Genomic DNA, 57671 nt, shown 5'->3' with positions numbered 1-57671 from the left:
CGCGAGATGGTTCGGGAAGACGACATCGAGCAAGCGCTCGGAGAAGCGCGGAAACTCGGCGTCCATCTTCAACTGCACGCGCGCAGTCAGAAAGCAGAACCCTTCGAGCAAGCGCTCGACGTATGGATCGGCCACCTCCATGCCGTGCATGCCCAGGCGCGATGCAGCCTTGGGATTGGACCGCGCGAATTCTGCGCCGAGTTCGCGCAGATACGTGAGCTCGCGGTTGTAGTACTCGAGAAAGCGTGCGTCCATCGCGTCACCGCTCGGCGAGCGCCCGTACCGATGCAGCACCCGACTCGAGATCGAGATCGGTGTAGACGAGCATCGGAACGGGCTGAGGCACGTGCCAAAGTTTCGCGGCAATCTCGAACCGCAGCACGTTGGGATGCTCCGCTCGCGCATCGCCGCCCATATACCGAACTTCGATCGATTCGGGCAGTAGCCGTGGCTCGTAGTGCATCAACGACTGACGAATCTCCGCCTCCACCTGTCCCACGTCGATTTCGGAGATCATTGCACCGGCCAGCGGCGGCACGCCATAGTTCACCACGGAGCTGGCTACCTGCGGATAAGCTGCCGCCCCGTCGGCGTCGAGCAGGCGCGTTGCGTTGAGCAAGCGCGCCATATCGCGCAGCACGCACGCGCGCAACGCCGAATCGCCGCTGTCGTGCTTGCGATCGTGATGCGTCCCCGGCCCAATGAAATCGCCGGGCGCGGCGTCGACGAGCCGATCGAACAACGTGGGCTGCGGGCAGTCGCCGCGCCCCAAGGCTGACCGTGAATGCACGGGCGTTCCATTCATTCCCGCCCCCTCACATTTCCTGGTTCTTTTTGATGTCCCAACCCATCGTGACTTCCGCGCCCTTGCCTCCGTCGGGCGTCTGCTCCCAATATTGCGTCTTCACGCGCGCCGCCTGGAAGCCGTAGCGCATCATGAGCCGGTTCGGCTCGTCCTCCACGTCGGGTCCCGCGATCTGAGCCAGCGTGACGACCACCTCCTCGAGCGTCAGGCGCGAGAACTCGATCTGGTCCCCGCCCGTTTTGCACGAGGAAATCTCGACCTTGGGCACATGCTTGCCGCTCGCGCAGTACTTCAAGATGGCTGGCGTAGCCTTATCCATGAACGCGGTCACGACGAGATCGCTGAAGTTCGCTTTGCCCGCGTTGCCCCCGCCGCCGCTAGCCATGGCCGCCGGCTGAGCCGCCGCCCAAGAAAACATTTGAATGTCGGTCCACCCTTTGTGTTGACCGTCCGCCGATTCTCCGGTCGCCCCTTCGACTCTCATGAACATCGCCATTCCCATCGCGTTCTCCCTCTGAATTCACAATCGGACTACTCGTTCGATGCGCGGATCGACGGCAGCTTCGTGACCAGTCGCAGCGAAACCGTGAGGCCCTCCAACTGGTAGTGCGGCCGCAGAAAGAATTTGGCCGCGTAGTAGCCGGGATTGTCTTCAACCTCCTCGACGACGACCTCGGCGGCCGCAAGCGGCTTGCGCGCCTTCGTCTCTTGCGACGAATTGGCCGGATCTCCGTCGACGTAGTTCATGATCCAATCGTTGAGCCAGCGCTGCATGTCGCTGCGTTCGCGAAACGAGCCGATCTTGTCGCGGACAATGCATTTCAAGTAGTGCGCAAAGCGGCTGCATGCGAACAAGTAAGGCAACCGGCCCGATAGCCTTGCATTGGCCGTTGCATCCGCGTCGTGGTATTCCCCGCTCTGATAGAGCGATTGAGCGCCGATGAAAGCGGCCACGTCCGAATTCTTGCGATGCACGAGCGGAATCAAACCATTTTTGGCGAGCTCGGCTTCGCGACGATCGCTAATCGCGATTTCCGTCGGGCATTTCAAATCGACGCCGCCGTCGTCGGTCGGAAACGCGTGGCACGGCAAGTTCTCCACCGCGCCGCCCGATTCGACGCCGCGAATGGCGGAGCACCAGCCGTATAGCTTGAAGGAGCGGTTGATGTTCGCCGCCATGGCGAACGCCGCATTCACCCATGTGTAGCGATCGTGCCGCGCCGAATCGATGTCCTCTTCGAAGTCGAACGCTTCGACCGGGTTCGTGCGCGCGCCATAGGGCACTCGGCCGAGAAAGCGCGGCATGGCGAGCCCGATATAACGCGAGTCTTCCGATTGCCGCAGGCTTCGCCATGCGGCGTACTCGGTGTTCTGAAAGATCTTCGTCAGATCACGAGGATTCGAGAGCTCTTGCCAAGAGTCCATCTGCATCAAGGATGAAGACACGCCGGCAATGAACGGCGCATGCGCGGCTGCCGAGATTCTCGAGATCTCACGCAACATTTCCACGTCGGGCGGGCTATGGTCGAAGTAATAGTCGGCGACGAGACAGCCGAACGGCTCGCCCCCCAACTGCCCATACTCCTGTTCGTACACTTTCTTGAACAGCGGGCTTTGATCCCAGCCGACGCCCTTGTGGCGTTTGAGCATGCGGGCAAGCTCGCTTTTCGTTGCGGGCAGCACTCGGATCTTGAGCAATTCGTCGCTTTCGGTATTGCTGACGAGATAGTGCAAGCCTCGCCACGCCGATTCGAGCCCTTGAAAATCGGGGTGGTGCAAGATCTCGTTGATTTGCCCCGTCAGCTTGGCATCGATTTGCGCGATCAGTTGCCGGATTGTCTCGTAGGCGTCGTCCGAGACGGTCAGCGAATGCTCGAGCGCTTGATGAGCGAGCGTGCGCATCGCGTTTTGCACGGCGATGCGAGCTTGCTCCGTTTTCGGATTGATTTCTTTATCGAGCAGTGCGGTGAATTGGCTTCTTTCGATGACGGCCAGCGGCGGGCGTTGCTCCTGCTGAGCTTGTGTTTCGAGTCTAGGCATGATCGGCTCCCTGGGCGGTGTCGTCGGGGCCATCGCGGTGCGACGGTTCTTGTAGGGTCGGCGCGGACAACTCAGCCAGCAGCTTGGGATCGGCCAACGCATGCGCAACCAGCATTTCCGCGCCGCGTTTGCCATCGATGTACGAAAGCAGATTCGACAGCTGCGTACGCGCTTGAAGAAGGCGCCTCAAGGGTTCGACGTTTTGCGCGATAGCGCCCGGCGAGAAATCATCCAGACTTTGCAGCGCCATTTCGACGTGAAGCTTTCCCTCGCCAGTCAACGTGTTCGCGACATCGAGCGATAACGCCGGTCCGACCGCCTTCATGCGTTCGTCGAAGGAGTCGATATCGATGTCGACGAAATTGCGTTCGTTCAGATCCGGCAGCTCGTTTGCGCGCGCGCCGGCCAGGTCGGCAAGCACGCCCATCACGAACGGCAGTTCGACCTTGCGCTCGGCGCCGTATAGCTCGACGTCGTATTCGATATGCACGCGCGGCGCACGATTGCGAGCAATGAATTTCTGTCCGCTCGTCGACGACTTGAAAGATGGCATGGCGGTGTCTCTCCTCGGAAGTTCAGTGCGATTGCGGTTATGTTCTTGCGCCGTCGCCGTCCGCGCGGTTATCGGCGCCGCGCCCGCTCAGCGCATCGAGCTTGCCCAACCCCTCGGGCGCAATGTCCCGCATGATTTCGTAGAAGTTGAGGGTGAGCAGGCGCTGGACTCGACGTAGCAGCAACGGAGCCGGATGACTCGGCTCGTGTCGTTCGAAATAGCTACACAGCGCGTCCAAACATAAATTGGCGTCGGCGCGCGTATCGATCGTCATGGCGGGCGACGGTCGCGATTCGGGTTCGCGTGATGTTTGCCCCGAGCCGGACACCGGCGCGAGTGCATGGTCTTTTGCCGCGTGCAAGCATTGCGCGATGACCGACAGATCGCGTTCTAGCGCACTTTCATCGAGCGCCCATTCTTGGCCCAGCCGGGTGTGCAGCGTCGCGCGCAAAGCGCACAAGGCATCGAGGGCGTCGAGCGCGGTGGCAAGCGTTGGGTCGCCCCTTCCATGCGCGGCGCGTAGATCGTCCGCGATCCGCTCGCAGCCGCCGAGACCTTCGCGGGCGCCGATACCGTGGCGCGCAAGCGCGCTTGCGATGGATCGGACACTCGTGGCCCCGAACAGCGGCCATTCACGCATGACGTGCAGGCAGCCGCCTGAACCGGCCATTTCGCGCAGGACATTGACGCGCGGCAGGGGATCGTACTGACCGTCGACCGTCAGTGCGGGATGCACGGCATCCCAATACCTGTCGAGCAGCGCACACGCCATGTGCAGCCCTCGCGCCAACCCCGAGAGGCCGTCGGCCTGCATCCAGGCGCGCGTCAATTGCACAAGCACGCGCAGATCCTTGGTGCGGGCAAGCAGCGACACAGCAAGTTGCTCGATGCGAGACCAATCGGGCGGCTGCGCGGCGATCAACGTATCGCCGTATTGCTGCTCGGACTTGCCGCTCGCATACTCTTGCAGTAATAGAAAATCGGCGTCGTATTCGAGGTTTGGGCCGCACGGCGTGTCCGCATCGATCGGCGCGAGCAAAGTGTCATTCATCGGCGCCTCACTCGAACGAGTAGCGAATCTCGACGGGCGATTCGCCGACGTCGAGCGTGATCGTGCGCACCAGCGGCGGCAAGTTGCCGTTGCGCACTTCGATGCGGTAAGTGCCGGGCGTGAGACTCATCGCCCGAAACGGCGGACTGATGCCTCGCCTCACGCCGTTCACGTACACCTCCCCCCACGGAAAGACAAACAGCCGCACGAGAACCGGCCGAAGCGCTTTGCTTCTCGCCACCGCCGCCGGGCCCGATGCTTGCGACGCATCCGGCTCATTGGCCGCGGGTGGTGCTTCGTCGCGAGAGGCGGGCGAGCGCATCGCGACGGATGCGCGGTTCGATGCTCCGCTTGCCAATGCGGCCGAAGCCGTGAGGTCTGCTCCGCCAGCCGACGCGGCCGGGCTTGCGCCCGACGCGCGGGCAACGGTTGCCGGGGACGACGCCGTTTGCGTCACGGCCGATGCCGGTCCGGAGAGACTCTGCTGCGCGTCAGGCACGGTCGCCGGCGTTTGCGCAGCCGCCAGCGGCGCGCTGCTGCGGGGTAGCGCTGGAAGCGCTTGCGGCGCGGCTAGCTGCGCCATCGATGGTGCGGCAGGTACCGGTGAGGTCTGCCCCGACGGCCTCATGGCCACTTGCAGCAGGGTCACGCCGGCCGCCGCAATCACGAGGAGTGCAAGTGCCCGCACCGCATGCCGCCGTATGCCTAGTGCACTCCAACGCGAAGTATTGGGCCGATCATCGCGATCCGTGACTGAGGTCACATCGATCGCCGACGGCTCCGTCGGCTCCGTCGTGTCCTCGGCATGAAGATCGGCTGTCGATATGCTTGGAGACGCGGCCCTCACCTCGCTCAGGACCGGCTCCGGTGCCGCCGGGACCGGAGCCGATTCGACGGCGGCACTCTCGTCGGAGTGGGCCCAAACCGGCTCCACCTCGATGGGAAAAGGCGCCGAAGCCGCGCGATCGGGCGTCACGAAGACGCCCGGCATCGTCTCGCGCAAGCCCAACCGTTGCGCAAACGCAGGCACCGATCCGGGCCGATCCTCGATCCGCAAAGCAAGCGCCGCGTCGATCGCCGCCAATAGTCGCTCGCTGTAGTGAGTGCCATCATTGGGCCACTGCCGGCCGGCGAGCGGGCGATATTGGTCCTGGATGCTGCGCACGACGGCAGCCGGCGGCAAGTCGCCCGTGATCAACGCGTACGCGACGGCGCCCAGTGCATAGATGTCGGTCCACGCGCCCTGTTTGAACGCCGGATCATCCGTGTATTGCTCGATGGGTGCATATCCGGGCTTCAGAATCATCGCCGTTTCGTCGACGAGGTCGCCGATCAGCTTGCGCGCCGCCCCGAAGTCGAGCAGAACCGGCTGCCCTCCCGGCTGCACCAGGATGTTGTCGAGCGAAATATCGCGATGAAAGCACTGCGCGCGGTGGAGCGTATGAAGCGCCCCGAGCAAAGGCCCAAAAAGACCGAGCAGTTCCGGCTCGCTCATGCGCTCTACTCGGCGCTTTCGCTGCGCAAGTGTCTGCCCTTCGTAGAACGGCATCACCATGTACGCGGTGCCGTGGCTCTCCCAGAAGTGGAGCACCTTGAGCAGCCCAGGATGATCGAATTGAGCCAGCAGCCGCGCCTCGTTGAGAAAAGCCGTGCGCCCTGCTTCGAACGCGTGCGCGTAGCGCGATGCGCGCACGCCTACCGTGTAGTCCCCCGCTCGCAGCGCCAGCATCGCCGGCATGTACTCCTTGACCGCCACGGTTCGTTGCAAGGTTCGGTCGAATGCGCGATAGACGATGCCGAAGCCGCCGACGCCGAGTACCGAATCGAGCTCGAACTCGCCAAGCCGGTGGCCGCTCGGCAGCGGCTTCACCCTGGCGCTGGCGGCGCGATCGGCACTCACCTCGGCTTCAGCGAATCGAGATTCCGTCATAAACCTCCCCTTCAACGTCCTTGTCCGGCCGTCAAACCAGACGCTTCAACCGTTCGCGCGCAACGCGCGTTCGCCGTCGCCGAACAACTTCCAAAACAACGCGCTATCGAGCACCCCGGTATGCGCTTCGACCTTGGCCGATCCGCGCTCGTCCGCGCCCGTCCACCAAAAACTCGTCATCCCGCCGGGGTCGAAATACTCGAGCAAATTCGGCCAGCCGCTCGCGCGCGACACAGGGCCCGGCCCATCTCCCGACACCGAGGCCATCCGTTGCGCGAGCGCGCAATCGAACTCCTCCGGCGCGCGGGCGCACTGAATCGCTTCCGCGAGGACCTCACCGATGGCCGAAAGGCTCGCGCTCGCCCATGCCGCCATGTCGCGAGAAAACCCGTCCAAGTCGAGCATATGGGCGACGAGCAGCGGATAACGGCGGCCCACGCGATCCCGACTTGGCGCGATGCAACCGAACTGCACCCACCCGGCGCCGGCGCCCGCCGGAATCGCGAAGCGCCACATCGGCCCGGGGTCATAGCCGTTCAAAAACGTCTGTGCTGCGCTTTCCCGCATCGATGCCATCGCGCGCGCGAACCACCGCTCCCAAGACTGTGCGAGGGTGCTCGGCATGCGGCGATCGGCGAAATCGCCGGCGCCGGGCAGCTTGCCGTACCAGCCGGGCAGCGCGCGCTGTGCATTCGAGCACGCCTCGCTCATCGTTGCGTCGGGCACGTGAACGACTCCAATTGGGGAAGATCGAGCGGGTTGTGTACGGAACTGGCCGTGACTTCCACAGCGAACGATTTGCCGCCGACGCTGAACCGGGCTCGCGTTGTCTCGGCTGTGCTCGTGCGCATCAGCGACGCGTGATCGAACAATCGCAATAGCGCCCAGGGGCCCGAGGCCGCAAAACCATCGCTCGCCCCCGATTGATCGACGATCTGCAAGCGCACTTGGTTGGTGCCGTTCGGACCGGGCCATTGCACGGTCATCGGCGCTTGGGGGCCGTGTGCATAGCGCACGACTTGACCATCGACATCGAGCGACCACTCGGAGATCGACGGATCCAAGTCCAGCGGCATGATGTTCAGCTTGATCGTCGGCACGCGCTCGCCGCCGCTGAAGAACGCATCTCTGATGACGGCGGCGTTCTCGAACGAAGCAACGAACGGCGCGGTGGCAGCGCCCTTCAAGCGCCACGGATGCGAACTCGTATCGACCCGGCTCTGCAAATTCTTTTGGAAGAACGCGTCCATCAAACCACCGGCGGCAAATAGGTGCGCGAAGTCGTCGGCCGTCGCGTCGCGCGAGGACGAGCGCACGAGCGGGTATCGTCCTGCAATGGCCTGTCGGCAGAAATCGCCGACATCCGATGCGGCGCTGCGCGCCACGTTGGCATCGACAACTTTGACGAGATTGGCGTCGGCCGAGTCGCCCAGATCCGTGAGTATTTGCCTGAATGGCGCCGGCATTCTTCCCGCTTGCGCTTTGAGCTGCGCCGAGGCGTCCGAAGGCGGCGGCGAGCTGCCGCTACGCAACGCCGAATCGGCGCCGACGAGATAGACGTAAAGCGCGTCGATCGATTTCAGCGTATCGCTCATTGCGGCACTTTGCGCTGCGCCGGCGGCGCCGCCCCGCAGTGAGCGAATGTCGGTGAAATGCGCGTCGACGACCGATTCGGGCTCGGCTCGATTCGCCCGCGCTTGATCGCCAGCCGTTGGCTGCGGCTGAAAGATTTGCGACAACGATCGGCGTGCCGCGTCCACCTTATCCTCTGCGCGAGCCGCAAGACCTGCCTGCGGATTGTCGCTGCGCGACAGCGAGGTCTCGGCGGCAACGGCGTTGGCCATACGCACGAGCGGCGAATCGGGCGCGGACAGCAGCCGCGCCATTTGCGCGGTTCGAGCGACCGAGTCGCTCGGTTGCAGACGCAAATCGCCGAGGTAGTCGTCCCACGTCTTGATGAAATCGTCGAAGTACAACGATCGCACTTCGCTCGCGTGCGTATCGCGCGCACCAGGCGTCGCGATTTCAGACGAGGGCAGTCCGAGCACCCAGATCTCCTCGCGCCCGAATCGATCCACGGCATCGGTCAAGCGTTTGTCGAACACGTTCCAATAGCCGCCATACGTGTACAGCCCAGGCACGCTGTCGTTCAAACGCGCGCCGCTTTGGCGCCTAAACGCGAGCGCCGCCGAAGGCCCGGCCATGCGCGCCACGTCCACATCGTAGGCGGTGGCGGCTGGACGCAACGTCCGAGCAAGCTGCGCGTACAGGCGCTGCGCAAATGTCATCCTCAGCAAACCGTCTCGCGCATGAGCGACTAGGGCGTCGTCGCGCGGCAATGGCGAGACCACGACGCGGCCGTCGAACAGCGCGGACAGATGCCGGCGGAGCGCATCGCGCTCACGCGGGGTCATCGGCGCCGAGCCGGCGGACGCTTCCTCGAGCTCCAGCACCGCCTGCATGAACACGGGATCGTAGTGATCGCTCTCGTAAAGCATCAAGTAGGCCTTGAGCGCGGCATAGGCATACGCCGGATCGTTCGCGGGAGCATCGCGCAGCGCGGCTTGCATGCGGCGCACGGCAAGCGGCAGTAGAAGCTCGTCGAGTGCGCGGTGATAGACGTCATCGGCTGCGGATTCGAGCTTGCGGCCTTGAAAGAGCCCCCATCGATAGCGCGCCGCCGGATGATCGGGATCGACCTCATCGGTCAACGCGAGGTTGCGCAACATATTCAGAACCGCAAGCACGTGCCGCGTATCGTTGGGATCGGATATCGGCGCCTCCCTCAGTTGCCGCTCGATCATGGGCACCCGGGCGGCCACTTCGTCGACGTAAGCACGATTGCGCCAATAGCTGCCAAGCCAAGCAATGAGCAACACGCACGATAGGAGCACTACCGCGGCATAGCCCGCGAGCGTCAGCAATCTTCTTCGCAAGCGCCAACGTAAGTCGGTGCCCGCGAGCGAAGCTTCCTTGAAGATCAGATCCTGCAGCAGCATCTTCAGGAAAAAACTGCGCCCCGATGCGACGGCCTGTGCAGCGGGCGGCGCCGGATCGATCCGCAGAAACCGCTTTATCCCTCCCATCACGCGATCGAACACGGTTCCTTCCTGCGTCCCGCTCGTCAGATAGATGCCGCGCAATAGCGGCATCGAGTCGAACTTCGAATGGGAAAATACCTGCGCGACGAATTGGCCGAGGACGTCCTTGAGTCCCGCAAACTGTTGAGGCAGCGAATAGATCAAGTGGCGCCGAGACGGATCGGCCTCGGCGCTCAGCAGCTCCGGCAACGCTTCGTTCAATCGCTGATGCAAAATCGCGTACTCGCGTTCGAATACGGCTCTCACATCGAGGGGTGCATTGGGCGACTCATCGAGCGCGATCGTGAATCCCCATACTTGCGTGCGCTCGGCGCGGCCAAAGGCCGAGAAGTATTCGGAGAAGCCGGCGAGTAAATCCGCCTTGGTGACGAGCACGTACACGGGGAACTGAATGCCCAGCTGTGCCCGCAGCTCTTGCAAGCGCTTGCGCAGCGCCATCGCATGTTGCGTGCGTTGCATCTCCGAGGCATCGAGCAGATCCGACACGCTGATCGTCAACAACGCGCCATTGAGCGGTTGCCGCCCACGATACTTCTTCAGCAGGCCGACGAATCCGGCCCATTCGGCTTCGTCCAGTGCGCGGTTGCTTTCGTGCGTCGTGTAGCGTCCCGCCGTATCGATCAGGACCGCTTCGTTCGTAAACCACCAATCGCAGTGACGCGTCCCGCCTACGCCGCGGATAGCCGCCCTGCCGAACTGCTCCGCCAAAGGAAACGTCAAACCCGAATTCACGAGCGCAGTGGTCTTGCCCGATCCGGGCGCGCCGATGAACACATACCAGGGAAGCTGATACAGATAGCGACGCGTCATCGAATCGAACCAGCGCGCCATGCTCGAGCGCGCCTCGACATCGCCTAAGCGTGCCGACTTCAACAACGCGGCCGCCTCGTCGAAGCGGTTGCGCAACTCGCGCACGTGTGCGGCTTCGGCTTCGCCCCCTCGCGAAGTGGCCGGCGCTTGCTCGTGCAGCCGGGTCAGCAACTCGGCGTTCAGGTGTGCCGCGCGCCAGTGCAGCCAAGCACGGCGAGCCCCCCATATCGCAACGATCGATACCGTCGCCCAAATGCGAGCCGATACGGTCTCGAGCGGACGATAGTCACCCACCGCGATCAGCGGCCCAACCAGCCACAGAGCCACGACCACGGCGACGAGGCCCATCGTCACCCAAATACGGCGGCTAGCGAATGCGCGAGCAATCCTCGGCAACACTGCCCTGAACGAATTCATCGCACCACCCCCGCCGGCGCCGCACGCTCGGGCGATACCGGCGCGGCAAGCAATGTGATCTCGACACGACGGTTACGAGCTCGGCCCTTGGCCGTGTCGTTCGATGCGATCGGATCGGCATCGGCTCGCCCTACCGCCCGCAAGCGGTCCGTTTCGTGCATGCGGTCCGCGAGAAATCGGGCCACGGCTTGGGCGCGCGCCAGCGACAAGTTCCAGTTCGATGGGAATCGGGCCGTGCGAACGGGCTGGTTGTCGCTATATCCAGCGACGACGATGCCGCCCGGGCTTCGATCCAGTGCATCGGCGATGCGCGCGAGCGTGGATTGGTAGCGATCGATGATCGTTGCCGAGCCCGAATCGAACAACCCATCGCCGCGCAAGACGACGACGCTGCGATCGGCCTCGTCGCGAACTTCGACGAGGCCTGCGCGCACTTCGGGCGCAAGAAAACCTGCGAGACGCGGCGCCGTCGACGGCGCCGCAGCAGTCGCTTGCGCGGCGAGCGCTTGCACCTTCGGGATCGGCAGCCGCGCAATCATCGAGAACGCCCGGTCGGAGCGGCCCGCCAACGTGAGCGACAGCGTGACGAACACGCCGAAGCCAAGCAATACGGCCAAGGCCAGGCACGCCCAGAGCGGGATGATCGTGCGCCGCGGATCGCCGCTCGCGAGCGCATCGTGCCAATGCGGCGAGAGCGACCGGTCGAACTCTCCCCGTATGCTTCTGATGGTCGAGGCGAGCTGGCGCCGCAAAGCGTCGAGCTGGGTGTGGCCGTTCTCGAGTACGCGGTAACGCCCTTCGAAACCCAACGCCAAACAGTAAAAGAGCAACTCGAGCAGAAGTAGATGCTCGCGCGGCTGCTTCGATACGCGTTCGAGCACCTGAAAGAATTTCTCGCCGCCCCAGGTTTCGTTGTGAAACGCGACGAGCAGGCTGTCGGCCGACCAATTGGCCGCACTGCCCCACGGGGTCGATGCAGCGGCTTCATCGAGCGCCGTGCACAGACAATAGCGAGCAGCGCCGATCTCTTCCGGCAATATACCGGCCTGCTGCGCGCGAATTTCGAATGCACGAATCTCCGCTGCGAGATGCTCGCGCAGCCAACGCGGGTTCGGATGATGCACGGTACTGCGAATTTGCGGCACTAGGTTGAGCAGCGACCCGGCGGCGCCGACGAGCGGGTTGCGTGGATCGGCCAATCCGGGCAGCGCCGACGCCGGCGAGACCCCATCCTCGTGCCCGCCGGCACCGAGCGGCGCAGCGTCGCCCCGCTCTCCCGCATCTCCGCCGTCGGCCAGCACAACACCGGCCTTGGAGCCGGCCGCAAACGGATCGTTCAACGGGTGCAATTCGTTCATCGCGAGCCTGCCCTCACGTCCTAATGGCCCAAAGTTCCAGCGCGAGACCGGGAAAATCGCCCGCCAAATGCAATGCCAAAGCGCCGGATCGTTCGAGTTGCCGCCAAAGGTTGCCGCCCTTGTCGACCTCGAAATAAACGTGGCCCGCGTGATAGGGAATTTCGCGCGGCGCCACCGGCAAAGGTTGCACCGCAATGCCCGGCAGTTGCAGGTGGACGAGATCGCTGATTCGCTCGACCGGCGCGAGCTTGATTTGTGCGGGTACGCGCAGACGGATATCTTCGGCCCGCAGATCGGCACGCACCGCCAACACGAACCCGGCGTGCTCGCGTAAATCGTCGTCGGCGATCACTGCGACGCTGACGCGGTTGCCTTGATCCTCCAACGGGATCTGCACGGCCTGCTGCGCCAATACGGTCGCGAGCGATCGCCTCAACTGCGCAAAGAGTTCGCCGAAACACGTGTGCAAATCGTCGTGCTCATACGCGGGCAACGCTGGCGGCCGATGCGAGTCGCTCGTAAAGGTCGCAATCTCGTAGGCAAGTTCGAGCCATTCGCTAAACAGCCGCTCGGGATGCATGCGCGGCATGCTCTCGGCATGAGAGCCGAAAGCGAGCGAGCGATTGACGAGTTGCAGCAGGAGGAAATCGGCGACTTCCGATATGCCCGTTCGGCCCGGGGCCGCGAGCCGGCTCGAAAGCGCCTCGCTGCGCGCGAGCAGGAGCCGATGCAACTCTCGTATGTAGCCGCTCAGCACTGCGTCCGCATGGGCGTCGAGCATCGGTGGAATGTAGCCGTCGTCCAAAACCAGTTGGCGATCGGAACGACGCTCGACGATGCGAAGCACGCCAAGCGCGTGCCAATCGGGGCCCAAGTCGCAATCGAGCATCAAGTGCAATTGCAGCCGACCGAGCTGAACGAGCGCCGGTTCTAGACCGATCTCGTTGATGTCGCCAAGCTCGCGCTCGTGTGCCAAGAAGCGGGCTCCTGCGTGCGCGCCATCGGCATCGAACGCAATTTGCACGCCATCGCCGCGCGATAGAGGCACCGCGAGGACCACCGTCGCGCCCTTGACCTGCGCGCCGACATCCAGCGCTTCGGGCACCTCGCCTGCACGAGCAAACTCGAACGGCGTGCCGTCAGGCATCACGCCCGCGGCTTTTTCGATCGCGACCTTGCCGTGCGCCAGTGCCTCTCGGTCGATCTCGAGGGCGGAGAATCCCCAATAGAACGGCTGGCGCTGTACGCATCGGAGATGAACGTAATGCTCGAAGAAGCGCTCCAACTGCTGAAAGTGCTGCGGGCGCAGGAACATGCCCTCCGACCACACGACGCGATCTCCCGCGGTGGCAAGAAGACTAGAAGTCGCGATTCGGCTCATCAGCATCTATCGATTCCCGGTTTGCGTGTCGACGCCATCCTTGCGAAGGACGACGACGAAGTGCATCTCGCGTGGCGGCAGTTGCCAAAACTTCCAGAGGTTCGTTTGCCGCGGTGACGGCAACGCAATGACCGCCTTCCAGCGCATCTTTTCCAGGTTGCGGAAACCGGCGACGACGCCCAACTCGCGCACCGATTCGTCTCCCGTATAGCGAAGGGTGCGCGATTCGCCGGGGCGCAGAATCAACCTGTCGGCGCCGACGAGATCGCCGCCCAGCGCATCCGCCGGCTTGTTTTGCAACGAGAAAAAACCGGCGCGCTCGAATGCATCGCTGGACCTCAGCCGAAATAGCTGCAAGGCAACGGGCGCAGGTCTTCTCTGGCTATCGACATTGACATCGCTTGCCGCTTCGAATGTCACCGAATATGGCACCGGAAGAGATTTCTCGGTTTCGGCGCATCCGCTTAATAGCAACAATACGACGCAAAATGAAGGACGAACAAAAACCCTGCATATGCCGTTCCAAGTAAATAATTGAGCCATTTCGATTCGCGGTTCCGATCGAGATGAGAACATCGAACATCCCAGCGCGAACACGAACGCGCCCAAGGCCGAGGCGAGACCCTATTTCAGGCACCCCTGCGCCGATATTTCAGCATTTGACGAAAAGAGCGTGATCCGCCCCTTACATTATTCGTTTGGCGTTTTGATTACTTCCTCGATCGGAAAGTGAGTAGACTATAGTTCAATTGAAATTGTGCAGCAACCGAAGCAACACTCGAAGAAATGCAAACTTTCTCAAATACACCCCACCAAAATTCGTAGGTGAGTATTAATACAGCCATGGAGCAAAAAGGGAATTTCATGGTAAATGCGCGGCATCGTTGCACGCTGTTGGGCGTTGCATGCCTTTTCGCGGGAATTGCCGCCTGCTCGACTGCGTCGCCTACGCAGCGCGCCGCAGACGAAACACTGCAGGCTGCGCAGGCCTCGTTCGCGTCGGGCGACTACGCGCGCGCGATCCGACTCTTGCGCAACAGCGACGCGGTAACCGACTCGGACCGTCGAACACAAGTCGAGGCGCACAAGCTAATGGCATTCAGCTACTGCGTTACGGGGCGGGTTTCGATGTGTCGTTCGGAGTTCGAGAAGGCGCTTCGTCTCGATCCGAAGTTCGATCTATCGAACGCCGAAAAGGGACACCCGATCTGGGGGCCGGCATTCGAAGCCGCGCGCCAGCGCACAGGCTCCTGACGTAACGGCCGCCGTAACCCCGAACCTTTCGTTCTTGGGACGACTTATGCAACTGACCGTCATCGAATACGCCGGCAAACCCGCCGAATCGAAGACTTCCGTCGAGTTCCTGCCGCCGGGCGGCACGATCGGCCGCAATGCCGACAATCAGTTGGTGCTTCCTGACGAGACGCGCCGCATTTCGCGCTTGCAGGCCTTGCTTCAAACCGATGGCACACATTGCCAGCTGAAGAATTTGAGCAGTGTCGCCCTCGTGCAGATCAACGACGTCTCGCTCGACTGCGCACAAGAGCATGTGGTTCGTCCCGGAGATGCGATCCGCATCGGGCCATACGTGTTGAGAGCCGATTGGGATTCGCCTCATCGGGACGAGGCGCCCACGGCCCGTGCATCGCGCGCTCGTGCGGCAAACGAGGATGCACCGCGCACGATTCCCACCGATCCGCTCGCTTTGTTCATGCCAGCCGCAGCGCAAGATGCACCTTCGCCGGACAGTGCCGATCCGGTCGACGACCCTACGCAGGTCCCGGCTCCCTCTGAGCCGGTGGCTCGGACGCCACCCGGGGCGCAACATGCCGTAGACGGCAACGGCGCCGGCACCGCGTATGAAAGACATGTCGGCGCGCCGGACCCCTCGACGCCGCAAGCACCAGCGACCCGGCGCGAAGCCGATGCACTGCTTGCCGCGTTCCTACATGGCGCGGGGCTTGATCGAGTTGCGTGCGATTGGTCGACGGATCAATTGAAAACGGCTGGGCAACTGCTGTCGCTGTTCGCCAACGGCACCGTGGAACTGCTTTCCTCGCGCAGCATTCTGAAGCGAGAAGTCAAGGCCGACATGACGATTTTGCTCGATCGCGAGAACAACCCGCTCAAACTGCTCCCTGACGGCAGCGCGGCGCTCAAGCAAATGTTCGGTCTGCCGTTCCCTGGGTTCATGACACCCTCGAGCGCCGTAGAGGACGCGTTCCACGACCTGCACGCACATCAGATCGCGATCGTGGCCGGCATGCGGGCGGCACTCATCGATCTGCTGGCCCGATCTTCCCCCGAGCGGATGGCCGCGCGCGCGGGGGCGCCGAACCGGCTCGAACGCGCGCTACCGGTGCTGCGTGCAGCCTCGCTATGGCGCAATTTCACGCGGTTGCACCGCGAGATGACCCTCGCGGTGGAAGACGATTTCGGCGCCGTGTTCGGCAAGGCCTTCTTGAATGCCTACGACGAGGAAGTGAAGACCTATCACACGCGGCGTGAAAACGCCGGCGCCAGTTGACGATGCACGTGTCCTGCGCGCACTTCTCGTGCGCAGGCGCAAGACCGAGCAACCAAGACGTCGTCGGATATCGAATCGACGCCGATCGCGCTTGCTTCGTCGTCAGTGACGGCACCGGCGGCATGCCAGGCGGCGACGTCGCCGCCGAGCGAGCGGTAGCGGCGATCATCGCGCATTGGAGCGAAGCCGATACCTTCTCGCGAGAAACGGCGCACGCATGCGTGCAAGCGGCGTGCGATGCCATCGCCGCAGGGCAGCGGCGTGATCCGTCGCATGCGAACATGAGCGCGACCGTCATTGTGTTGTTCATCGATCGGCTGCATGCGCGCGCGCAATGGTTGCATGTCGGCGATAGCCGGCTGTACCGGTTCAGGCATGGTGCGCTTGCGGAACGCACGTCCGATCACAGCGTCACGCAGCAAATGCGCGATGCCGGATTGGCCGTCGATGGCGTGAACCCAAACCTGCTGCATCGAGCGCTAGGCATGCATGGCCCGCTTTCGACAAGCGAGAGCGGGATCCTGCCGCTCGTCGATGGCGACGCGTTCATTCTCTGCACGGACGGTTTTTGGCAACTGGTGTCGGAGCGCACGCTCGAACGCACCTTGCGCATCGTACATTCCGCCGACGACTGGGCTCGGCTGCTCGAGCATGAGGCATCGCGTCATGCGAGGATCGCGCCGCGCGCCGACAACTACTCGGCCGTCGTAGTGTGGATCGGGCATCCCGAGCATGCGACCTTGGTCGCGTTGGCGTAGGCAAGCGGCACAGGCTCACGACCGAAACGCGCGTGTTCCTCGTCTCCACCGCCCGCAACGAAACCGCAAGAATCCGCTAGTCCGGCACACCGGCGGCGGCGACCATAGCCCGATCGAACTTTCCACAACGGGCTATTCCTCATGCCGGTTCACAGCGCCATCAAGCCGTCCACCACCGATCTGTCGCCCGCCTTTCATCGATTGGCCTGGTCCAACCTCGCCGCGCAATCGGCCGAGCAGATCGGCCTCGCCGCAACGCCGATGGTCGCCGTGTTCGCGCTCGGCGCGGGAGCCGGCCAGACCGGTTGGCTCCAAACCGCGCAAACCTTGCCGTTCCTCCTGTTTTCGATCGTGCTCGGCGTGCGGGCCGATCAAGCATCGCGCAAGAAGCTCATGGCCGGCGCCGAGGCGGTGCGTTGCACGGCCCTGCTCGCCGTGTTCGCAGCCGTCGTCTTCGGCAAGCTCTCCTTGCCTGTGCTCGCCGCATGCGGATTCATCGGCGCATGCGGCACCGTCGCTTACAACGTCGCGGCGCCGTCGCTGATCACCGCGCTCGTCCAACGCCGCGCCTGGGCGGCAGCCAACGGCCGGACCGAATTGGCGCGCAGCGTGGCGTATTCGGCAGGGCCCGCGCTCGGCGGCTTGCTGGTAGGCATGATCGGCGGCGCCTGCGCGTTCCTCGTCGCAGCCGGCCTTTCCGCTTGCGCCGCGCTGCTGCTCGCGGGCATCGTCGAGCCTGCACGTGCGCCGAACCGACGTCGAAGGTTCGCATCGGAACTGCGCGAAGGCGCGGCCTTCGTCGCGGGCAACCCGTTGCTCAGGGCCATCGCGCTGACCGCTATCTTTTTCAATCTCGGCTTTTTCGTCATACAAGCCGTCTACGTCCCGTACGCCAGCCATCGGCTAGGGCTTTCGCCAGCCTGGGTCGGCGTAACGTTGGCCGCGTACGGCGCCGGGATGATCGCCGGCGCCCTCGTGGCGCCGCGCGTGATGGCGCGCTTGCGATTCGGCCAGGTCATCGTAGTCGGGCCGCTGTGCGGATTGGCCGCCTCGTTGACCCTTTGCGCCACCGTGTTCGTCCCGTCGCCGTGGCTAGCCGCCGCCGCGTATTTTCAACTCGGCGTCGGCCCGATACTGTGGGTCATCGGCTCGACGACGCTGCGCCAAGCCATCACGCCGGAGGCAATGCTCGGACGCGTGTCCGCGCTGATCGGCACGGCAACCTATGGCGCCCGCCCCCTCGGCGCATTGATCGGCGCGATGCTCGCAGGCGCAGCCGGGGCCAAGCCTTGCCTCTTCGTGGCGGCCCTCGCCTTCGCCACTCAGGCGCTCGTGATCTTGCGATCGTCCGCCGCACGGCTGGTCGCGCTGCCCGACACCGTCGCTTGACCGCCGATGCCGGTATCATCAGCACCATCGAGCCGGCGCGGCTGCGGCTGCTCGGCCGCGCGTCCTCGTCTATCACGGCATCTATCACGGAGCATCCATGGCCGGTCTGGTCAAGACATTGTTTGGCGACGAACAGGGTCAGCTAACGAGGAAAATCACCGGCCTCTATCTCCTTCTGCTCGCGTTCAACGCGGGTGCGTGGCTATGGGCCTTCGCCGCTTTTCAGCGTTACCCGTTGCTGATGGGCACCAGCATGCTGGCCTATTCCTTCGGTCTCCGACACGCCGTGGACGCCGATCACATCGCCGCCATCGATAACGCGACGCGCAAACTGATGCAGGCAGGCAAGCGGCCCATTACGGTCGGCCTGATGTTTTCGCTCGGGCATTCGACCATCGTCGTGCTCGCTTCGGTCGGCATTGCGGCCACGGCCGTCGCGCTGCAAACCAAAATGGCCGGGTTCAAACACATAGGTGGGTTGATCGGCACGGCGGCGTCCACGCTGTTTCTCGTCGCGATCGCGTTGATGAACCTCACCATCTTGCGATCGGTGATTCGCGCATTCAAGCGGGTTCGACGCGGCGAACCCTATGTCGACGAAGACCTCGACGTCCTGCTCGCCGGCCGCGGATTGTTCGCGCGCATTTTCCGTCCACTGTTTCGACTCATTACCCGAAGCTGGCACATGTACTTCCTCGGCTTGCTGTTCGGACTCGGCTTCGACACCGCGACCGAAGTCGGCTTGCTCGGCATGTCTGCCGCCAGCGCTGCGCATGGCATGCCTATTTGGTCGATCTTGGTGTTTCCCGTGCTTTTCACGGCGGGCATGACGCTGATCGACACCACCGACAGCGTGCTCATGCTGGGGGCGTACGGTTGGGCCTTCGTCAACCCGATCCGCAAGCTTTACTACAACATCACCATCACAGCGATATCCGTCGTGATCGCCCTGCTGGTAGCGAGCGTCGAGGCCCTTGGCCTCGTCGCCGACACGCGGCATTTGACTGGCGGCCTATGGAATCTGATCGGCAGGCTCAACAGCAATTTCGGCATGATCGGCTACGCCATCATCGGCGTATTACTCATCAGTTGGTTGCTCTCGGCCGCGTTTTATAAGTGGAAGCGGTTCGAAAAGTTGGAGGTTCACTCGGAACCGGCTAGCACTGCATGCGAGCTTCCCTAAGCCGAGGACACGCGACGCTCGTTCATCCCCTGCCCCATGCCATGCATACACGCCCCACCGCGATACTGACCGCCCTAACCGCAGCCGCCTTGTTCGGCGCCGCCACGCCGCTCGCCAAAGCGCTGTTGGGCTCGATGTCGCCCTTCCTCGTGGCCGGTCTGTTTTATCTCGGCAGCGGGCTCGGGTTGGGTATCGGCATCGTTGCGCGGAGCGTGCGGCGCCCCCGCGCACAACGCTCGAACCGGCATCGCATCCAAAGAGCCGAATGGCCGTGGCTGCTAAGCGCGATCCTCGCCGGCGGCGTCGCCGGCCCGGCATTGCTCATGCTCGGCTTGACGAGCACGCCGGCAGCCACCAGTGCGTTGCTCCTGAACCTCGAAGCCGTGATGACCGCGGTGATCGCTTGGGTCGTCTTCCGCGAGAACGTGGACAGCCAGATACTGCTCGGCATGATCGCCATTGTCGCGGGCGGCGTCCTGCTCTCGTGGCGCCCCGGTCAGATGGCCATTCCCGTCGGCGCCCTGATGATCTTCGGTGCATGCCTGTGCTGGGCGATCGACAACAACCTGACGCGAAAGGTGTCCGCCAACGATGCAATGACGATCGCATGCCTAAAAGGTTTGATTGCCGGTCCCGTCAACCTTGCGATCGCCTTCGCAACCGGGGCGGCATTGCCCTCTATCGGGGCGGTGGGCGCCGCCATGCTCACCGGGCTCGCCGGCTATGGCATCAGCCTCGTTCTTTTTGTCATCGCACTGCGGCATCTAGGGACCGCGCGCACGGGCGCCTACTTTTCCGTTGCACCGCTATTCGGCGTGGCCCTGTCGTTCGTCCTTTGGCCCGAGTTGCCTTCGATGACGTTTTGGATCGCCGCGGGATTGATGGCGCTGGGCGTGTGGTTGCATGTGCGCGAACTCCACGAGCATGCGCATACGCACGAGCGGCTCGAGCACACGCACCGGCATCGCCACGACGCGCATCATCAGCATACGCACGACTTCCCGTACGAGGGCGACGAACCGCATACGCATCCGCACGTGCATTTGCCTATTACGCACTCGCATGCGCATTTCCCCGATATTCATCACCGCCATCGGCACTGAAGACACAAGACCGTTCACGGTTCGAGCACCGTGCCTTCATTACAAGCAATGCTGGCCGTCCGTCGACGTGCTTCATATCGAGCACCCCGATCAAGTTATAAGCCGCACGGTCGGTCATCCTGTGTCGCGTCCGCCGATTCGCTCGCTCGAACGTGTTCCGTCAGATAGCGTGCGAATGGATAAGCGGATAAACAACAAGCCCCAGCAGTGCTGCCGCCGTGACGACGACCGGTTCCTGAAGTCTCTTGAAACGCCACAGCAGGGCGATTGTCACGAGGGCAATGGCGAGGGTCGGGACATCGACGATCGAACGCTTGGCGATCACGATCACCGAGCCCGCAATGGCGCCGACTGCCGCCGCGGTAATACCGTCGACAAATGCTTTGACGCCGGGTAGGCGACCGTACTTCTTGAAGTACGGCGCGGGGATCACCGTGAAGAGGTAGCACGGCAGGAACGTGCCAAGAGCCGCGACCACGGCACCCGGCAGCCCCGCGACGAGGTAGCCGATAAAGCCAACGGTGATGACGACCGGTCCCGGTGTGATCATGGCAACCGCGACAGCGTCGACGAACTGCTTATCGTTGAGCCAGTGATGCTCGGTCACGACGCCACCGTAAAGGAAGGGGACAATGGCAAGCCCCGAGCCGAACACGAATGCGCCCGCTTTCGTGAAGAACGCGCCGATCTGAGCAAGGAGCGGCCAGTCGAGCCCAGCGGCAATGCCGCTTGCCGCAGCTAAGTTCGCGGCCGCGAGGGCATTCACGCCCCCCTTATGCAGCCACTTCGGCGGAGCGCGCCAGAGCCAGCCGACTAGCCCCCCGGCAATGAATAGCCACGCAATCTCCGATTCCGTCATGAAGGTGACGGTGGCAAGCGTGAGAAAGATCGTCCACAGCAGCTTGTCTTTGCCGACAGTCTTCGTCGTGAGCTTATATGCGCTCATGGCAATGATGCCAACCACGGCCGCACCCACGCCGTAGAACACCGCCTGCATCCACGATAGGCCGCCGAAGTGGGCATAGGCCCAACCGAGCGCCACGACCATCACGAACGAAGGTAAGACGAAGGTGAACCCGACGAGCGTCGCGCCCAAAATCCGGTAGTGGACGAAGCCGAGATAGATCGCGAGTTGCGCAGCCATCGGACCGGGAGCAAGCTGCGCCAGCGCGAGGCCTTCCTTGAAGTCCGATTCGGATATCCAGCCAAGACGTTCGACGAGATCGCGCCGCATATAGCCCGCAAGGGCGACCGGCCCACCGAAGCCGAATGTGCCGAGGCGCAACATGTATCGGACGAGTTGGCCCAATGAATAAGCGGGGGCGGCAGCGGTGACCATGCTCAAGAACGTCCCCCTGATTCTTCGTTTGCGTTCGCGGCGAAATGCGTATGAAGCGCGTCCAATACCGGACTCATCTGCTCGAGCAATTGATCGTCGTTGTCGACACGTCGGCGTGTGCCAGCCATCACCGCTTCGAAGCCGACTGTCTCGGGAGCAGCCGGCCCGCCTACGTCGAGCGCATGGACGATTTCGCCCAGTCTCAGCAGCGCCGGATCCGTGTCGAGGCCGAAGCTGGCAATCAGCACCTCAAAGGTCACGCGCTCACCTACATGGGTGAACGCTGCGCCGTCGAAGTCGAAACCGAAGGCATCTGCCGGGCAGGCATCCGGCGACGGCAGCCAGAGAAAACGCGCGTTAGGATCGATGAAGCGCCGGATGAGCCAGGCACTCGCTACGCGATCGACCCACAGCCGTTGACGCGTGGCCCAAGTGCGGCCCTGGTAGTCCTCGCGTGAAAGCAGACGAATGGTGCGTTCCGATGGATGCGGCTCGCCGGGCGAAAGCACGGTATCGACAAGCGCGACGAAGTCCTGCCAGGCCACCGCTGCACGGGGCGCGGCATCGTCAGGAAAATAGTCGATCGCCTGGATGCCCTCGTAATCCTTGCGCAGGCGGCGTAGCAGCCGGGTCAACTCGGCGGCCGATTGCCCCGAAATCGTTTTTCGCGCCTCCGCCAGCGAGCCGATGAATGCGTCGTAGTCACCTTCCCGGTCGAACGAGGCTCGGAACGCTTCCTCCTGCGACGCGTCGAGGCTCGGCGCTCGCATTAGATGAGCCGTGCCGCCGCTTTCCGCGATCGCACCGGCGAGCTCGTGCAGCGCCTCTTCGCGCGCCTCGCTGTATGGCAAAAGGTAGACGCCGTCCCGAAGGACCGCACAGCCCTTGGCCTTCAGTGCCCGATAAAACCGCATGCGCGCGGTCGCATTCTCAGTGGGTAGCGTCAGCACGAGTAGCGACCAAGTCGATAAGTGATTCATGTCGACAATGCTACTACCATGTCGACATTCATACAAGTTAACTTTGCGATTTATCCATCCGCCCTCCGTCTGCCCATTGCGCGCTTGCGTGCGCCTTTCCCCCGCCGACCGGAATCGACCGAACCTGCGTTTGCGACGCCAAGATGGCGCGGGTTTCATCGAGCACCAAATTTAGACCGCGGCCCAAAGGCCCTCAGGCCAACACGCGCTTCATTTCGAACGCAGACATGCGCTGACAAACGGCCCCCGTCTCAACCCAGTCCGCGACCGCGCGACCAAACAGCGGCGCGAATTTAAAGCCGTGTCCCGAAAGACCCGCCGCTACGAACAGGCCTTGCACGCGCGGATCCGGCCCAAACAACGGATTCCCATCCGGGGTATCGTCGAAGAACGACACGCGGCTGCCGACAGGGACGGCATCGGTGAGCCGCGAGAACCTTCGCGCGGCCCGATCTCGGTAGCGCGCAGCCTGTGCATCGCTCATCGAACAATCCAATCGGTCCGGGTTCACCAGCCCTGAGTCGTCCGCCTGCAGCGAGCCGATGAAGTAGCGCCCAGCCACATCCGGGCGCAGGTAGAAGCCCGCGCGCCGGTCCGACAGGCCGGGCAACGCCTCGCCTGCATCGTCTTCCACCTGCACGATCGCCACGCATTGGCGCGATGCGGTGATCGGCAACGCCGCCCCGCAGTCCTTTGCCAGCGCGGCAGCCCAAGGCCCAGCCGCGTTGACGACGATGCCGCAATCGATTCGCCCGCGATCGGTCTCGACCCCGCAGACACGTCCGCCTTCCGTAACGATGCGCCAGGCCGCGCGGCCGATGTCGATGGCCGCACCGCGCGAGCGCGCGCCCGCGGCATAGGTCAACGCTGTCGCACTCGCGTCGCAGTACCCTGCATTGGGCTCGAACACCGCGCCCGCGAGACCGTCGAGCGCAACGTCGCGATACCGGCTTCGCAACGCCTCGGCGGGCATCCATTGCAGTTCGATACCCATCGCTTGCAGCGATCGCACATGGGCGCGTATCGCTTGCTCGTCCGAAGCCGCGATAGCCGTCAAAAAACCAGTGCGTCGATAACCGCAGTCCCCGCCGACGATCTCTGGCCAATGCCGGTAGGTATCGAGCCCTTCGCGAGCGAGCATCGAGAGCGCCGAGTCCGCGTAGTACTGCCGAACGATCCCGGGCGATGCCCCCGATGATCCCGCGCCGATCCTCGTGCGCTCCACGAGCCGCACGCGCAGCCCGCCGTGCGCCAGGTGCCATGCGATCGCGCAGCCGGTCGTCCCGCCGCCGATCACGGCGATGTCCGCGGTCTCACGCATGTGCTGCACTTCTGTCCGCAACCAGCGCGGGCGGCAGGCACGCATCGAGCGAATCGCGCGTGAGCAGCGCGAACCACTCGCGCCCGGATAATCCACCGCGCGGCCGCGTCGCGCTTGGCAGCGCCGCTCGCATCGGCGCGCCCTCGTGACCGAGGGCATGCCAGATGTCGAAAGCGAGGCGCGGCATCACAGCGGACGCGACACATGCGAGCCCAGCGAGCCAACCATACGCTTGCTGCGGATCGCTTAGATCTGCCCCCTGCTGCGTGCTCCACGCCCGAAGCACCGCACATGCGTCGCGGACAGTCACGGCATGGAGACGGAACGATGCATCCAGCGTTTCGAGCGCGGCGCCAATCTGCGCTTGCCAAGCAACGCCGATACGCATCGATTGCCCGATCACGCGCTCGAGCGCCGCCCCGGCATCATGAATGCGAGCCTGCAGGGTGCCGGCCAGTTCGTCGTTCACAAAGGCGATAAAGGCATCGACGTCGAAGTTCGTCGTCCCGTCTTCCGGGCTTTCTCGCGCGAGGAAATAGCGAACCGCGTCGCTGGTCGCGGGCGTGGCCTCGACGATATCGGCCGCCCATACGACATGCAACCGGCTAGTCGAAAACTTCGCGCCCTGCAGGTTGTAGAAGTAGTTGGTCAGCGCATAGTCGAACGGCTTGCACTCCGGCAATGCACCCATCACCGCCGCGCTGCCCGCTAGCAGAAGCACCGCGTTGTCGATGCCAAAGCTCACGAGCGTGGTCGTCTCGCCGCCGCGCGCCATGGGGTGCGTGCCGTTCCCGACGTCGGCCTCGCTCACCCGCTGCGCGCAGCGATCTCCGCACGTCAACGCATATTCCCAACCCGCTTCGAACAACACGCGCGGATTGCCGAACCGGTCCGCGCTCCACGCGACACCCCAGTCCCCCGGTGCGGTCAGCCGCACGCGCCCCGCCTCCTGCTCGAGAAAGCGGCGAACCACGTCGACGAACCGTGGCGGCGCACCGCTTGCCGCGATCATGCGCAACAGGGTGGCTTGATCGTCGATGCGCAGAAATAGGCTCTCGACTTCGCGCCATTCGAGCGCCTCGTCGCCGACGCGCGCTTGCGGCTCGACCATCGCCTCTGGCCTGAAATGCGCGCCACACGCTTCGCAGAAGTAACCGGCGGCGTCCGCATCGCATTGCGGGCAACGTCCTACAAGCCACGCGCCGGCGAGATAGCGGCCCGTTGCGCGGCTATACAGCACTTTTTCGACGATCGTCTCGGTCAGCCCCCGCTCCACCAGACTCGCGACCGCACGGCGCGCATTCTCGGCATGCCGGTTCGCGTAAGGGCCTTGCACCAGATCGAGAAAATCGTCGACGACAATATCGAGCGCCGAGAGATCCCGTGCGATGCGCGCGTGATAGTCGCGGCACACCTCCTGCGGCGTGCGGTTTTCCTGCAGCGCCTTCCACAATACGTACGAGTCGAAGCCATCGACTGCCGAGACGACATCGACGCGATGGCCGAGCGTGCGCAGATGACGGCCCAGCATGTCCATACGCAAGTAAGGACCGGCGATATGGCCGAGATGCAAACGCCCGTTCGGCGTCGGCGGAATCGGCATCAAGAAGAATCTGCGGGAGGTGGCGTCCATAGCGATCTAGAAGAAGGAAAAAAGCCAGCGGGAATGGCGGCGAGCGCGTGACACGGGCAAGCCTCCGAACCGTAGAACCGTAGAACCGTCAATCGGTCAGCAGACGCAATGCTTCGTGCGCGAGCCCCGGCGATAGCCGAAACCCCGCACCGCTACCGGCGCCCGCGAGGACGATCGGGGCATCCGGCACCCGCTCGACGAGCGGCTCGCCCGTCGGCGTATAGGCGTCGCAAAACACGCGGCCACCGCGGTATGCGTCGCGCGGGCCGAGTCCATAGCGATCGACGATACGCAGTGCGGCTTCACGGTCCTGAGCGGATATTTCGAGCGCGTGCTTCAGCGGCCGGCAGTCCCATTCGTCTGCGCGGAAACTGAACAACCACTGTTTGCGCAGCGGCAAGGGCATCAAATACGCGTCGGCCTGCGGCAGGAACACGGCGGCGGCGTCGGGCGGCGGCACACGATCGACGTGCAGCGCGACGACTTTCTTGATCCTCACCGCGCGCACCGATGAAAGCGCGCCGAACGTTTGGGCGAACGGCTCGCCGACGAGCCACGGCCCCACGGCCACGACCGCTCGCGCCGCATAGACGGCGCAACCGCCCTCGAGCCGCACTTCGACGCCCATTTTGTGACGCGCGAGCTCGCGCACGCCCGCGCCCTCGACACAGAACACTTGCGGCGCACGCAAGCTCGCCTCGATCAGCGCGCGAGCGATCGATGCCGGATCGTGGCTCACGGCTTGCCCGCCGCGCAGCAATACTTCGTTCGCGCCTAGCTCGAGCGGCGCCGGCAAGCGGCCCTGCAATGCCCGCGGCGAGACCGGCGTCTCGTCGATCGCGAAATCGACCGCGACTTCGCGCAATGCCGGTGCGTTCGCGGCGGCCGTGACCCAAAACACGTCGGCTGCGCTCGTGCGCAAGTCCAACGAGGCACGGATTTCACCGTACAGTTGCGCGCCTAGCGCCGCGAGGTGTCGTTCGCGCGGCGTGCGACCCGTCGCGAGCAGCACCCCAGCCGAATGCGCCGTCGCGCCCTCGCTATTGCGAAAGCGCTCGACGAGCAAGATCCGCCATTGCGGAAAGCGCCGCTGCGCCAGCCACAGGGTCCACGCACCGACGATGCCGCCGCCGACGATCACCAGATCGTAATCGCGCTTCATGTCACGCCCACCATACCGAAAAGATCTGTGCGCTTTCGTCACCGGCATTGCGCGTGAAATGCGGTCGCCACGGCTCGAAGAACAGCGCCTGTCCGGCTTCCACGCGATACCACTCGCCGTCGTAACAGACGTCGAGCCGGCCTTTCGACACGAACCAAATCTCGTGCACGGCGTGCCGGTCCTCCCCCGTGCCGCAGCCGGGCTCGATCGTGAAGCGCGAGCTGCGCAGCGGCGCGCTGCCTAACCGGTCGCCGAATGCATGCATGAACAGACGCACGCCCGGTAGGTCGACCGCTTCCTCGACCTCCTCGATCGCTGGCGCACTCGGCACAGCCAAAACCGATGGCGCACGCCCCTCGCCGCGACCGGCCGGCAATCGGCGTTCGCTCCCCCCGGCCGTCAGGTCATTCGATGCGGCGCTCACGACATCATCTCCAAGTCCGGAGTCCCGCTTTGCACGGCCATCGGCTGCGCTTCCCAATGGACGAACGGCGCCGCTTCGTCGACGTCGTAGAGCTGGCATCCCGCCACGCTGTTGATGATTTGCGCACACCGCCACGGGATCAGGCCCAGGTTCGGATCGGCAATGCCGCGTTGATGCTTCGCCGCGTTCTGCACATAGATCCGGCAGCCCTTGGGGCCATCCCAACGGATCGAGTAATCGGGGTTGACGACATAGCCATCGCCGCTGCGCTCGATCCGATCGGCAATGGCATCCAGGCAAGCAGGCATCCCGTACGCGTAGCCCGTGCAAAGCACGACGATGTCGGCATGGATGGTCTCGTGCGTTTGGCGCTGCAGGTGCCTGAACGTGATCGACCAGCCATCGCCCCGCCGCGCGACCGCGATCAATTCGCGCGCTGGCCGCAATTGCAAATTGCACGACATGCCGGTGACGTAACGCAGTTCGTAGACCCGGCGATAAATCGCTTCGAGGAGCGCCGAGGACACGCCATCGCTCGCAAGCTTTTGCTCGGCCAACAGCGTGGCGCGCAACGTCTCGGGCAAGTCGTAGAAGTAATTGCTATAGCCGGGCGTGTAGAGCTCGTTCGTAAACGACGATTCGTCGAGCGGCGCGAAATTCCATCGACGCGATGCCCAAGTCACGCTGGCCGGCATCGCGCCCGAATCGGACAGCAGATGATGAAACACTTCCGCGCCGGTTTGCCCGCCGCCGATCACGACGACGCGCTTGCCTTCGACCGGATTGTTGTTGATCAAGTACTGCGACGCATGGAGCAAGGTGGTGCTGAGCCACGGCTTCGCGCAGTCGGGGACGGCCGCTTGCAGCCCGGTGCCGAGCACCACGCTGCGGGTCGGCTGGCTCCAACCGTTGCCGCGTACGATCAAGGTCTCGCCGTCGAGTTCGACCGCATCCACTTCGCGACCGAAATCGAGGGTGTCCAATTGCTCGCACGCCCACCGGTAGTATTGGTTGAATTCGCGCCTGAGCACTTGCGGGAAATTGGCATTGATGAAGCACAGCAGACGCTTATGCGTGGCCAAGAATTGCAGAAACGACAGTTCGCTCGTCGGATCGACGAGACTGACCAAGTCCTTCAGAAACGGGACTTGCAACGACGCGTTGGGCAGCATTAAGCCGGCGTGCCATTGAAATTGCGCGCGGCGCTCGAAGAAGCGGGCGCGCACGCGGGGATGGCGCTTGAGCAGTGCGGCAAGACTCAAGTTGGCCGGCCCGATCCCGATTCCCACCAGGTCGATCGGGCCGTTGGTTGATGAATAGCGCATTTCAAGTCCTTGTATGGGCGAAGCGACGATGAAACAGCGGACATGCAAATGTCCGAGCGCAGTGCGCCCGGACGCGATAAAGCGCAGCGAAAATCAGGCGACGGCGCCCGGCGCCCGTGCGGCAAGCAACAACGTGATGCGCCAAGAGAAGGCCGCGAGCAGCGACAGCGCGATAGCAAGGCTCACAGCGGCATGCACGCCGCCTGCCGGTTGGGTCGCGCCGAGCAGCAAGCCGAAGATCGCGACGCCGAATGCGGAACCGGTCTGCCGGCTCGCGTTGAGCACACCGGCGGCGACACCGGCGCGCGTCTTGTCGACGGCGCCGAGCAGCGTCGCCGTGGCGGCCGGCGTGATGACCCCGGAGCCGAAGCCGACCGCCGGGAAGCACAACGCGATACGCCAATACGGCGCATCGTGCGCGAGCGCGAGCAACCCCGCGAACCCGATTGCGTAGAGCAAGAAACCGCCGATCACGACGCGACCGGTGCCGTAAGCGGCGCCGAGCCTGCCGGCCGAGAAGCTGCCTGCCGTCACCATCACCGTCAACGGCAGAAACGCGAGACCGGTCTGCAACGATTGCCAGCCGCGGCCTTCCTGAAAATACAAACTCAGCAAAAACAGCAGGCCATAGAAGACGAGCGCGGAGATCAGCGACACGAACACGGATGCCGAGAACACGGGATGGCGAAAGAGCGCGAGCGGGAGCATCGGCCGCATGCGCCGACGCTCGATCAAGACGAATGCGATCCAGCCGGCGACGGCCGCCACGACGCCCGTCACGATGGACGCGGAGCGCCACCCCAGCTTCGCGCCCTCGATCAACACGGCCACCGAACATGCAAGCGCGACGATGGCCGCGGCCTGGCCCGCGAAATCCATGTGTTCGACGCGAGCGCGACGCGTGGCCGGGATGCGCAGCGTGAGCAAAGCGCCGCATGCCGCGATCGGCACGTTGACGACGAAGATGCTGCGCCATCCGAGCCAATGAACGAGCAAGCCGCCGACGAGCGGGCCGGCCGCCATCGCAATGCCGCCACACCCCGCCCAAACGCTGATGGCGCCCGCTCGTTGCTTAGCGTCGGTATAAGCGGCACTGATCAGCGTCAGCGAACACGGCACGAGCAGCGCGGCGCCGATGCCTTGCATCACCCGCGCGAGGACGAGGACCGGTAGATTCGGCGCGAATCCGCACAGCGCGGACGCCGCCGCGAAGACGAGCAGCCCCGTCAAGTAGACGTTGCGGGCGCCGAGCCGGTCGCCAAGCAACCCGCCGGTCAGCAACAGGCTTGCGAAGGTGAGCGTATAGGCATTGACGACCCACTGCAGCCCGGCCACGTCGGCGCCAAGCGAGGCGGCGATTTTGGCAAGGGCGATATTGACAATTGTCGTATCGAGAATTACTACGACGTAGCTCAAACTCGTCGCCAATATTACGCTTTTTTTATATTCGCTCGTTTCATTCACGGCAATGAGTCCGGTTCGGAATGGTCTGTTGACTATAATCTCGTACTCATCGAGAATGCTTCGAAGCGTATCGAAGCATTTTTCGATGTTTTTAAAAAACTACAAAAAAACGATAAATAGATTGTTCGAACCTGAGGGCAACAAACAGTGAGTCAGCACAATATTTCCACCGTCGCGCATTTGATCGCAGAGCCGGTGCGCGCGATCATCCTCATTACGCTCGCGGACGGCTTCGCCCGGTCCGCGGGTGCGCTCGCCGACGCAGCCGGCGTGACCGCGCAAACTGCGAGCTCCCACTTGTCGAAGCTGCTCGATGGCGGCTTGCTGCGCGTCGAGAGCAAGGGGCGGCACCGCTATTACAGCCTGGCGGGCCCGCATGTGCCGCGCGTGCTCGAAAGCCTGGCCTCGGTCGGCCCGGTCACGCCCGAATGGCGTTCGACGCCCAATCGCTGCGCACGCGAATTGCGCTTTGCGCGCTGCTGCTACGACCATTTGGCGGGCCAGGTCGGCGTGGCCGTCACGCAAGCGATGATCGGGCGCGGGTATCTCGCCGAGCGCAGCGACTACGAATACGAACTCACGCCGGCTGGACATGCGCTGCTGCAGCGCCTCGGGCTGGATGTCGGCGGCCCGTTCCCGAACCAAACCGGCCACGCCCACCGCTGCCTCGATTGGACGGAGCGGCAATACCATATCGCCGGGCCGCTAGGCGCGCATCTGATGAATGCTTTCTGTGCCTGGGCGTGGCTCAGGCGCGGGCACGAAACGCGCGCGGTCACGATCACGCCGGCCGGCGCCGATGCGCTGCGCGAACATTTCGGCATCGAACTCGAGGCGCTGCGCAACGCGGGAGCCGGCTTCAACGAGTATCGGGAAAGCGCCTGACCCTCGCTCTCTTTCCTCTCAACCGGGTATGACGGCGGCGGCGGGCAAGCCGAGGCGCGATGCGTCGCCGCATGCGAACGACGCTTCGATCTCGGCAATCCGCCTCTCCAATTCGTCTCCGGTCGCCCGCCAGGCCGGTATCGCATCGGCCAGCCTCGCATGCCATGCACACAGGTTGGGATATGCATCGAACGGCGCACGCGTGCGCGGCACGTGGCTGAATGGCGAAGCGAGATCGATGTCGGCCAGCGTCGGAGTCTCGCCGGTCACGAACGCGCGATCGCGCAAATGCCGGTCGAGCACGGCCGCATAGCGATGAATCGATTTCACCGCATCGGCAACCAATGCCGGGCTCTCGGGTTGCCCCCTTAGCCGATGAATGAAGCGCTCGTCGATGAGCACCGCGGGCCCGCGCCGAAAATGCTCGGCGGCCCAGAACATCCACTTGAGCACCTCGAAGCGCGCAACGCCCTCCGGCCAAAGCGTCGAGCCGGCCCGCTCCGCCAAGTAGATCATGATGGCGGACGCTTCGAACAACGCGATGTCGCCGTCGACGAAGGCCGGAATCGTACCGTTCGGACTGAGCGCGAGATACGCGGGCTTGCGATTTTCGCCGACGAACAAGTTCACGAATTCGAATTCGACGGGCAAATTCAGGTGAGCGATCACCGTCAGCACGCGGCGCGTATTGCTTGATCCGCGATCTCCGTAAAGTTTCATTGCGCCTCCTCGGCTACGAATCGCGGCGGCGCGACCGCGGCGTCGGCCGCTTGCCACGACTGGCAAAGCTCGTGCGCCTGGCGCACGGCTTGGTAGACCGCGTTGACGATCGGTGCGCCCGATTGCGACGCAAGGCCGAGCGTCCATATGCGCTCTGGGTAGGCGAGCCCAGGCAACGACACGCGCAAGTCCGACCCCACGCGCAAACTCGCGCCGGCAGCGGCGGCATGCTCGCCCAGCATGATCACGTGTGCGCTTGCATAGAGCGGCGCTTTGCAAAACCCCGTCGCGCAGACGATCGCGTCGTACTCGTCCAGTCCGCCGTCGTCCCAGCGCACGGTCCACCGAACGCCGCGATCGAGTGCGGCCGGCGTCGCCTTTCTTACCGTCAAGCGTTGCGCTTGCGCGTATTCGATCAGCCTGTCGGCGCTTTGCAGCGGACAGGCGAACAAGTAGCGCCCGACGACGCGCGAGCATTCCGCCAGCGCATGGCGCTGGCGTTCGAGGGGCTCATCGCGCAAGCGCATCTGCGCAGCGTCCATGTGCGCGACGAGAATCTCCTGCCAGTCAGTCGCGCCGCGCCGCGCGAGTTCGGCCTCGCGCCGCATGCGTTCGATCGGCTCGCGAGCGCGCTCCACCTGAGCGCTCAACGGACGTTCCCGCACTGCGCGCGCCGCGCGTGCGAGAATCCGCAAGAGCCGCCACGACAGCGTGGCGGCGGCCGAATCCAAGTCCACCTGAGCCAGCGCCGCCGCATCGACCGGAACCGGGCACGCACGCGGCGTCGCCGTGCGGACGGCAGGCAATCGCCCGGACGGCGAGACGATGTCGATCGAATGCCCGGCCGCGCACAGCAGCAACGCCGAATCGAGCGCAGACAACCGGCTGCCCAGCACCAGCACGCGCGAGCGCGCATCGAGTTCGGCCAGAACGCGCCCTTCCGGGTAGAGACTCTCGAACAACTGCGGCTGTCCCAGATGCGGCCTAACGGCGTCGGGAACGTACGGCGCCCCATGCCCGGTGCAGATGAGGACGTCGGTCGCGTGTAATGTCATGCCGTTCTCGAGCGCGACCCGGTACTCGCTCTCCGAGATGCGTTCGATGCGAAGCGCGGCGGCGGTCACGAGTCGATGTTCGATGCCGGAAGTGCACGCCAGCGCGGCGTATCGGTCATATCGCGATGCGAGGTATCGGGACACATAGGCGCGCGAGACGAACCCATCTCTCGTCGCCATCACGCCGATCGATTGCAAGTACGCGAGGAAGTCATCGGGATCGTCGTCGACGATCGACATCGTCTCGACCGACGTATTGCAAAGCAGCGCGGGATGCTTTGCCGCGAACGCGGTGCCGCGCCCGACGCCTCTCGGATCGACGAGATCGATCGATCGCGCGACGCCATATCGCACCGCCGCCACGAACGCGGCAACGCCGCTTGCGCCGCCGCCCACGATCACCAGCCGGCGTTCACCTCGCCTTGCTGCCATAACGCTCCTGAGAATCGAAGTGCGATTGAAAGCCGCCGTCGCTATCTGTTTCGCCTGTCCTCGCCGCCGCACACGCTTACCGTATTCGAACCGGCTGGCCCGTTAGCGCGCTGCGCGCTCGCCGACGGCGTTCAGCGCGCGAGCCAGTAGCTTCACGCCGTTCCAGCCCCAGTACACGCGATGTTGCGCAATGAGGCCATGCTCGCCGATGTCCATCATCTCCATCAGATCGACTTGATCGCCGGCCGGTGCGACGCGCGGATACTCCCAGGTCAGCTGCCTGCCGTTGACGAAAAAGACGCCGGTTCGATACCACTGGGAAAGATCGCTCGGAAACTTGCGGATGCTGTCTTCGAAGAACGTGAGGATCGTCGAGCGGCCGATGAGGACGCCCGACTGCCGCTCGGGGTAGACCGCCAGCGCCAACGGCGTTTCGAGAATCGCATCCTCCGCGTACAGCGCGGCGGTAGACTTCAGATCGCGTTTGCGGACCGTATCGTGCCAAGTCTCGAAAATGTGCAGCATCAATTTGGCATCGGCGGTGTGATTCATCGAGTTTCTCCGAGGCGTCGCCCGCCTCCATTCGGAGCCGCACGACAGGAACGCAGACTATAGCCGCGAGCGAGCGAAGCTTGTTTCGACGCGTATCGAAGCATTGCGGGCCGACACCGGCTGCACCGGTGCTTGTGTGAAGATGCGTGCCGCTCGATCGGAACAAAGGACATCGGACGGGCGCGCACGCCGGTCGAAGCGCCGTCGAGCAAAGCCGGTGAACCGTGACGCTCGCGAACAACGAGCCCCGTGAAGCGCCCCGTTGATGCCGTGCGCCAGCGCGGATCGAGAGCAGCCGCCCCGTGGCCGGACTGCTAAGATGCATGAACTTATACGACCCTATACGACAGGTCGATCGCGCCCCGCTCGTCATCGAATGCGCGATCGGCTACACCGCGAGGGCCGCGCGCTTGACGGCGCGCTTTCGCGGCACTCTCAGCAAGGAACCCGGTTCGTGACTCACCTCGTATTCTTCTGCGGCCATGCCGGCACGGGCAAAACGACGCTCGCCAAGCGCCTCGTCGGCCCGCTCATGCGGGAAACCGGCGAAGCCTTTTGCCTGCTCGACAAGGACACGCTCTATGGCCGCTACAGCGCTGCGGCGATGGGCGCCCTGACGGGCGACCCCAACGATCGCGACAGCCCGCTCTACTTGCAACACTTGCGCGAGCCCGAGTATCAGGGGCTGCTCGACACCGCGCGCGAAAACCTCGAATTGGGCGTGAGTGCGCTAGTCGTCGGCCCGCTCTCGCGTGAGGTCCGCGAGCGCAAGCTGTTCGATCGCAGTTGGCTCGGCGTCGGCGAAGACGTCACGCTGCGCATCGTTTGGGTCCATACCTCGGAGGCGACGGCACACGCACGCATCATCGCGCGCCACAATCCCAACGACGCCTACAAGCTCGCACACTGGGACGAATACAGGCAGCGGCGTTTCGAGCCGAGCGGCGCGGCGCGCGAAGGCCTCATCATGTTCGACAACACGGCGCCGACGACGGCCGAGTTCGACGCGTTGCTGCGCAAGATTGTCACGGATTCGGGGGAATAAAAGGCTACCGGCGCCACCGGGGGCTCACGCACCGGCGCGGCGGGAGGCTCGCCACGCATGCATCGACGCATGCGTGGCTGCCCTCTTCTGAAGCGGCGTTCTCGAGGCCCTGCTCAGTGCCGCTTTCTCCGCGCGGCGCGCACGGCTGCGCCGCTTCTCTCAGGCTGCCCTCGTCCCGGCATTGCACCGGAGGGCGTATGCGAGGATGTTCGCTAGTGCACGTTCGTCGACTGGCGCGGCTAGGCAGTCGCCATGGCCTCCAGCGTCGCGCCTTCGTACAGCCGGCCGAATCGATTCGCGAGGAAATCGCCCAGCGAAACCTGCTCCTGCCGCACGAACCCGCATTGCGCCAGCTTGCCTTCGCGGAACAAATCGAGCACCGCGCACATCGCACCGGCCGTGGTGATTTGGATCGCGCTCATTGGCATGCCGCATACGGTCTTGGCGAAGATCTTGCGCGTGAACACATCTTGGATGAGCTGACCGTCGCGCATGCCCGTCACCGTGACGAAGATCAGCACGACGTCCTGCGACGTGGACGGCACGGCTCGACGCATGATGGTCTTGAGCGTGTCGCGGTCGCTCGACAAACGCAAATCTTCGAGCAAGAACTTCACGAGGTCGCGATGGCCCGGGTAGCGCACCGATTTGTAATCGAGCGATTCGACTCGGCCCGCCAGCGTCTCGCACAACGTGCCGAGGCCGCCGGAGGTGTTGAACGCTTCATACTCGGTGCCGTCCAGCGAGAAGTGCTCGAGCCCTTCGAGCGGCTGAACCCACTGAGTGCGTGCCTCGCGAATCGCCTCGCACGGCTGGCAGTACTCGTTGATGAGGCCGTCCACGCTCCACGTCAGGTTGTACTTGAGCGCGTTCGTCGGAAACTCGGGCAGCGCGCCGACGCGCATCTTGACCTCACGCACTTCCGAAAACCGCTTGGCCAACTCGTGCGCGGCAATGCCGATAAAGCCCGGTGCGAGACCGCATTGGGGCATGAAGGCCTGCGGCGCGCCTTCGGCGAGCGAGCGAATCGCATGCGTGGCGCGCACGTCTTCGGTCAAATCGAAATAATGCACGCCCGCCGCTTTCGCCGCGGCCGCGACGTTCACGGCCAGGTAATACGGCAGCGCGTTGACCAACGCGTCGAAGCCTTGGACGGCGGCTCGGATCGCATTCGAATCGGCGGAATCGACGCGTTCGGTCGCGATCCCCTCGCGCGCCAGCTTCTCGAGCGCCTGCGGATCGCGATCGAACGCCACGACCTCGTAGTCGCCGGTTTCACGCAGCATATGGGCGATGGTGTGGCCGATCAGCCCAGCACCGACGATAGCGACTTTCATGCGGTTCTCCTTCGTTGAATGTTTCGAGTTTTCGTGGCAAAGGCCTTGCGGCCTGCGCGCCGGAGACGCGCTGCTGCGTTCGAAACAGTGTAGAGAGCCGCGAACACGGAAAATAGGTGCAAAGTGCTGCGCGCGCGTGCGAGTTTTCGACGAAAAGTCGAAGACGCACGACATTTCGTCCGATTTCGCCACGGACGAAGGGCAAAGGCATGTCGCGTCGCCCGCGCGGGGCGCGCGCCGATCAGCCGCCGAACGAGGTGCGGTCGATCTTGCGCGCGAGGATGATCGAAGTCGTCGTGCGCTCCACGCCCTCGAGCGCGCCGATCTGATCGAGCAGTTCGTTGAGACGATCCGGCGAGGGCGCGCGCAGCCAAGCGACGTAGTCGTACTCGCCGCTCACCGCGCACAGCAGTTGGACTTCGGGGATTTTTTCGAGGCGCTTGAGCGTGCTCGGGCCGAATTTCGGCGCGAGGATGATGCCGACATAAGCGTTGATGCTCGCGTCGAGCACGTCCTGCCCGAGCCGCACCCCGTAACCGGCGATCACCTGCATGCGCTCGAGACGCTCGATGCGCGCCAGCACGGTCGTGCGCGCCACGCCCAGCTGCCGCGCCAAATTGGCCACGCTCTCGCGCGCGTTGGCCTGCAATAGCGTCACGAGATTGCGGTCGAGCTCATCGAGCTGGTCCAGGCGCGGAGGTCTCATCGGTGGCGGCGGCTAGTGGAACAAGAAGGGTCGAATTATCGCCCATGCCGCGCTTCATAGGCTTTCACGTGCGTGTAAGCCAGTTCGAGCAGCGAAGGCCGCCCGTCGTTCGTGGCCGGCGCTTTGCGTCTGGCCAGCATATCGCCGAGAACGTGATCGCCCTCCGTGCGCGAGCCGTTTTCGATATCGCGCAGCATCGACGCGGTCAACGACGAGCCCCGCGCGAACAACATGGCGCCCGAGCGTTCGGCGAACGGCGCCCGCATGGCATGCCCATGGGCGGCGGCGATGCCGCCGCATTCCTCGAAGAGCGAGCGCATCGCCGCTTCGCCGCCGGGTGCACTCAAAATGGTGCCCACGCTCGCTCGGAACAAACACGTGCTGGCCGCCAACGTCGCGAGGAAAACCCACTTCTCCCACATTTGCTGCACGATCGCATCGGTCGGATCGACGTCGAAACCGCCAGCGCTCAGCGCTGCCGCGATGGCGGCGGTGCGTGGGCGCTTAGCGCCGTCCAACTCGCCGAAGACGATTGCGTGCATGTCGGTCATCTGAACGATCGCGCGCGAGGCGTCGAGCGTCGCCGCGATCAAGCACACGCCGCCCAAGACGCTCGCGGCGCCAAAGCGCTCGGCGAGCACGTCGAGGTGCCGCATGCCGTTGAGCAGCGGCAAAATCGCCGTCGCTGGGCCGACGGCCGGTGCGAACGAATCGATCGCACTGGCGAGGTCGTAAGCTTTGCAGCTGAGCAACACTAGATCGTAAGGCGCGTCGATGTCTTCACTGAGTACCGTCTTCACGTTGGCGAGCTTCGCCTCGCCGCGCGGGCTCTTGATGACGAGCCCGTTCGCCGCAAGTTCCTTGGCGCGTGCTTCGCGCACGAGAAAGGTTACGTCTTGACCGGCCAACGCCATGCGCCCGCCGAAATACCCGCCCACCGCACCGGCACCCACGACCAAAATCCGCATCATCGCTCCTCGATCATCGCCCCTCGCGGCCACCGCGAGACAGGCACGAGCGCCACTGTAATACAGCCTCGGTTCGCGCGCTGAGCGCGGCACGCGCGCGCACCTGCGACGGCCTGCGCGTATCGACTTGCCGTTTTCGCGCACGGGCGCTTCTATAGAGCAAATACGTTTCAAATGTAAGCGTATGTCTCATTGTTCGATGAGACGGTTCGAGCGGTGGTACAACTGCCGCCAGATCCGTGCACATGCAGCAAGCATGGCCGGTTCCCGCTATACCCACACGACTGCAGGAGGTTCTATGAAACGAACAACGATCGCCATTCTCACTTGCGCCCTCGTCACCGGCGTAGGGCTCGGATCGAGCAGCGTATTTGCTCAAGCTTCGACGCCCGCGGCCGCTTCCGCCGCGCAGCCAAGCGCGTCCAGCGGCCCCGCCGCCGATGCGCACGCGGCTAAACGCGAGGCCCGTGTCGAGGAACGCATCGCGTATCTGCGCACCCAGCTCAAGATCACCCCGGCGCAAGAGACGCAGTGGAAAGCCTTCGCCGAAGTGATGCGCGCGAACGGCCAAAACATGGGCCGGCTGTACCGTCAGCGCATGCAGGCCGAGGCAAGCCAATCCGCGCTCGACAACATGAAGCAATACGCCCTGCTCGCCCAAGCGCACGCCGACGACATGAAGCAGCTCGTTGACGCCTTCGAGCCGCTCTACGACAGCATGTCGCCCGAGCAGAAGAAGCTTGCCGATACGACGTTCCGTCAGCACGAGCGCGGCCGCAACCGCGATGGTCGCCGCAGCAAATCGGGCGCGCCCGCCAAGCCCTGATCGGGGTGCGCGCAAGCGTGCGATGCCCGCGAACGAGCCCACGGCACGTTCGCAAGGCCAAATCAGCGCCAATCGGACCCGCCTAGGCCACACGGCCGTTAGCCGAACGAAAGGCGTGCGCGCCACGCGGTTTCCCGCTACGCTCACGCCTTCTTGGCATTTGGCTGAATTCCCATGATCGAATTGAATGACATCGATTTGCGCGACGATCCCGCCGCAGGGCGATATGTGAAAGATGAAATCGTCGCGGTCGAATTCGCGTCCGCGAGTGGCGAACTGATGAGCCTCGAAGGTGCGAACCGCTACGAACCCGGCGACGCGCTGATCACGGGCACGGGCGCTGCGCGATGGGTCGTCGAACGCAGCCGCTTCGACGCGAAATACGTCCCGGCCGAAACCGCCTTGGCCCACGGTGCGCCCGGGCGGTACCGCAATCGCCCCGCCGTCGTGCTCGCCAAGCGCATGGACGCGCCATTCTCGATTCCGCGCCGCGCCGCCGGGGACGTGCTGAACGGTGCGGCCGGCGATTGGGTCTTGCAGTATGCGCCCGGCGATTACGGCGTGGTGCGCGCCGACCGGTTCGCGCAGGTCTATCGCGCCGCCGAGCCTCATTGACCGCCGCACGCAGGAGCGCCCGTATCCGGGCACGGCCGCGCGCTTAGGCGAACTCGTCGCCTAGCTCGATCGTCACCTCGCGTGCAACGGTTTCGCCTGCGGCGTATTGCTCCTCGAGCGAACCGAGCGCCGCTTCCACGTAGGCACGCAACACGGCATAGCTGCGCGCTTGCGCGCGCGGCGGCAACGCACGGTAGCGAGCGAACGCAGCGGCGGCGAAGGTGATCGCCAGCGTCATGCGACGCGCCGTCGCACCGAAGCGCATCGCAACCCACTGAACCGCTAAAGAAGGCGTCCCGGCATCGTCCGCGCGCTCGGCGAATACCGTCTGCTCGGGAAACAAATCGCTGACCACTCGGGCGAGCGTCTCCACGTCCCCGCTAGTGCATTCGAATCGGTAAGGTTCCATCGTGAGGTCAATGCGTAAGTCGAGCGGGCCGGTTCGGCGGCGCGCCGGCGCGAACCGGGTGCAGGTCAGGTACGAACGTGTGCCGTCAATCGTCCTCGCGCCACACCGTCGAGCGGCGCGCGACGAGTTCCCCCTGCAACATCGCTTCGCGGGCGGGTAGCGCCGCGCCCTCGATGCGTTCGTGCAGAAACTCCACGGCGCGATAACCGATGTCGTAGGTGGGTTGTCGAATGGCGCTCACCCCGATGAGCTCGGCCCATTCGGAGTCGTCGATCGACAAGAGCGCCACGCGTTCCTGCCAATGCGAACCATAGCGGGTATGCAGATGCAATGCCAGCGAAAGCGCGACCGGCCCGTTGGCGGCGAAGTACGCGACGCGGCGGCCGCCCGCCTTCGACGCTTCCTCCAAGTGCCGATCGAGCGCCTCGTGGGTGCGCGCAAGCGCGTGCGCGTCATTCAGGTCGAGCACGATCGTCTCGCCGCGCAGCGAAGCCGCGCCTCGCCCTTGCTCGAGCGCCGCGCTAAACGCGGCCTCGCGCAAGCGCCGCGAACTCACGTGCTCGAAAGGCTGCACGATGAACCGGATGTCGTCGAAGCCCTGCTCGAGCAAATGACGCATGCCGAGCCGGACGGCTTCGCCGTTGTCCAGTCCCACCATGTCCGCCGTGAGCCCGTCGATCGTCCGGTCGACGAGCACCGCCGGGGTGCCGCCCTCGCCGAGCGGGCGCAGCGTCTCTTCCTTGACGCCAAGCGCATTGACGATCACGCCTTCGACGCGATAGGTCGTCATCAGCTGCAAATAGCGCCGCTCCATCTCGACTTCGTTGGCGGCGTTGCACACGAGCGGCATCAGCCCGAGCGCATGACAAGCGGCCTCGACGCCGCGCGCCACGCCGACGGTGTACGGGTTCGTCAGATCGGCCACGAGCAATCCGATAAGCCGGTTGCGGCCTCGCTTCAACCCGCGGGCCATTTGGTTCGGCCGATAGTCGAGCCGTTTGATCGCCGCTTCGATGCGCGCGCGCAAGTCCGACGAGAGAACGTTGGTTTCCCCGTTCAGATAGCGCGACACGCTCGTCTTGCCGGTACCGGCCTCGCGCGCGACATCGCTGATCGTCGCACGGCGCACCGTGCCCAGAGGGCCGATGCTCATCGGGTGGCGGCGCGCGCCGAGCGCGCGCCATCAATGGCGTGAATCAAGAACGATCTCCTGTTCGAAGGCGAAGGGCCGCGCCCCGCGCCGCACGCTGGCGCATAGACAAAAGCGCGCCGCGGCGCGCTTTACGAAACTTCCAGTGGCGGCATCATAGCGCACGGCGATACGCCCGGCCACTCGTGTCGACGCTACGGGCCGGTACCGGGGCTGCATGCGCTCGATTTTACGCGGCAGCGCGTCCCCTAGCGCGCCAAAACCTCGGGGTTGGCAACGTTTAGACGGAGCCTTCCAGCCAAAGCGGCTACGAGGTTTTCGGCTGCGCAGCGGGCCATGGCATGACGCGTCTCGTGAGTGGCCGAACCGATGTGCGGTAGCGCCACGACGTTGCGCATAGCAAGCAGCGGCGAATCGGCGCCAAGCGGTTCGCGCTCGAAGACGTCGAGGCCTGCCCCGGCGATCGTGCCGTTCGCGAGTGCTTCGATTAGCGCCGCTTCGTCGACGATGGCCCCGCGCGACGCATTGATCAGAATCGCGCTGCGTTTCATGGCGCTCAACTGCGCTGCACCGATCAGATGACGCGTTTGCGGCGTGAGCGGCGCTTGCAGGCAAACGAAATCCGCTTGCGCGAGCAACTCGTCCAATTCGACCCGTCGCGCCCCGTACGCGCGCTCGGCTGCCTCGTTGATATGCCGATTCGTGTAGATCACGCGCATGCCGAAGCCGAGCGCGGCGCGGCGGGCCAGTGCGCCGCCGATGCGTCCGAGCCCGACGATGCCGATCGTCTTGCCGTGGACATCGACGCCGTATTGGGCGGGTCCGATGCTCCCGCGCCAATGTCCCGCCCGCACCCACTCGGCCAGTTCGACCACGCGCCGCGCCGTCGATAGCACCAGCGCGAACACCGTATCGGCGGTCGACTCCGTCAGCACGTCCGGCGTATGGGCGAGCACGATGCCGCGGCGCGTCAGATCGTCGAGGTCGAAATTGTCGACCCCCACCGAGATCGTCGAGACTGCCTTGAGCCGCGTTGCGCGCGCGATCATGGCTGGCGTGACCTTGACGCTCGCGCCGATCGCGCCGTCCGCATCGACGAGCGCTTCGCCGAGCGCGTCGGCCAGCGCTTGATGGGACCCGCCGCGTGCACTGTCCACGACGACGACCTGCGCGTGCTCGCGCAGGTAATCGAGCACGTCTTCGGGCAACGTTTTGTACACGACGATTTTAGGCGTCATCGAATTCACTTTCCGTGCGCATGGGCTCGCGTGCCCGCGAGCAGCACGTCGCTCGCGCTCTGCGCCTTGACGGCCAGGGTCAGCAAGACGGCGGCCACGAGCGCCGCGCTCATGAAGGCGTACGAGGCGGCCGGGGAGCCGGTCGTGCCGTTCAGATAGCCGACGACGTAAGAGCCGACGAACGAGCCGAGCGCGCCCATGCTATTGATGAGCGCCATCGCGCCGCCCGCGACGTTCTTCGGCAGCAACTCCGGCACGATGGCGAAAAACGGTCCGTAAGGCGCATACATCGCGGCGCCTGCCACGACGAGCAACGCGTACGACCACCAGAAATGTGTCGAGCCGAGCGTGTACGACACGGCGAATGCGATGGCCCCGACGAGCAGGAAAGGCCACACGAACGCTTTGCGCGTGTTGAGCTTATCGGACGCCCACGACGCGACGAGCATCGCGATGGTCGCCATGAGATAAGGCAACGCCGACAACCACCCGGTTGCAACCATGCCGAGCGTCGAGCCGTTTTTGAGGATCGAGGGCAGCCAGAGCACGAAGCCGTAGACGCCGATGCTCCAGCAGAAATACTGCGCGCACAGCATCACGACGGCCGGCGAGCGGAACGCTTCGGCATAGTTGCGCACGGGTTTGATCGCTGCCTGCTCGGCGGCGAGCGTATCCGCGAGCGCTTGCTTCTCGGCTTGGTCGAGCCAGGCGACGTCACGCGGCTTGTCGCGCGCGACGAACCACCAGCAAAACGCCCAGACGATCGCCGGCACGCCTTCCGCGATGAACATTTGGCGCCAGCCGAACGAATGCACGAGGTAGCCCGAGACGACCGACATCCACAGCACCGTGACGGGATTGCCGAGGATCAAGAACGTATTGGCGCGCGAGCGTTCCCGCTTGGTGAACCAATTGCTGATGAAGATCAGCATGGCCGGCATGACGGCGGCTTCGACCACCCCCAGCAGAAACCGGATGACGATCAGCGACGCAACATTGCTCACGATCCCGGTGAGCGCCGCGCAGCCGCCCCAGAGCACGAGGCTGACGAAGACGAGCCGGCGCACGCTGCGCCGTTCCGCGTAGACGGCCCCGGGGATCTGAAAGAAGAAGTAGCCGAGAAAGAACAGCGCGCCGATCAGCGACGATAAAGCGGGGCTGATGCCGAGATCTTTGGTGATGCCGGCCGCCGATGCGAATCCGAAATTCGCGCGGTCGAGATAGGCAAGACTGTAAGTGATGAAAACGATCGGCATGATCGTCCACCAGCGCCGCGGTGACAGCGTCGTGGTCGTGGGCATGGTTGTCTCCTCCATGGGCCGCGTTGGAAAGGGGTTAGACGGATGCAGCGGAAGTTTCGATGCGTTCGAGCTCGGCGCGCGTGGGCAAGCCCTCGGAATCGCCGATCACCTGAATCGCGAGCGCGCCGATTCGATTGCCGCGGGTCACGGCCGTCAGCCAATCGCGGCCTTCCAGCAAGGCGCTGACGACGCCCACGGCGAAGCCATCGCCCGCGCCCACCGTATCGACGACGTTGCCGACAGGCTGCGCGGCGACGTAACCGGATTCGTCCGCGGTGCGGAAATAAGCGCCCTGCGCGCCGAGCTTGACGATCACGCCGCGCGATCCCTGGTCGAGGTAGAACCGCGCGATGTCCTCGGGCGTGTCGTAGCCGGTGAGTGCGACGCCTTCGCCTAGCCCGGGCAACACCCAGTCCGAGAGCGCCGCCAGCGCGTTGAGCGTGGCAGCCATCGTCTCGCGCGACGGCCACAGCGTCGGGCGCAAATTGGGATCGAACGAGATCGTCTTGCCCTGCTCGCGCATCGACTCGGCGAGGCGAAACGCCAATTCTCGCGAGGTGGCCGAGATCGCAGGCGCAACGCCGGTCAAATGCAGATGGCGAGCCGCGCCCACGTATGCGGCGTCGAAATCGTCGAGCGACAGGTGACTCGCGGCGGATCCCTTGCGGAAGTACTCGACGGCCGGGTCGCGCCCATCGGTTTGCTTGCCTTTCATCTGGAACCCGGTCGGATAGCGCGGGTCGACGCTCACGTGACTCGCGTCGATGCCCTCGCTCGCTAGCGTGGCGAGCACGTAACGCCCGAATGCGTCGGCGCCGACGCGGCTCAGGTAGCCCACGCCGAAGCCGAGCCGCGACAAGCCGATGGCCACGTTCAGGTCCGCGCCCGCGATCCGCCTCGTAAAATGCTCAACGGACTCGAGCGGCCCCGTTTCGTCGGCGACGAAAAGCGCCATGGCCTCTCCGTAGGTCAAAACGTCGAGCGAAATAGACATCGATGCCTCCAAGTGTCGATAAAGCGGCTCAACCGGCCGCTTGCCAAGTAACCACGCGTGCCGCGTCTCACGCCGCCGCGAGCCATGCGACCCAGTTCCGTGCGTCGCCGGCTGCGCGGCTCGGGTCGAGCGGAAACTCGATCGCACGCGGCGCGGTGCGCGGCAACATCCCGAATACGGCAGCGAACAGCGGATCGTCGATCGACGGAGCGATCGGAAACCGCCTCGCGCCCTCGCCTTGCGACGATTTGCAATGGACGTACTCGACGTGGCTCGCCAGCGCGCGGGCCGCATCGAGCGGCGCTTGACCGGCCCACGACCAATTGCCGATGTCGAACGTCATCCCGAGCAGCCGCGGGGCGCCTTCGCGCTCGAGCGCCGCAAACAAATCGACGAACTGAGCCATCGCACCGCTGCGCTCGCTTTGTCCGTTCTCGACGACGAGCCGCGCCCTGCGTCCACCGGTCACGCCAGCGATCGCGCCCGCATGCGCTTGGCCGCGAAAGCCCCCCAATTGCAGCTTCACCCAGCGTGCACCGAGCGCATCCGCCTGCGCGTGCGCCTTGGACAACGCCGCCGCGTCGAGCGCCCCGTCATCACCATACAGTTCGCAGGGCGTCGAATAAACCGCCCACAACCCACGGGCGGCGATGTCGGCACCAAGCGCGCGCAACGCCTCGGGCGACGCATCGGCCTCATCGGCGAAAAGCTCGCGTCGCACCTCGAAGCCCGTCGCCCCCGCCCGCGCGGCGAGATCGATCCACGCGTCGTGGCCCCGAAGACGCACCGCCTGCGCGCCAAACGCGTTCGCCACGATTGCAACTTCAGTCATAGTCCGCGTTTGGTCCGTATGAAAAGATGAAAAGACAAATGGAACCGGTTCCAACAAAATTCCAAAAAAACGAGCGAACCGCTCGATCAGCCTGGATCTTGCACTGCCGGTCCGCGACCGCGCCATCATGGAAATCCCTACACGCGGCCTGCCCCGACTACACCAGCCGTGCGCGTCGCGGCGACCGTGCGCTCGCCCGTGGCCCCACGCCGGTTACCGCGCCCCGACGGGCGGCTCGCTTTCGCACAACGCCAAAAAACCGGTAGCGACCCGCGAAGGAGCGCCTTCGTGTGGAACCAAAATCGAAAAATGGCGTGTCAGCGGAGCGGGCCCGAGCGAAAGCGCAGCGAGCGCGCCATCCTCGTGCCGCATCGCCATCGCCGAGATGAAGCCCACCCCCATCCCGGCGCGCACGGCTTCTTTCACCCCTTCCACGCCGGCTACCGCGAGCGCCACGCGCGGCGCGACGCCCGCAGCCTCGAACGACTGCTCGACGAACTGTCTCACGCCCGAGCCCTCCTCGCGCATGACGAGGGGATAGGCGCCCACCTGCGCGAGCGTCGGAGCCGTCCCGCGCTGCGCCGCTTCGACCGCCAGCGCATGGCCCCGTGGCGCGATCGCGACGATTTCATCCTCGCGCCAGCTCCGCACGCCCGTTCCTTCGGGCAAGCCCGAACCCACCGGCCCCTCGATCATCGCCACGTCCAGCGACGCAAGCGAGGCCACGATCTCGCCGGTGTTGCCCCCTGCCGTCTGAACTTCCACCTGCGGAAAGCGGCGTTGGAACTCGGCAATCAGATACGGCAGCACATAGCTCGCGATGGTCGTGCTCGCGGCGATGCGCAAGGTGCCTTTCGCCACGCCGCGAAGTGCATCGCGATAGGCCTGGGCTTGGCGGAACGTGTCGCGCAGCTTCGCGGCGTAGTCGGCGAGCTGCGCGCCGCTCGGCGTGAGCTGCACGCCCCGCCCGTCGCGCCGATAGAGCGGCTCCCCGAACTCGTCCTGCAGTTGCCGAAGCTGTCCTGAGACCGCCGGTTGCGACAAATGCAAAGCGAGCGCGGCGCGGCTGATGTTCAGCTGTTCGGCGACGGCGGCGAACGTTATCAGTTGATCAGGGGTCATGGCGAGAAATGTATCGGCTCTGCCGATATGTTACGTCACAAATGACGATTTTTCATAAGCTTATCTCCCAGATAGGATTAGCCCATCAAAAACGCCGCAAAGAGGCAAGACGATGTCCAGCTCTCCCACCCTATCGGCGCCGGCGCGGATCGAACCGCACGGCCAACTCAACGGTATTTTGTTCGTCGCGCTGTTCGCCGCGGCGGTCACGCGGCTCGCGGCGTTGCCCGCTATCGCGGCGCTCGGCATCAGCCCGCTCATCGTCGGCATCGCCGCGGGCGCCGTCTACGGCAACACGCTGCGCGCCGGCATGCCCGCCCACTGGGCGGCCGGCGTCAACTTCTCCGCACGCAAGCTGCTGCGCATCGCCGTCGCTTTCTTCGGCCTTCGCGTGAGCTTGCAAGAAATCGCGCAAGTCGGGCTTGCCGGGCTGACCGTGTCGATCGGTGTTGTCGTGAGCACGTTGATCTTCGGCACGTGGCTGGGCATGAAACTGATGAAGCTCGACCGCGACACGGCCATCCTCAACGCAGCCGGCAGCGCGATCTGCGGCGCGGCCGCCGTGCTGGCGTTCGAATCCACGCTGCAATCGAAGCCGGAAAAAAGCGCGGTCGCAGTGGGCAGCGTCGTATTGTTCGGCACCTTGTCCATGTTCCTTTATCCGCTGATGTACCGCGCCGGTTGGCTGCATCTCGACACGCTCGGCGTAGGCCTCTTTTTCGGCGGCACGATCCATGAGGTGGCGCAAGTGGTCGGCGCCGCGAGCAACGTCAGCCCCGAAGCGACGCACATCGCCACGATCGTGAAAATGACCCGCGTGATGCTGCTCGTGCCCGTGTTGCTCGTGCTCGGCGTGTGGCTCGCCCGGGCGCCCCGCCGCGCCGCGCCCGCAACGGCGGGCGGCAAGCACGGTGCCGCGCCCGCGGCGCGCAAGCTCGCCGTGCCCTGGTTCGCGCTGGGCTTTCTCGCCTGCGTGCTCGTCAACTCGCTTCAGGTGCTGCCGCAAGCCGCGACGCAAGCGGTCAATATGCTCGACACGTTCGCACTGACGATGGCGATGACAGCGCTCGGGATCGAGACGCAAGTGGCGCAAGTGCGCAAAGCCGGCCCCCGCGCCTTGGCAACGGGCTTTATCCTTTACCTTTGGCTCATGGTCGGCGGCCTCGCCCTCACATGGGGCGTCGAGCGTCTATTCGCGTAACGCTCTGGATCTAGCGAGCGAACTACGCGCGCGTCGAGCGGCCATGGGCGCTCGACGCGCTGCCTTTTCGAAAGGACGAACATGCCATACGAGCTCTACTACTGGGACGGATTGCAAGGTCGCGGCGAATTCGTTCGCCTTGCGCTGGAAGAGGCGCAAGCGCCGTACGTCGACATCGCGCGCGGCGCCGATGCGCCGGGGCAAGGCGAGTCGGCGCTCATCGCGGTGTTGAACAGCAAGGCCGAGCCCTACCTGCCGTTCGCGCCGCCGTTCTTGAAGGATGGCGATCTCATCGTCTCGCAAACGGCCAACATCTTGCTCTACCTCGGCCCGAAGCTGGGCCTTTCGCCGGAAAACGACTTGCGCTACGCGGTGCATGGCCTGCAGCTCACGATCGCCGATCTCGTCACCGAGGTTCACGACACTCATCATCCGATCGCGAGCGGCCAGTACTACGAGGAGCAAAAAGCGCCGGCCAAAGCGCGCGCCGCCGATTTTCTGGCCCATCGCATGCCGAAATTCCTGCGCTATTTCGAGCGCACGCTCGCGCAAAACCCGCAGGGCGATCGCCACCTCGTCGGCGCCACGCTCACGTACGCCGACTTGTCGATGTTTCAAGTGATCGAGGGGCTCCATTACGCGTTTCCGCGCGCGAGCGCCCGCTTCGCCTCGCACTATCCGCGGCTGGCCGCGCTGCGCAAGGCGGTCGCTGCGCGCCCGAACATCGCTGCCTACGTGGCTTCCGAGCGCCGGCTGCCGTTCAACGAAACCGGCATTTTCAGGCATTACCCCGAACTGGACGCCCCGGCGCACTAGTGCATGGCGCAACAGAGCGAACCGGGCGTCAGCCCGTCGGCCCAGGGCGCGGCGGGCACATCGAGCAAGCCGCGCGCATCGAGCGAGTCCAGCCGATGCTATCCTTGCGCTCGTCCCGACGCCCTCGAACCGCAAGCCTCCGCTTTTTCCGTGCTTTCATTCCTGCTTCGCCTGCGCACCCGCGCACAATCGCTGTTTCGCCTCTCGGAGGCCCACACCATGCTCGTGTGGGCCGTGGTCGTCGGCGTGCTCGGCGCCTTTGCGACGGTCGCGTTCCGCCACGGGATCGATGCCTTCCAGTGGGCCTTCACACGCCACACGGGGAGCTTCGTCGCCATGGCGCGCGCGCTGCCCTGGACCATTCGAATCTGGTTGCCCGCGGCCGGCGGGCTCGTTGCGGGCGGCTTTCTCGTCGTCGCGCGCCGCAGCGCGGATAAGCACGCGAACTCCGATTACATGGAGGCGATCTCGATCGGCGATGGCGTCGTGCCCGTGTGGCAAAGCGTCTGGCGCAGCGTTTCGTCGCTGTTCACGATCGGTTGCGGCGGCTCGATCGGGCGCGAGGGGCCCATGGTGCAGTTGGCCGCGCTGGCCGGCTCGGTCGTCGGCCGCTGGGTCCATTTCGATCCGCCGCGTCTGCGTTTGCTCGTTGCCTGCGGCGCCGCCGCGGGGATCACCTCGGCCTACAGCGCCCCCATCGCCGGCGCGTTCTTCGTCACGGAAATCGTGCTGGGCTCGATCGCGATGGAAAACTTCGGCCCCGTCGTCGTTTCGTCCGTCGTGGCGAACATCGTCATGCGCGAGTTCTCGGGCTATAAGCCGCCGTACGAGATGCCGGAGTTCCCCGCGGTCGCCGGCCCCGAAGTCATGCTCTTCGTCGCGCTCGGCTTTCTGTGCGGCTTCGTCGCGCCGCAGTTCCTGCACCTGATCGAAGCATCGCGCGCGCGCTTTAAGCGCCTGCCCCTGCCCTTGCCGCTACGCCTGGCGCTCGGCGGCCTCGTCGTGGGCATCGTCTCGGTCTGGACACCCGAGGTGTGGGGCAACGGTTACAGCGTCGTCAATTCGATCCTGCATTCGCCGTGGACCTGGACGGCGCTCGTCGTCGTGCTCGTGTGCAAGATCGTTGCAACGGCGGCCACGGTGGGCTCGGGCGCCGTGGGCGGCGTCTTCACGCCTACGCTGTTCGTCGGCGCGACGCTCGGCTCGTTGTTCGGCTTGCTGATCCACGGCTTTTGGCCGCATGGCACCTCGGGCGCGTTCGCCTATGCGATGGTGGGCATGGGCGCGTTCCTGGCCGGTGCGACGCAAGCCCCGCTGATGGCGATTCTCATGATCTTCGAGATGACGCTCAGCTATCAGGTGGTGCTGCCGCTGATGCTGTCATGCGTCGTCGCGTATTTCGTCGCCCGTGCGATCAACAAGACGTCGATGTACGAAATCACGCTGCGCCGCCATGCGGACGAGCAGGAACGGATGCGGCTGCGCGCAGCTCAGGTGCGCGAGCTCGTCAAACCGGCCGATACCGTGGTGCCGCTTGGCGCAAGCGTGCATGACATGACGCGCGTGTTCCTCGAATACCCCGTGAAGTACCTTTACGTCACCGACGACGCCGGGCATTTCCGCGGCGTCGTGGCCTTGAAGGACATCACCTCCGATCTGCTCGAGAAGCGCGACACTTCCGCGCGCACCGCCGCCGATTATCTGCAACCGGAATTCGCCGTCCTCACGCCCGATATGCCGATCGCCCTGGCGTTGCAACGCTTCCTCGTGTTCCAAGGAGAGCGCTTGCCCGTCGTCGCGAGCACGCAGGAGCCCACGCTCGTCGGCGCCGTCTACAAAACGTCGCTGCTCGATGCCTACCGTCGGATGAATCCCTCTATCTGACCGGCGCACCGGCGCCCGGCGCGTAACGCGCGCACGCGCCGATGGCAAAGCGCCACATATTTTCTACAATGAAAGCAGGCCGCCGAGCCTGCCGCGCGCCGCACCCATGGCGCCTGAGCGCAGCCCTTTCGATCGATTAGTCGATTCGGAGCGAAGATGAGCGAACCGTCCCTCGATGCCGTGCGCCGCGACCAAGCGGGTTGGATTTTCGTGCATATCGAAGGCGAGCCCTACGATCGGGGCGAGCAGCACGGCCAATTGCTGGCTGCCGAGATCAACAACGCGATCCGCACGGCCAAGTACTTGGCTCGCTGGGACACGGGAGAAGATTTCGAGACCTTCACCAAAGCGGCGCTCGCGCAGTTTTCGGCGAAGCTCGACACCGAATTCGCGGACGAGATCCAGGGCATCGCCGACGGCGCGAAGCTGCCGTTCGAGGAAGTCCTGGCGTGGAACGGCTACATGGACCTGCTGCAGAGTTGGTGGCCGGCACAAGTGGCCGCACGCGACCCGCATTTGGGCGCCAAGCCCTGGCGCGGCCGGCGCGGGCATCACTGCAGCGCGTTCATCGCCACCGGCAGCGCCACGCGCGACGGCCGCATCGTCATGGCGCACAACTCATGGGACCGCTATGCGGCCGGCGATGCGTTCAATGTCGTCTTCGACATCGTGCCCGACTCTGGGCATCGGATGTTGATGCAAGGACTGCCGGGTTGCATTTCGAGCCTGACCGATTTTTGGGTCACCTCGGCCGGACTCATGATCACCGAAACGACGATTTCGAACTTCGCCGGCTACAACAGCGCCGGCGCACCCGAGTTCTATCGATCGCGCCGCGCCACCCAATACGCCAACAGCATCGGCGATTGGTGCGAAATGTTCTCGTTGTCGAACAACGGCGGCTACGCGAATAGTTGGTTGCTCGGCGACACGAAGACGGGCGAGATCGCTCGTTACGAGCTCGGCTTGCGCTATTCCGGCTTCGAGAGCACGAAGGACGGGTTTTACAGCGGCGACAACACCGCCACGGATTTGAAGATTCGCAACCAGGAATGCATTGGCGAAGGCGAGGACTACACCGACGTGCGCAAGAACGGGGCGCGCCGGTTGCGGTTCATGCAGTTGGCCGAATTGCACCACGGCAAGATCGACCTCGAACTCGCCAAGCAAATGCTCGCAGATCACCACGACGTCTATCTGAATCGGGACGACAACCCCTGCTCGCGCACCATCTGCGGTCATTTGGAACTCGACGATGCACGCTTTGGCGCATCCGACCACGGCCCGTTCAACCCATGGGGCGCGAACGACGGCAAAGTGGTGGACAGCGAAATGGCGCGCGACCTGGCATTTTGGGCGCGCTGGGGGCACCCGTGCGGCAGGCCGTTCGACGCGCAAGCGTTCATGAAGCGCCATCCGCAATGGAATTGGCTCAACGGTTACATGCGCGACCGGCCTTCCTGGCCGTGGACGCGCTTCGAGGTGCTGCGGTAAACCCCTATCTGGGCAGATAGGGGGTTAGGCACGAGGCGTGCTGCACCGAGTGTCGGTGCAAGCCGACATCGATCGGACTGACGGTCTGGCTGCATCGGCGGTACGCACGCTCTTTCGAGGAAGGAGGTCGAGCCATGAAAGTCTCGACACTGGCAACAATGGCATTGCTCTCGGCTTCGTGCTTCGCGGCACCGATACATACCACGGCGCTCGACAGCGTCACCGCGCGCGCGGCGCTGGCGGCTGCGCGGGCGAACGCCGCACCCGTCGCGCCGCCCGCCCCCGACTTCAAGCCGGACATGGCGAACAAGCGCGGGCATTGGACGCGCATCACGCTACCGAAGCAGCACGAACTGGCAAATCACTTCGCCGCCCACGAGCGGCAGGCCCGCACATGAGCGCTCGCGAAAAACCCTCGCATCCTGCGTCCGGCACGCCCGATGGCGGCTCGACCCGCCCCACCAAGCAAGCCGAGTGGAGCACCGCATCCGTGCCCACCGAGTCGATCGAACTGCAGATCGCCGATGTGCTTCACGCGGTGCCATACCCGGCCAACAAGGACCATATCGTCGATGCGGCGCGGCAAGCCGGCGCGAGCAACGAGTTGCTGGCGATCCTCGACGGTCTGCCCGAGCAGGATTATGCCGACGTAGACGCGGTCGCGCGGCTGATCAGCAGCAACTACGGGCCGGGCCTCGGGTCCTGACGGCTTGCCCATGCCGCTCGGTTGCGGCGTGAACCACAACGCTGCGGCTTAAGAGCGTTGCGGCCCGCCCGGGCCACCGAACATGACCTTCGAGAAAAAGCCGGCCAGCACGGCCTCCGTGAGGTCGTCCGTCACATGCTGCGGGTCGCACATGCGAAACGAATGCACCCCCTCGCACAAGCCGATCAACCCCAGCGCGAGGACCTCGGCAGGCAACGACAACGGCGTGCCGACGCGCTCGGAAAACATGCGGATGTAGCCGGTCAGAAACTCGCGCTTCTCGTGAGAAAACGCGTTGAAACGCGCACGAAACTTCGCGTCGCGCGTAGCGAGCAGTTTCGCTTCGGCCCACAGCAAAAAACAATCGTCTTCGCGAAAAAACTGGCTGTACAACGTGAGCGCGCGCGCTTCCATCTCCTCGCGAGTGGCCGTGTCGTCGATGATCGCGTGCAGATCCGACTGCATGCGCTCGTGGTCGCGCAACAACAGCTCCATCAAGATCTCGCCCTTTCCACGAAAGTTCGAATAGAAGGCGCCGCGCGTATAGCCGGCCGCGTTGGCGATGTCTTCGACGCTCGCCGCGACGTAGCCTTTCTTCATGAAAATAGTCTGCGCAGCAGCGAGCAGACGCAGGCGCGTCTGCTCCTTGCTTTCTTCGCGGGTCAAGCGTTTTCGTTTCATGGAGCGAAGTTTAGCACCACCGATCCGTTTAATTCATCTTTGCATTCAAATACAACGTTGTATTAGAATGCGGCCCTGTAGTTCGATGACAGTGCTGCGCTTGGCGCGGCGCTGCAGTGGCGAACCGTGCGGCGGCGCCTCCTCTTGCAAGCGATGCAGCTTGTCCCGATTCGATGTAGCTCTTCTCTCTGGGGTCATCGTGACACGTCCCGGTGTTGACGCGCCTAGCACGGCGCGGGTGCAATTCGACGATTCTCCCTTTACCCGCTGGCACGCCGCGATGCGTCGCTGCGGAGCCACCCTTGCCCTCGGCGGCGCGCTCGCGCTGACCGCTTGCCACGAGCGCGCCAGCGTTGCGATACCGCCGCGGCCCGTCGTCGCCGTCGCCGTCCACCCCGATGGCGCGCCTCCCGAGGCCTCCCTGCCCGGTGACGTCCAAGCGCGCTACAACACGCCGCTTTCCTTCCGAGTCGCCGGCAAGATCATCGAGCGCGACGTGCGGCTGGGCGATACCGTCAAGGCGGGCCAGGTGGTCGCACGGCTCGATCCGGCCGATCTGCAAAAGAATTTGGCAAACGCGCAAGCGCAGTTGGACGCGGCCCAGCATCGGCTCGTCTACGCCAAGCAGCAGCTCGAGCGCGACAGCGCCCAAGCGCACGAGAACCTGATCGCGCCGGCTCAATTGGAGCAGACGCAGGACGCCTACGCCGCGGCCGCGGCACAGCGCGACGCCGCCCAGGCGCAACTGTCGCTCGCGCGCAATCAGCTCGCCTACGCGGCGCTCGTCGCCGATCACGCAGGCGTGATCACGGCCGAGCTGGCCGATACCGGGCAAAACGTCACCGCCGGCCAAGCCGTCTACGGTCTCGCGTGGACGGGCGAAATCGACGTCGTCTGCGACGCGCCCGAAAGCGCGCTGTCGTACCTGCGCGTCGGCAGTGCGGCGCAGGTGAGCCTGCCGGCCCTGCCCGGTCAGCGCTTCGCCGCGCGCGTGCGCGAAGTCGCCCCCGCCGCCGATCCGCAAAGCCGCACCTATCGCGTCAAGCTCACGCTGGCCGCGCCCGATGCGCGCGTTCGGCTCGGCATGACCGCGCAAATCGCCTTCGCTCAAGCGCAAGCGCAGCCGGGTGCGCATCCGTTCACGCTGCCCGTCACCGCATTGTTCCACCAGGGGGCGGATCCAGCCGTCTGGGTCGTTCGCTCGGGCGCCGACACGCTCGAATTGCGGCGCGTCTCCGTGGGACGCTACGATGAGCGCACGTTCTCGGTGACGCAAGGCTTGAGCGACGGCGACCGCGTCGTCTATCAAGGCGTTCACACCGTGAGCGCGGGCGAGCACGTGCGCGTCGTCGCGCCGCTGCATCCCGAGGACTTCGCATCATGAGCGGTTCCGATCGCCGTGACTCGGCCGCCCCGCCCGCTTCCTCCGCATCGTCCGCTTCCGACGGCGCACCGGCCTTGCATGCCGATCCGCAAACGGGCGTCCATGATGAAGGCCGCTTCAACCTTTCTGCGTGGGCGCTGCGGCATCAAGCGCTCGTCGTCTTTCTGATCGCGCTCGCCACGCTCGCGGGCATCCTCGCCTATACGCGCCTTGCGCAATCGGAAGACCCCCCGTTCACGTTCCGCGTGATGGTGGTGCGCACGCTATGGCCGGGCGCGACGGCGCGCCAAGTTCAAGAGCAGGTGACCGACCGGATCGCGCGCAAGCTCCAAGAAACGCCGTATATCGACTTCCAGCGCAGCTACTCGCGCCCCGGCGAATCGATGATCTTCTTCTCGATGAAGGACTCGGCGCCCGTCAAGGAGGTGCAGCCGACGTGGTATCAAGTGCGCAAGAAGATCGGCGACATCGCGGCGACGTTGCCGCAGGGCGTGGTCGGCCCGTTCTTCAACGATGAATTCGGCGACGTCTACACCAACGTCTACACGCTCGAAGGCGACGGTTTCTCCGCGGCGCAGCTTCACGACTATGCCGATGAGTTGCGCACGGTGCTGCTGCGCGTGCCCGGCGTCGCGAAGGTCGATTACTTCGGCGATCCCGACCAGCACATCTACGTCGAGATCGCCAACGCCGAGCTCACACGGCTGAACATATCGCCGCAGCAACTCGCGCAAGCGATCGCGTCGCAAAACGCCGTCGCCTCGCCCGGCACCGTCACGACCGCCGACGACCGTGTGTTCGTGCGCCCGGACGGTCAGTTCAAAGACGTACGGGCGCTAGCCGACACCTTGATCTCGATCGGCCATCGCAACGTGCGGCTAGGCGACATCGCCACCATCAAGCGCGGCTACGACGATCCTCCCGTGACGCAAATGCGCAATCACGGGCATGCCGTGCTCGGCATCGGCGTGACGATGCAACCGGGCGGCGACGTGATTCGCCTGGGCAAAGCGCTCGACGCCACGAGCGGCCAACTGCGCGCGCATCTACCCGCCGGCCTGAAGCTCGAGCAAGTCTCGAGCATGCCCAAGGCCGTCGCGCATTCGGTCGACGACTTCCTCGAAGCGGTCGGCGAAGCCGTGGCGATCGTGCTCATCGTCAGCCTGGTGTCGCTGGGATTTCGCACGGGGATGGTCGTCGTGATTTCGATCCCGATCGTGCTGGCCGTCACCGCGCTCGTCATGTCGATGTTCGACATCGGTCTGCATAAGGTGTCGCTGGGCACGCTCGTGCTCGCCCTCGGCTTGCTCGTCGACGACGCCATCATCGCCGTCGAAATGATGGCCGTGAAGCTCGAGCAAGGCTGGAAGCGCACGCGCGCCGCGGCCTTTGCCTACACGAGCACGGCCTTTCCGATGCTGACCGGCACGCTCGTTACCGTATCGGGCTTCTTGCCCATCGCGCTCGCCAAATCGAGCACCGGCGAGTACACGCGCTCGATCTTCGAAGTGTCGGCCATCGCCCTCATCGCATCGTGGTTCGCCGCAGTGGTGCTGATCCCGCTGCTCGGCTACCACCTGCTGCCCGAGCGCAAGCGCGCCCATGGAGAAGCGCACGACCACGAGCACGAGATCTACGACACGCGCTTTTACCGGCGTCTGGCCACTTGGATCGAGTGGTGCGTCAAACGCCGCTACGTCGTGCTCGGCATCACGGTCGTGCTCTTCGTCCTCTCGCTCGCGGCCTTCTCGCTCGTGCCGCAGCAGTTCTTCCCGAGCTCGGATCGCCCCGAATTGCTGGTCGACATGCGCCTGCCCGAAGGTGCATCGTTCGACGCGACGCTCAGACAAGCCGAGCGGCTCGAGAAGACACTCGACGGCCGCCCCGAGATCGATCATTTCGTCGATTTCGTCGGCACGGGCGCGCCGCGCTTCTATCTGCCGCTCGATCAACAACTGCAACAACCGAACTTCGCGCAATTCGTGGTCACGGCCAAATCGGTCGAAGCGCGCGAGCAGCTCGCGCGCTGGCTCGACACGCGGCTCGAAAACGACTTTTCGGGCGTGCGCACGCGCCTATCGCGCTTGGAAAACGGCCCTCCTGTCGGTTACCCGGTCCAGTTCCGCGTGAGCGGCGACGACATAGCGAAGGTGCGCGCCATTTCCGAAAAAGTGGCCTCGACGATGCGCGCCGACACGCGCACGCGCGGCGTGCAATTCGATTGGGACGAGCCGGCCGAGCGCTCGATGACCTTCGAAGTCGACCAGAACAAAGCGCGTCAACTCGGCGTGAGTTCGCAAGACGTGTCGAACTTCCTCGCAATGACGCTATCGGGCTATACGGTCACGCAGCTGCGCGAGCGCGACAAACTGATCAGCGTGGACCTGCGCGCGCCCAAGCGCGAGCGCGTCGATCCGGCCCGTTTGCTGGGGCTGGCGATGCCCACGCCCAACGGCCCCGTGCCGCTCGCCTCGCTCGGGCACATGCGCAATACGCTCGAATACGGCGTCATCTGGGAACGCGATCGCCAACCGACTATCACGGTCCAGGCCGATGTGCGCGGCAACGCGCAAGGCATCGACGTGACGCATGACGTGGACCGTGCGCTCGCACCGATCCGCGCCTCGCTGCCCCTCGGCTATCGAATCGAGGTGGGCGGCTCCGTGGAAGAAAGCGCCAAGGGGCAGAATTCGATCAACGCGCAAATGCCGCTCATGGCGATCGCCGTCTTGGTGCTCTTGATGATGCAACTGCAAAGCTTCGCGCGCGTGCTGATGGTCGTGCTGACCGCGCCGCTCGGGCTGATCGGCGTCGTCACGACGCTGCTCGTCTTCGGCAAGCCGTTCGGTTTCGTCGCCATGCTCGGGGTGATCGCCATGTTGGGCATCATCATGCGCAACTCGGTGATTCTCGTCGATCAGATCGAGCAGGACATCGCGGCCGGACACAAGCGCTTCGATGCCATCGTCGGTGCGACCGTACGCCGGTTCCGGCCGATCACGCTCACGGCGGCCGCGGCGGTGCTCGCGCTCATTCCGCTGTTGCGCTCCAACTTCTTCGGGCCGATGGCCACCGCCCTCATGGGCGGCATCACGAGCGCCACCGTGCTGACGCTCTTTTATTTGCCCGCGCTCTACGCCACGTGGTTCAGAGTGCGGCTCGACGAACGCGATCCGTCGCCGGACGCGCAAGCGCATACGGGAAATTGACTATGAGCATCTTGCGCATCGTTCATGAACGCCAAGCGCTCGGACCCGCGCTTGC

53 protein-coding genes (2 of these 53 cut by a window edge) are annotated in these 57671 nt (G+C 64.5%); 19 read left to right on the top strand and 34 right to left on the bottom strand.

What is annotated here, in order from left to right; all coding sequences use genetic code 11:
* The 12 genes in view from tssF to tssJ are tightly spaced (at most 45 nt apart) and all read right to left on the bottom strand, a layout consistent with a single transcriptional unit that may run on beyond the window.
* On the bottom strand, positions 1-255 hold the start of the coding sequence (gene tssF / locus MMB74_RS03005; RefSeq protein WP_277427092.1) for a type VI secretion system baseplate subunit TssF. 1614 nt of this gene lie to the left of the window's left edge; only the first 255 of its 1869 coding nucleotides appear in the window; its start codon is at positions 253-255; the stop codon falls past the left edge of the window.
* A gap of 4 nt (positions 256-259) precedes the next feature.
* Positions 260-790: a type VI secretion system baseplate subunit TssE gene (gene tssE, locus MMB74_RS03000; RefSeq protein WP_277427091.1), complete on the bottom strand. Its 531-nt coding sequence runs from the start codon at positions 788-790 to the stop codon at positions 260-262.
* Positions 791-815: 25 nt separating this feature from the next.
* Positions 816-1307, bottom strand: a complete 492-nt coding sequence (locus tag MMB74_RS02995) for a type VI secretion system tube protein Hcp (protein WP_277427090.1) — start codon at positions 1305-1307, stop codon at positions 816-818.
* Between the two features lie 29 nt (positions 1308-1336).
* Positions 1337-2845, bottom strand: a complete 1509-nt coding sequence (gene tssC / locus MMB74_RS02990; RefSeq protein WP_277427089.1) for a type VI secretion system contractile sheath large subunit — start codon at positions 2843-2845, stop codon at positions 1337-1339.
* A complete protein-coding gene (tssB, locus tag MMB74_RS02985) occupies positions 2838-3398 on the bottom strand; it encodes a type VI secretion system contractile sheath small subunit (RefSeq protein ID WP_277427088.1) in 561 nt (186 codons plus the stop codon). The genes tssC and tssB overlap by 8 nt, the downstream gene beginning before the upstream one ends.
* Before the next feature lie 37 nt (positions 3399-3435).
* Positions 3436-4449, bottom strand: coding sequence for a type VI secretion system protein TssA (tssA, locus tag MMB74_RS02980; protein ID WP_277427087.1), 1014 nt, complete (start codon positions 4447-4449; stop codon positions 3436-3438).
* Positions 4450-4456: 7 nt separating this feature from the next.
* Positions 4457-6379, bottom strand: coding sequence for a serine/threonine-protein kinase (locus MMB74_RS02975; RefSeq protein WP_277427086.1), 1923 nt, complete (start codon positions 6377-6379; stop codon positions 4457-4459).
* Between the two features lie 45 nt (positions 6380-6424).
* Positions 6425-7105 (bottom strand): type VI secretion system-associated protein TagF, encoded by a 681-nt coding sequence (gene tagF / locus MMB74_RS02970; RefSeq protein WP_277427085.1) that lies wholly within the window; start codon positions 7103-7105, stop codon positions 6425-6427.
* Positions 7087-10707, bottom strand: a complete 3621-nt coding sequence (gene tssM, locus MMB74_RS02965; protein WP_277427084.1) for a type VI secretion system membrane subunit TssM — start codon at positions 10705-10707, stop codon at positions 7087-7089. Before tssM ends, tagF begins: the two co-directional genes overlap by 19 nt.
* Complete coding sequence (locus MMB74_RS02960) at positions 10704-12065, bottom strand: DotU family type VI secretion system protein (protein WP_277427083.1); 1362 nt, start codon at positions 12063-12065, stop codon at positions 10704-10706. The genes tssM and MMB74_RS02960 overlap by 4 nt, the downstream gene beginning before the upstream one ends.
* Positions 12066-12078: 13 nt before the next feature.
* Positions 12079-13446, bottom strand: a complete 1368-nt coding sequence (gene tssK, locus MMB74_RS02955) for a type VI secretion system baseplate subunit TssK (protein ID WP_277427082.1) — start codon at positions 13444-13446, stop codon at positions 12079-12081.
* 6 nt (positions 13447-13452) lie between these two features.
* On the bottom strand, positions 13453-14043 hold the full coding sequence (gene tssJ / locus MMB74_RS02950) for a type VI secretion system lipoprotein TssJ (RefSeq protein WP_277427081.1): 591 nt from the start codon (positions 14041-14043) through the stop codon (positions 13453-13455).
* 267 nt (positions 14044-14310) lie between these two features.
* Between tssJ and MMB74_RS02945 the strand changes: the two genes are divergently transcribed.
* The 6 genes from MMB74_RS02945 to MMB74_RS02920 all read left to right on the top strand — a co-directional run bounded on the left by MMB74_RS02945 (position 14311) and on the right by MMB74_RS02920 (position 20406).
* On the top strand, positions 14311-14700 hold the full coding sequence (locus MMB74_RS02945; RefSeq protein ID WP_277427080.1) for a TssQ family T6SS-associated lipoprotein: 390 nt from the start codon (positions 14311-14313) through the stop codon (positions 14698-14700).
* Positions 14701-14746: 46 nt separating this feature from the next.
* Positions 14747-15973 carry a type VI secretion system-associated FHA domain protein TagH gene (tagH, locus tag MMB74_RS02940; protein ID WP_277427079.1) on the top strand — a complete coding sequence of 409 codons (1227 nt, stop codon included), beginning with the start codon at positions 14747-14749 and terminating at the stop codon, positions 15971-15973.
* A 2-nt stretch (positions 15974-15975) separates the two neighbouring features.
* Positions 15976-16731 carry a PP2C family serine/threonine-protein phosphatase gene (locus tag MMB74_RS02935; RefSeq protein WP_277427078.1) on the top strand — a complete coding sequence of 252 codons (756 nt, stop codon included), beginning with the start codon at positions 15976-15978 and terminating at the stop codon, positions 16729-16731.
* A 141-nt stretch (positions 16732-16872) separates the two neighbouring features.
* Positions 16873-18120, top strand: a complete 1248-nt coding sequence (locus tag MMB74_RS02930) for an MFS transporter (protein ID WP_277427077.1) — start codon at positions 16873-16875, stop codon at positions 18118-18120.
* Between the two features lie 97 nt (positions 18121-18217).
* Entirely contained in the window at positions 18218-19303 is a 1086-nt protein-coding gene (locus tag MMB74_RS02925) for a HoxN/HupN/NixA family nickel/cobalt transporter (RefSeq protein ID WP_277427076.1), read from the top strand.
* 41 nt (positions 19304-19344) lie between these two features.
* The gene (locus tag MMB74_RS02920; protein WP_277427135.1) at positions 19345-20406 is read left to right on the top strand and encodes a DMT family transporter; all 1062 of its coding nucleotides are present in this window, start codon (positions 19345-19347) and stop codon (positions 20404-20406) included.
* Positions 20407-20566: 160 nt separating this feature from the next.
* On the opposite strand, the gene MMB74_RS02915 is transcribed toward MMB74_RS02920, so the two are convergent.
* The 8 genes from MMB74_RS02915 to MMB74_RS02880 form a co-directional block, all read right to left on the bottom strand.
* Positions 20567-21745 carry a chromate transporter gene (locus tag MMB74_RS02915; RefSeq protein WP_277427134.1) on the bottom strand — a complete coding sequence of 393 codons (1179 nt, stop codon included), beginning with the start codon at positions 21743-21745 and terminating at the stop codon, positions 20567-20569.
* A gap of 2 nt (positions 21746-21747) precedes the next feature.
* Positions 21748-22725 (bottom strand): chromate resistance protein ChrB domain-containing protein, encoded by a 978-nt coding sequence (locus MMB74_RS02910; protein WP_277427075.1) that lies wholly within the window; start codon positions 22723-22725, stop codon positions 21748-21750.
* A gap of 193 nt (positions 22726-22918) precedes the next feature.
* Complete coding sequence (locus MMB74_RS02905) at positions 22919-24046, bottom strand: FAD-dependent oxidoreductase (protein ID WP_277427074.1); 1128 nt, start codon at positions 24044-24046, stop codon at positions 22919-22921.
* Positions 24039-25679, bottom strand: a complete 1641-nt coding sequence (locus tag MMB74_RS02900) for a methionine--tRNA ligase (protein WP_277427073.1) — start codon at positions 25677-25679, stop codon at positions 24039-24041. Before MMB74_RS02900 ends, MMB74_RS02905 begins: the two co-directional genes overlap by 8 nt.
* A gap of 88 nt (positions 25680-25767) precedes the next feature.
* Complete coding sequence (locus tag MMB74_RS02895) at positions 25768-26841, bottom strand: FAD-binding oxidoreductase (RefSeq protein ID WP_277427072.1); 1074 nt, start codon at positions 26839-26841, stop codon at positions 25768-25770.
* A gap of 1 nt (position 26842) precedes the next feature.
* Positions 26843-27265 carry a cupin domain-containing protein gene (locus MMB74_RS02890; protein WP_277427071.1) on the bottom strand — a complete coding sequence of 141 codons (423 nt, stop codon included), beginning with the start codon at positions 27263-27265 and terminating at the stop codon, positions 26843-26845.
* Positions 27262-28590 carry a SidA/IucD/PvdA family monooxygenase gene (locus MMB74_RS02885; RefSeq protein WP_277427070.1) on the bottom strand — a complete coding sequence of 443 codons (1329 nt, stop codon included), beginning with the start codon at positions 28588-28590 and terminating at the stop codon, positions 27262-27264. The genes MMB74_RS02890 and MMB74_RS02885 overlap by 4 nt, the downstream gene beginning before the upstream one ends.
* A 93-nt stretch (positions 28591-28683) precedes the next feature.
* Positions 28684-30006: an MFS transporter gene (locus MMB74_RS02880; RefSeq protein ID WP_277427069.1), complete on the bottom strand. Its 1323-nt coding sequence runs from the start codon at positions 30004-30006 to the stop codon at positions 28684-28686.
* A gap of 195 nt (positions 30007-30201) precedes the next feature.
* On the opposite strand from MMB74_RS02880, the gene MMB74_RS02875 reads away from it, so the two are divergent.
* Entirely contained in the window at positions 30202-30939 is a 738-nt protein-coding gene (locus MMB74_RS02875; protein ID WP_277427068.1) for a helix-turn-helix transcriptional regulator, read from the top strand.
* 18 nt (positions 30940-30957) lie between these two features.
* Here the strand turns inward: MMB74_RS02875 and MMB74_RS02870 are convergent, their stop codons facing one another.
* The 3 genes from MMB74_RS02870 to MMB74_RS02860 form a co-directional block, all read right to left on the bottom strand.
* Positions 30958-31659 carry a glutathione S-transferase family protein gene (locus MMB74_RS02870; RefSeq protein ID WP_277427067.1) on the bottom strand — a complete coding sequence of 234 codons (702 nt, stop codon included), beginning with the start codon at positions 31657-31659 and terminating at the stop codon, positions 30958-30960.
* Positions 31656-33146: an FAD/NAD(P)-binding protein gene (locus MMB74_RS02865; RefSeq protein ID WP_277427066.1), complete on the bottom strand. Its 1491-nt coding sequence runs from the start codon at positions 33144-33146 to the stop codon at positions 31656-31658. The genes MMB74_RS02870 and MMB74_RS02865 overlap by 4 nt, the downstream gene beginning before the upstream one ends.
* A gap of 102 nt (positions 33147-33248) precedes the next feature.
* Positions 33249-33698, bottom strand: coding sequence for a nuclear transport factor 2 family protein (locus MMB74_RS02860; protein ID WP_277427065.1), 450 nt, complete (start codon positions 33696-33698; stop codon positions 33249-33251).
* 454 nt (positions 33699-34152) lie between these two features.
* Here MMB74_RS02860 and MMB74_RS02855 point away from each other — a divergent pair, with 454 nt between their 5' ends.
* Positions 34153-34743 carry an ATP-binding protein gene (locus MMB74_RS02855; protein ID WP_277427064.1) on the top strand — a complete coding sequence of 197 codons (591 nt, stop codon included), beginning with the start codon at positions 34153-34155 and terminating at the stop codon, positions 34741-34743.
* 239 nt (positions 34744-34982) lie between these two features.
* Here MMB74_RS02855 and MMB74_RS02850 read toward each other — a convergent pair whose 3' ends face one another.
* The 3 genes from MMB74_RS02850 to panE all read right to left on the bottom strand — a co-directional run bounded on the left by MMB74_RS02850 (position 34983) and on the right by panE (position 37754).
* The gene (locus tag MMB74_RS02850; RefSeq protein WP_277427063.1) at positions 34983-36080 is read right to left on the bottom strand and encodes a saccharopine dehydrogenase NADP-binding domain-containing protein; all 1098 of its coding nucleotides are present in this window, start codon (positions 36078-36080) and stop codon (positions 34983-34985) included.
* A gap of 241 nt (positions 36081-36321) precedes the next feature.
* On the bottom strand, positions 36322-36786 hold the full coding sequence (locus tag MMB74_RS02845) for an Lrp/AsnC family transcriptional regulator (RefSeq protein WP_277427062.1): 465 nt from the start codon (positions 36784-36786) through the stop codon (positions 36322-36324).
* 35 nt (positions 36787-36821) lie between these two features.
* Positions 36822-37754 carry a 2-dehydropantoate 2-reductase gene (gene panE / locus MMB74_RS02840; protein ID WP_277427133.1) on the bottom strand — a complete coding sequence of 311 codons (933 nt, stop codon included), beginning with the start codon at positions 37752-37754 and terminating at the stop codon, positions 36822-36824.
* 298 nt (positions 37755-38052) lie between these two features.
* Here panE and MMB74_RS02835 point away from each other — a divergent pair, with 298 nt between their 5' ends.
* Together MMB74_RS02835 and MMB74_RS02830 are read left to right on the top strand one after the other, a co-directional pair.
* Positions 38053-38580 (top strand): Spy/CpxP family protein refolding chaperone, encoded by a 528-nt coding sequence (locus tag MMB74_RS02835; protein ID WP_277427061.1) that lies wholly within the window; start codon positions 38053-38055, stop codon positions 38578-38580.
* 174 nt (positions 38581-38754) lie between these two features.
* On the top strand, positions 38755-39195 hold the full coding sequence (locus MMB74_RS02830) for a PGDYG domain-containing protein (RefSeq protein WP_277427060.1): 441 nt from the start codon (positions 38755-38757) through the stop codon (positions 39193-39195).
* A gap of 43 nt (positions 39196-39238) precedes the next feature.
* Here MMB74_RS02830 and MMB74_RS02825 read toward each other — a convergent pair whose 3' ends face one another.
* The 7 genes from MMB74_RS02825 to MMB74_RS02795 form a co-directional block, all read right to left on the bottom strand.
* Positions 39239-39604 (bottom strand): DUF3022 domain-containing protein, encoded by a 366-nt coding sequence (locus MMB74_RS02825; protein WP_277427059.1) that lies wholly within the window; start codon positions 39602-39604, stop codon positions 39239-39241.
* A gap of 85 nt (positions 39605-39689) precedes the next feature.
* Positions 39690-40757 carry a LacI family DNA-binding transcriptional regulator gene (locus MMB74_RS02820; protein WP_277427058.1) on the bottom strand — a complete coding sequence of 356 codons (1068 nt, stop codon included), beginning with the start codon at positions 40755-40757 and terminating at the stop codon, positions 39690-39692.
* A gap of 245 nt (positions 40758-41002) precedes the next feature.
* Positions 41003-41992, bottom strand: a complete 990-nt coding sequence (locus tag MMB74_RS02815; RefSeq protein WP_277427057.1) for a D-glycerate dehydrogenase — start codon at positions 41990-41992, stop codon at positions 41003-41005.
* A 5-nt stretch (positions 41993-41997) separates the two neighbouring features.
* Positions 41998-43293, bottom strand: coding sequence for an MFS transporter (locus MMB74_RS02810; protein ID WP_277427056.1), 1296 nt, complete (start codon positions 43291-43293; stop codon positions 41998-42000).
* A 34-nt stretch (positions 43294-43327) separates the two neighbouring features.
* On the bottom strand, positions 43328-44287 hold the full coding sequence (locus MMB74_RS02805) for a sugar kinase (RefSeq protein ID WP_277427055.1): 960 nt from the start codon (positions 44285-44287) through the stop codon (positions 43328-43330).
* Positions 44288-44354: 67 nt separating this feature from the next.
* Complete coding sequence (locus tag MMB74_RS02800) at positions 44355-45119, bottom strand: sugar phosphate isomerase/epimerase (protein WP_277427054.1); 765 nt, start codon at positions 45117-45119, stop codon at positions 44355-44357.
* Positions 45120-45332: 213 nt separating this feature from the next.
* Complete coding sequence (locus MMB74_RS02795; RefSeq protein ID WP_277427053.1) at positions 45333-46241, bottom strand: LysR substrate-binding domain-containing protein; 909 nt, start codon at positions 46239-46241, stop codon at positions 45333-45335.
* 112 nt (positions 46242-46353) lie between these two features.
* Between MMB74_RS02795 and MMB74_RS02790 the strand changes: the two genes are divergently transcribed.
* From MMB74_RS02790 to MMB74_RS02765, 6 genes are all read left to right on the top strand, one after another.
* Positions 46354-47442 (top strand): putative sulfate exporter family transporter, encoded by a 1089-nt coding sequence (locus tag MMB74_RS02790; protein ID WP_277427052.1) that lies wholly within the window; start codon positions 46354-46356, stop codon positions 47440-47442.
* A gap of 81 nt (positions 47443-47523) precedes the next feature.
* Positions 47524-48258: a glutathione S-transferase gene (locus MMB74_RS02785; protein WP_277427051.1), complete on the top strand. Its 735-nt coding sequence runs from the start codon at positions 47524-47526 to the stop codon at positions 48256-48258.
* Positions 48259-48408: 150 nt separating this feature from the next.
* A complete protein-coding gene (locus tag MMB74_RS02780; RefSeq protein ID WP_277427132.1) occupies positions 48409-50142 on the top strand; it encodes a ClcB-like voltage-gated chloride channel protein in 1734 nt (577 codons plus the stop codon).
* Between the two features lie 156 nt (positions 50143-50298).
* On the top strand, positions 50299-51636 hold the full coding sequence (locus tag MMB74_RS02775) for a C45 family peptidase (RefSeq protein ID WP_277427050.1): 1338 nt from the start codon (positions 50299-50301) through the stop codon (positions 51634-51636).
* A gap of 134 nt (positions 51637-51770) precedes the next feature.
* Entirely contained in the window at positions 51771-52034 is a 264-nt protein-coding gene (locus tag MMB74_RS02770; protein ID WP_277427049.1) for a hypothetical protein, read from the top strand.
* 92 nt (positions 52035-52126) lie between these two features.
* On the top strand, positions 52127-52342 hold the full coding sequence (locus tag MMB74_RS02765) for a DUF2795 domain-containing protein (protein WP_277427131.1): 216 nt from the start codon (positions 52127-52129) through the stop codon (positions 52340-52342).
* A 48-nt stretch (positions 52343-52390) separates the two neighbouring features.
* Here the strand turns inward: MMB74_RS02765 and MMB74_RS02760 are convergent, their stop codons facing one another.
* Positions 52391-53023 (bottom strand): TetR/AcrR family transcriptional regulator, encoded by a 633-nt coding sequence (locus MMB74_RS02760; protein ID WP_277427048.1) that lies wholly within the window; start codon positions 53021-53023, stop codon positions 52391-52393.
* 280 nt (positions 53024-53303) lie between these two features.
* Between MMB74_RS02760 and MMB74_RS02755 the strand changes: the two genes are divergently transcribed.
* The 3 genes in view from MMB74_RS02755 to MMB74_RS02745 are tightly spaced (at most 2 nt apart) and all read left to right on the top strand, a layout consistent with a single transcriptional unit that may run on beyond the window.
* Positions 53304-54407 carry an efflux RND transporter periplasmic adaptor subunit gene (locus tag MMB74_RS02755; RefSeq protein ID WP_277427047.1) on the top strand — a complete coding sequence of 368 codons (1104 nt, stop codon included), beginning with the start codon at positions 53304-53306 and terminating at the stop codon, positions 54405-54407.
* On the top strand, positions 54404-57616 hold the full coding sequence (locus tag MMB74_RS02750; protein WP_277427046.1) for an efflux RND transporter permease subunit: 3213 nt from the start codon (positions 54404-54406) through the stop codon (positions 57614-57616). Before MMB74_RS02755 ends, MMB74_RS02750 begins: the two co-directional genes overlap by 4 nt.
* Before the next feature lie 2 nt (positions 57617-57618).
* A protein-coding gene (locus MMB74_RS02745; RefSeq protein ID WP_277427045.1) for an efflux transporter outer membrane subunit crosses the window boundary here: on the top strand, positions 57619-57671 show its start. Its footprint extends 1420 nt past the window's final position; only the first 53 of its 1473 coding nucleotides appear in the window; it begins with the start codon at positions 57619-57621; its stop codon lies off the right edge, out of view.

Source organism: Trinickia sp. Y13 (assembly GCF_029522115.1).
Classification (GTDB): domain Bacteria; phylum Pseudomonadota; class Gammaproteobacteria; order Burkholderiales; family Burkholderiaceae; genus Trinickia.
Note: the sequence above shows the minus strand (reverse complement) of the source record. Positions and strands in the feature narration are given on the sequence as shown.

Bases quoted from the DNA above. Each gene is read 5' to 3' on its own strand.
- MMB74_RS02995 (WP_277427090.1), bottom strand. From the start codon at position 1,307: ATGGGAATGGCGATGTTCATGAGAGTCGAAGGGGCGACCGGAGAATCG.
- tssC (WP_277427089.1), bottom strand. From the start codon at position 2,845: ATGCCTAGACTCGAAACACAAGCTCAGCAGGAGCAACGCCCGCCGCTG.
- tssB (WP_277427088.1), bottom strand. From the start codon at position 3,398: ATGCCATCTTTCAAGTCGTCGACGAGCGGACAGAAATTCATTGCTCGC.
- tssA (WP_277427087.1), bottom strand. From the start codon at position 4,449: ATGAATGACACTTTGCTCGCGCCGATCGATGCGGACACGCCGTGCGGC.
- MMB74_RS02975 (WP_277427086.1), bottom strand. From the start codon at position 6,379: ATGACGGAATCTCGATTCGCTGAAGCCGAGGTGAGTGCCGATCGCGCC.
- tssM (WP_277427084.1), bottom strand. From the start codon at position 10,707: ATGAATTCGTTCAGGGCAGTGTTGCCGAGGATTGCTCGCGCATTCGCT.
- MMB74_RS02960 (WP_277427083.1), bottom strand. From the start codon at position 12,065: ATGAACGAATTGCACCCGTTGAACGATCCGTTTGCGGCCGGCTCCAAG.
- tssK (WP_277427082.1), bottom strand. From the start codon at position 13,446: ATGAGCCGAATCGCGACTTCTAGTCTTCTTGCCACCGCGGGAGATCGC.
- MMB74_RS02945 (WP_277427080.1), top strand. From the start codon at position 14,311: ATGGTAAATGCGCGGCATCGTTGCACGCTGTTGGGCGTTGCATGCCTT.
- tagH (WP_277427079.1), top strand. From the start codon at position 14,747: ATGCAACTGACCGTCATCGAATACGCCGGCAAACCCGCCGAATCGAAG.
- MMB74_RS02935 (WP_277427078.1), top strand. From the start codon at position 15,976: ATGCACGTGTCCTGCGCGCACTTCTCGTGCGCAGGCGCAAGACCGAGC.
- MMB74_RS02930 (WP_277427077.1), top strand. From the start codon at position 16,873: ATGCCGGTTCACAGCGCCATCAAGCCGTCCACCACCGATCTGTCGCCC.
- MMB74_RS02925 (WP_277427076.1), top strand. From the start codon at position 18,218: ATGGCCGGTCTGGTCAAGACATTGTTTGGCGACGAACAGGGTCAGCTA.
- MMB74_RS02920 (WP_277427135.1), top strand. From the start codon at position 19,345: ATGCATACACGCCCCACCGCGATACTGACCGCCCTAACCGCAGCCGCC.
- MMB74_RS02915 (WP_277427134.1), bottom strand. From the start codon at position 21,745: ATGGTCACCGCTGCCGCCCCCGCTTATTCATTGGGCCAACTCGTCCGA.
- MMB74_RS02910 (WP_277427075.1), bottom strand. From the start codon at position 22,725: ATGAATCACTTATCGACTTGGTCGCTACTCGTGCTGACGCTACCCACT.
- MMB74_RS02905 (WP_277427074.1), bottom strand. From the start codon at position 24,046: ATGCGTGAGACCGCGGACATCGCCGTGATCGGCGGCGGGACGACCGGC.
- MMB74_RS02900 (WP_277427073.1), bottom strand. From the start codon at position 25,679: ATGGACGCCACCTCCCGCAGATTCTTCTTGATGCCGATTCCGCCGACG.
- MMB74_RS02895 (WP_277427072.1), bottom strand. From the start codon at position 26,841: ATGAAGCGCGATTACGATCTGGTGATCGTCGGCGGCGGCATCGTCGGT.
- MMB74_RS02885 (WP_277427070.1), bottom strand. From the start codon at position 28,590: ATGCGCTATTCATCAACCAACGGCCCGATCGACCTGGTGGGAATCGGG.
- MMB74_RS02870 (WP_277427067.1), bottom strand. From the start codon at position 31,659: ATGAAACTTTACGGAGATCGCGGATCAAGCAATACGCGCCGCGTGCTG.
- MMB74_RS02865 (WP_277427066.1), bottom strand. From the start codon at position 33,146: ATGGCAGCAAGGCGAGGTGAACGCCGGCTGGTGATCGTGGGCGGCGGC.
- MMB74_RS02860 (WP_277427065.1), bottom strand. From the start codon at position 33,698: ATGAATCACACCGCCGATGCCAAATTGATGCTGCACATTTTCGAGACT.
- MMB74_RS02850 (WP_277427063.1), bottom strand. From the start codon at position 36,080: ATGAAAGTCGCTATCGTCGGTGCTGGGCTGATCGGCCACACCATCGCC.
- MMB74_RS02845 (WP_277427062.1), bottom strand. From the start codon at position 36,786: ATGAGACCTCCGCGCCTGGACCAGCTCGATGAGCTCGACCGCAATCTC.
- panE (WP_277427133.1), bottom strand. From the start codon at position 37,754: ATGCGGATTTTGGTCGTGGGTGCCGGTGCGGTGGGCGGGTATTTCGGC.
- MMB74_RS02835 (WP_277427061.1), top strand. From the start codon at position 38,053: ATGAAACGAACAACGATCGCCATTCTCACTTGCGCCCTCGTCACCGGC.
- MMB74_RS02830 (WP_277427060.1), top strand. From the start codon at position 38,755: ATGATCGAATTGAATGACATCGATTTGCGCGACGATCCCGCCGCAGGG.
- MMB74_RS02825 (WP_277427059.1), bottom strand. From the start codon at position 39,604: ATGGAACCTTACCGATTCGAATGCACTAGCGGGGACGTGGAGACGCTC.
- MMB74_RS02820 (WP_277427058.1), bottom strand. From the start codon at position 40,757: ATGAGCATCGGCCCTCTGGGCACGGTGCGCCGTGCGACGATCAGCGAT.
- MMB74_RS02815 (WP_277427057.1), bottom strand. From the start codon at position 41,992: ATGACGCCTAAAATCGTCGTGTACAAAACGTTGCCCGAAGACGTGCTC.
- MMB74_RS02810 (WP_277427056.1), bottom strand. From the start codon at position 43,293: ATGCCCACGACCACGACGCTGTCACCGCGGCGCTGGTGGACGATCATG.
- MMB74_RS02805 (WP_277427055.1), bottom strand. From the start codon at position 44,287: ATGTCTATTTCGCTCGACGTTTTGACCTACGGAGAGGCCATGGCGCTT.
- MMB74_RS02800 (WP_277427054.1), bottom strand. From the start codon at position 45,119: ATGACTGAAGTTGCAATCGTGGCGAACGCGTTTGGCGCGCAGGCGGTG.
- MMB74_RS02795 (WP_277427053.1), bottom strand. From the start codon at position 46,241: ATGACCCCTGATCAACTGATAACGTTCGCCGCCGTCGCCGAACAGCTG.
- MMB74_RS02790 (WP_277427052.1), top strand. From the start codon at position 46,354: ATGTCCAGCTCTCCCACCCTATCGGCGCCGGCGCGGATCGAACCGCAC.
- MMB74_RS02785 (WP_277427051.1), top strand. From the start codon at position 47,524: ATGCCATACGAGCTCTACTACTGGGACGGATTGCAAGGTCGCGGCGAA.
- MMB74_RS02775 (WP_277427050.1), top strand. From the start codon at position 50,299: ATGAGCGAACCGTCCCTCGATGCCGTGCGCCGCGACCAAGCGGGTTGG.
- MMB74_RS02770 (WP_277427049.1), top strand. From the start codon at position 51,771: ATGAAAGTCTCGACACTGGCAACAATGGCATTGCTCTCGGCTTCGTGC.
- MMB74_RS02760 (WP_277427048.1), bottom strand. From the start codon at position 53,023: ATGAAACGAAAACGCTTGACCCGCGAAGAAAGCAAGGAGCAGACGCGC.
- MMB74_RS02755 (WP_277427047.1), top strand. From the start codon at position 53,304: ATGCGTCGCTGCGGAGCCACCCTTGCCCTCGGCGGCGCGCTCGCGCTG.
- MMB74_RS02750 (WP_277427046.1), top strand. From the start codon at position 54,404: ATGAGCGGTTCCGATCGCCGTGACTCGGCCGCCCCGCCCGCTTCCTCC.